At 49.5% G+C, this 57671-nt stretch carries 53 protein-coding genes (1 of these 53 running past the window's edge); 16 read left to right on the top strand and 37 right to left on the bottom strand.

The features are described 5' to 3' along the window. The 12 genes from queA to ilvB form a co-directional block, all read right to left on the bottom strand. Window positions 1–260 carry the 5' end (the start) of a tRNA preQ1(34) S-adenosylmethionine ribosyltransferase-isomerase QueA gene (gene queA, locus AAH187_RS06605; protein WP_342347652.1) on the bottom strand. Its footprint begins 763 nt before the window's first position, so 260 of the gene's 1023 nt are visible here — the first part of the coding sequence; the start codon lies at window positions 258–260; its stop codon lies beyond the left edge, outside the window. 28 nt (window positions 261–288) lie between these two features. Then, window positions 289–1485 carry a SpoIID/LytB domain-containing protein gene (locus tag AAH187_RS06600; RefSeq protein WP_342347651.1) on the bottom strand — a complete coding sequence of 399 codons (1197 nt, stop codon included), beginning with the start codon at window positions 1483–1485 and terminating at the stop codon, window positions 289–291. Between the two features lie 9 nt (window positions 1486–1494). Beyond that, entirely contained in the window at window positions 1495–1734 is a 240-nt protein-coding gene (locus AAH187_RS06595) for a DUF2905 domain-containing protein (protein WP_342347650.1), read from the bottom strand. 15 nt (window positions 1735–1749) lie between these two features. Beyond that, on the bottom strand, window positions 1750–2763 hold the full coding sequence (locus AAH187_RS06590; protein ID WP_342347649.1) for an aspartate-semialdehyde dehydrogenase: 1014 nt from the start codon (window positions 2761–2763) through the stop codon (window positions 1750–1752). Window positions 2764–2927: 164 nt separating this feature from the next. Beyond that, window positions 2928–4142: a hypothetical protein gene (locus AAH187_RS06585; RefSeq protein WP_342347648.1), complete on the bottom strand. Its 1215-nt coding sequence runs from the start codon at window positions 4140–4142 to the stop codon at window positions 2928–2930. 4 nt (window positions 4143–4146) lie between these two features. Further along, window positions 4147–5220 (bottom strand): 3-isopropylmalate dehydrogenase, encoded by a 1074-nt coding sequence (gene leuB / locus AAH187_RS06580; protein WP_342347647.1) that lies wholly within the window; start codon window positions 5218–5220, stop codon window positions 4147–4149. Between the two features lie 148 nt (window positions 5221–5368). Further along, entirely contained in the window at window positions 5369–6916 is a 1548-nt protein-coding gene (locus AAH187_RS06575) for a 2-isopropylmalate synthase (RefSeq protein ID WP_342347646.1), read from the bottom strand. Window positions 6917–6973: 57 nt separating this feature from the next. Continuing rightward, complete coding sequence (gene pssA / locus AAH187_RS06570; RefSeq protein WP_342347645.1) at window positions 6974–7744, bottom strand: CDP-diacylglycerol--serine O-phosphatidyltransferase; 771 nt, start codon at window positions 7742–7744, stop codon at window positions 6974–6976. Beyond that, a complete protein-coding gene (locus AAH187_RS06565; protein WP_342347644.1) occupies window positions 7741–8406 on the bottom strand; it encodes a phosphatidylserine decarboxylase family protein in 666 nt (221 codons plus the stop codon). The genes pssA and AAH187_RS06565 overlap by 4 nt, the downstream gene beginning before the upstream one ends. 33 nt (window positions 8407–8439) lie before the next feature. Then, window positions 8440–9456 (bottom strand): ketol-acid reductoisomerase, encoded by a 1017-nt coding sequence (gene ilvC, locus AAH187_RS06560; protein WP_342347643.1) that lies wholly within the window; start codon window positions 9454–9456, stop codon window positions 8440–8442. Window positions 9457–9549: 93 nt separating this feature from the next. Next, window positions 9550–10071, bottom strand: coding sequence for an acetolactate synthase small subunit (gene ilvN, locus AAH187_RS06555; protein WP_342347642.1), 522 nt, complete (start codon window positions 10069–10071; stop codon window positions 9550–9552). Window positions 10072–10093: 22 nt separating this feature from the next. Next, the gene (ilvB, locus tag AAH187_RS06550) at window positions 10094–11869 is read right to left on the bottom strand and encodes a biosynthetic-type acetolactate synthase large subunit (RefSeq protein WP_342347641.1); all 1776 of its coding nucleotides are present in this window, start codon (window positions 11867–11869) and stop codon (window positions 10094–10096) included. 258 nt (window positions 11870–12127) lie between these two features. Here ilvB and bioF point away from each other — a divergent pair, with 258 nt between their 5' ends. The 5 genes from bioF (at window position 12128) to AAH187_RS06525 (ending at window position 17984) form a co-directional block, all read left to right on the top strand. After that, entirely contained in the window at window positions 12128–13288 is a 1161-nt protein-coding gene (bioF, locus tag AAH187_RS06545) for an 8-amino-7-oxononanoate synthase (protein WP_342347640.1), read from the top strand. 267 nt (window positions 13289–13555) lie between these two features. Then, a complete protein-coding gene (locus AAH187_RS06540) occupies window positions 13556–15364 on the top strand; it encodes a protein kinase (RefSeq protein ID WP_342347639.1) in 1809 nt (602 codons plus the stop codon). Between the two features lie 103 nt (window positions 15365–15467). Next, window positions 15468–16994, top strand: coding sequence for a YifB family Mg chelatase-like AAA ATPase (locus AAH187_RS06535; protein WP_342347638.1), 1527 nt, complete (start codon window positions 15468–15470; stop codon window positions 16992–16994). Window positions 16995–17003: 9 nt separating this feature from the next. Beyond that, entirely contained in the window at window positions 17004–17219 is a 216-nt protein-coding gene (locus AAH187_RS06530; protein ID WP_342347637.1) for a hypothetical protein, read from the top strand. A 330-nt stretch (window positions 17220–17549) separates the two neighbouring features. Next, window positions 17550–17984 carry a hypothetical protein gene (locus AAH187_RS06525; protein WP_342347636.1) on the top strand — a complete coding sequence of 145 codons (435 nt, stop codon included), beginning with the start codon at window positions 17550–17552 and terminating at the stop codon, window positions 17982–17984. Window positions 17985–18294: 310 nt separating this feature from the next. On the opposite strand, the gene AAH187_RS06520 is transcribed toward AAH187_RS06525, so the two are convergent. Both AAH187_RS06520 and AAH187_RS06515 read right to left on the bottom strand, forming a co-directional pair. Further along, window positions 18295–18597: a hypothetical protein gene (locus tag AAH187_RS06520; protein ID WP_342347635.1), complete on the bottom strand. Its 303-nt coding sequence runs from the start codon at window positions 18595–18597 to the stop codon at window positions 18295–18297. Window positions 18598–18610: 13 nt separating this feature from the next. Next, window positions 18611–19651 (bottom strand): GntG family PLP-dependent aldolase, encoded by a 1041-nt coding sequence (locus tag AAH187_RS06515; protein ID WP_342347634.1) that lies wholly within the window; start codon window positions 19649–19651, stop codon window positions 18611–18613. Between the two features lie 102 nt (window positions 19652–19753). Between AAH187_RS06515 and AAH187_RS06510 the strand changes: the two genes are divergently transcribed. Continuing rightward, window positions 19754–20608, top strand: a complete 855-nt coding sequence (locus AAH187_RS06510) for an SDR family oxidoreductase (RefSeq protein ID WP_342347633.1) — start codon at window positions 19754–19756, stop codon at window positions 20606–20608. A gap of 819 nt (window positions 20609–21427) precedes the next feature. Here AAH187_RS06510 and AAH187_RS06505 read toward each other — a convergent pair. Together AAH187_RS06505 and AAH187_RS06500 are read right to left on the bottom strand one after the other, a co-directional pair. Further along, window positions 21428–21745: a YtxH domain-containing protein gene (locus tag AAH187_RS06505; RefSeq protein ID WP_342347632.1), complete on the bottom strand. Its 318-nt coding sequence runs from the start codon at window positions 21743–21745 to the stop codon at window positions 21428–21430. Window positions 21746–22361: 616 nt separating this feature from the next. Next, complete coding sequence (locus AAH187_RS06500) at window positions 22362–22724, bottom strand: hypothetical protein (protein ID WP_342347631.1); 363 nt, start codon at window positions 22722–22724, stop codon at window positions 22362–22364. A gap of 98 nt (window positions 22725–22822) precedes the next feature. Between AAH187_RS06500 and AAH187_RS06495 the strand changes: the two genes are divergently transcribed. The 4 genes from AAH187_RS06495 to AAH187_RS06480 all read left to right on the top strand — a co-directional run bounded on the left by AAH187_RS06495 (window position 22823) and on the right by AAH187_RS06480 (window position 27182). Beyond that, window positions 22823–23119, top strand: coding sequence for a PepSY domain-containing protein (locus tag AAH187_RS06495; protein WP_342347630.1), 297 nt, complete (start codon window positions 22823–22825; stop codon window positions 23117–23119). Between the two features lie 549 nt (window positions 23120–23668). After that, window positions 23669–24718, top strand: coding sequence for a cobalamin-dependent protein (locus AAH187_RS06490; RefSeq protein WP_342347629.1), 1050 nt, complete (start codon window positions 23669–23671; stop codon window positions 24716–24718). Window positions 24719–24731: 13 nt separating this feature from the next. Next, entirely contained in the window at window positions 24732–26210 is a 1479-nt protein-coding gene (locus AAH187_RS06485; RefSeq protein ID WP_342347628.1) for an antibiotic biosynthesis monooxygenase, read from the top strand. Between the two features lie 312 nt (window positions 26211–26522). Continuing rightward, window positions 26523–27182, top strand: a complete 660-nt coding sequence (locus AAH187_RS06480; RefSeq protein WP_342347627.1) for a response regulator transcription factor — start codon at window positions 26523–26525, stop codon at window positions 27180–27182. A 121-nt stretch (window positions 27183–27303) separates the two neighbouring features. Here AAH187_RS06480 and AAH187_RS06475 read toward each other — a convergent pair whose 3' ends face one another. Beyond that, on the bottom strand, window positions 27304–27957 hold the full coding sequence (locus AAH187_RS06475) for a response regulator transcription factor (RefSeq protein ID WP_342347626.1): 654 nt from the start codon (window positions 27955–27957) through the stop codon (window positions 27304–27306). A gap of 615 nt (window positions 27958–28572) precedes the next feature. Beyond that, window positions 28573–29181 (bottom strand): superoxide dismutase, encoded by a 609-nt coding sequence (locus AAH187_RS06470; protein WP_342347625.1) that lies wholly within the window; start codon window positions 29179–29181, stop codon window positions 28573–28575. 276 nt (window positions 29182–29457) lie between these two features. Here AAH187_RS06470 and AAH187_RS06465 point away from each other — a divergent pair, with 276 nt between their 5' ends. After that, window positions 29458–29988, top strand: coding sequence for a hypothetical protein (locus tag AAH187_RS06465; RefSeq protein WP_342347624.1), 531 nt, complete (start codon window positions 29458–29460; stop codon window positions 29986–29988). A 220-nt stretch (window positions 29989–30208) separates the two neighbouring features. Here the strand turns inward: AAH187_RS06465 and AAH187_RS06460 are convergent, their stop codons facing one another. The 6 genes from AAH187_RS06460 to AAH187_RS06435 form a co-directional block, all read right to left on the bottom strand. Further along, on the bottom strand, window positions 30209–30601 hold the full coding sequence (locus AAH187_RS06460; RefSeq protein ID WP_342347623.1) for a hypothetical protein: 393 nt from the start codon (window positions 30599–30601) through the stop codon (window positions 30209–30211). A 70-nt stretch (window positions 30602–30671) separates the two neighbouring features. Next, window positions 30672–31082: a hypothetical protein gene (locus tag AAH187_RS06455; protein WP_342347622.1), complete on the bottom strand. Its 411-nt coding sequence runs from the start codon at window positions 31080–31082 to the stop codon at window positions 30672–30674. A 123-nt stretch (window positions 31083–31205) separates the two neighbouring features. Then, the gene (locus AAH187_RS06450; RefSeq protein ID WP_342347621.1) at window positions 31206–33320 is read right to left on the bottom strand and encodes a catalase; all 2115 of its coding nucleotides are present in this window, start codon (window positions 33318–33320) and stop codon (window positions 31206–31208) included. A 224-nt stretch (window positions 33321–33544) separates the two neighbouring features. After that, window positions 33545–34015 (bottom strand): hypothetical protein, encoded by a 471-nt coding sequence (locus AAH187_RS06445; protein WP_342347620.1) that lies wholly within the window; start codon window positions 34013–34015, stop codon window positions 33545–33547. 54 nt (window positions 34016–34069) lie between these two features. Further along, window positions 34070–34222, bottom strand: a complete 153-nt coding sequence (locus AAH187_RS06440; protein ID WP_342347619.1) for a DUF3309 domain-containing protein — start codon at window positions 34220–34222, stop codon at window positions 34070–34072. Between the two features lie 26 nt (window positions 34223–34248). Beyond that, a complete protein-coding gene (locus tag AAH187_RS06435; protein WP_342347618.1) occupies window positions 34249–34431 on the bottom strand; it encodes a hypothetical protein in 183 nt (60 codons plus the stop codon). A gap of 498 nt (window positions 34432–34929) precedes the next feature. Here AAH187_RS06435 and AAH187_RS06430 point away from each other — a divergent pair, with 498 nt between their 5' ends. From AAH187_RS06430 to AAH187_RS06420, 3 genes are read left to right on the top strand one after another with little or no spacing between them, the layout of a single operon-like run. Further along, window positions 34930–36405, top strand: coding sequence for an ATP-binding protein (locus AAH187_RS06430; RefSeq protein ID WP_342347617.1), 1476 nt, complete (start codon window positions 34930–34932; stop codon window positions 36403–36405). 14 nt (window positions 36406–36419) lie between these two features. Then, a complete protein-coding gene (locus tag AAH187_RS06425) occupies window positions 36420–36863 on the top strand; it encodes a response regulator (RefSeq protein WP_342347616.1) in 444 nt (147 codons plus the stop codon). Next, entirely contained in the window at window positions 36860–38842 is a 1983-nt protein-coding gene (locus AAH187_RS06420) for a response regulator (RefSeq protein WP_342347615.1), read from the top strand. Before AAH187_RS06425 ends, AAH187_RS06420 begins: the two co-directional genes overlap by 4 nt. Before the next feature lie 9 nt (window positions 38843–38851). On the opposite strand, the gene AAH187_RS06415 is transcribed toward AAH187_RS06420, so the two are convergent. The 7 genes from AAH187_RS06415 to AAH187_RS06385 all read right to left on the bottom strand — a co-directional run bounded on the left by AAH187_RS06415 (window position 38852) and on the right by AAH187_RS06385 (window position 52194). Next, window positions 38852–39574 carry a S16 family serine protease gene (locus AAH187_RS06415; RefSeq protein WP_342347614.1) on the bottom strand — a complete coding sequence of 241 codons (723 nt, stop codon included), beginning with the start codon at window positions 39572–39574 and terminating at the stop codon, window positions 38852–38854. 3 nt (window positions 39575–39577) lie between these two features. Continuing rightward, window positions 39578–39958, bottom strand: coding sequence for a hypothetical protein (locus AAH187_RS06410; protein ID WP_342347613.1), 381 nt, complete (start codon window positions 39956–39958; stop codon window positions 39578–39580). Window positions 39959–40071: 113 nt separating this feature from the next. Then, window positions 40072–40377: a hypothetical protein gene (locus AAH187_RS06405; RefSeq protein WP_342347612.1), complete on the bottom strand. Its 306-nt coding sequence runs from the start codon at window positions 40375–40377 to the stop codon at window positions 40072–40074. An 853-nt stretch (window positions 40378–41230) separates the two neighbouring features. Beyond that, window positions 41231–45583 (bottom strand): chemotaxis protein CheB, encoded by a 4353-nt coding sequence (locus tag AAH187_RS06400; RefSeq protein WP_342347611.1) that lies wholly within the window; start codon window positions 45581–45583, stop codon window positions 41231–41233. Between the two features lie 108 nt (window positions 45584–45691). Continuing rightward, complete coding sequence (locus AAH187_RS06395; RefSeq protein WP_342347610.1) at window positions 45692–46129, bottom strand: STAS domain-containing protein; 438 nt, start codon at window positions 46127–46129, stop codon at window positions 45692–45694. Window positions 46130–46404: 275 nt separating this feature from the next. Continuing rightward, complete coding sequence (locus AAH187_RS06390; RefSeq protein ID WP_342347609.1) at window positions 46405–47883, bottom strand: BON domain-containing protein; 1479 nt, start codon at window positions 47881–47883, stop codon at window positions 46405–46407. A gap of 129 nt (window positions 47884–48012) precedes the next feature. Continuing rightward, window positions 48013–52194 carry a response regulator gene (locus AAH187_RS06385; RefSeq protein ID WP_342347608.1) on the bottom strand — a complete coding sequence of 1394 codons (4182 nt, stop codon included), beginning with the start codon at window positions 52192–52194 and terminating at the stop codon, window positions 48013–48015. A gap of 362 nt (window positions 52195–52556) precedes the next feature. On the opposite strand from AAH187_RS06385, the gene AAH187_RS06380 reads away from it, so the two are divergent. Continuing rightward, a complete protein-coding gene (locus AAH187_RS06380) occupies window positions 52557–53486 on the top strand; it encodes a hypothetical protein (protein WP_342347607.1) in 930 nt (309 codons plus the stop codon). 114 nt (window positions 53487–53600) lie between these two features. Here AAH187_RS06380 and AAH187_RS06375 read toward each other — a convergent pair whose 3' ends face one another. The 6 genes from AAH187_RS06375 to AAH187_RS06350 all read right to left on the bottom strand — a co-directional run bounded on the left by AAH187_RS06375 (window position 53601) and on the right by AAH187_RS06350 (window position 56881). Next, window positions 53601–53993 carry a response regulator gene (locus tag AAH187_RS06375; RefSeq protein ID WP_342347606.1) on the bottom strand — a complete coding sequence of 131 codons (393 nt, stop codon included), beginning with the start codon at window positions 53991–53993 and terminating at the stop codon, window positions 53601–53603. Window positions 53994–54168: 175 nt separating this feature from the next. Next, on the bottom strand, window positions 54169–54621 hold the full coding sequence (locus AAH187_RS06370) for a hypothetical protein (protein ID WP_342347605.1): 453 nt from the start codon (window positions 54619–54621) through the stop codon (window positions 54169–54171). Between the two features lie 506 nt (window positions 54622–55127). Beyond that, entirely contained in the window at window positions 55128–55697 is a 570-nt protein-coding gene (locus AAH187_RS06365; RefSeq protein WP_342347604.1) for a BON domain-containing protein, read from the bottom strand. 211 nt (window positions 55698–55908) lie between these two features. Then, on the bottom strand, window positions 55909–56205 hold the full coding sequence (locus AAH187_RS06360; protein WP_342347603.1) for a hypothetical protein: 297 nt from the start codon (window positions 56203–56205) through the stop codon (window positions 55909–55911). A gap of 116 nt (window positions 56206–56321) precedes the next feature. Continuing rightward, complete coding sequence (locus AAH187_RS06355; RefSeq protein ID WP_342347602.1) at window positions 56322–56501, bottom strand: DUF1328 domain-containing protein; 180 nt, start codon at window positions 56499–56501, stop codon at window positions 56322–56324. Beyond that, complete coding sequence (locus AAH187_RS06350) at window positions 56498–56881, bottom strand: hypothetical protein (protein WP_342347601.1); 384 nt, start codon at window positions 56879–56881, stop codon at window positions 56498–56500. The genes AAH187_RS06355 and AAH187_RS06350 overlap by 4 nt, the downstream gene beginning before the upstream one ends. A 532-nt stretch (window positions 56882–57413) precedes the next feature. On the opposite strand from AAH187_RS06350, the gene AAH187_RS06345 reads away from it, so the two are divergent. Further along, window positions 57414–57671, top strand: a 258-nt coding sequence (locus AAH187_RS06345; protein ID WP_342347600.1) for a hypothetical protein, incomplete at its 3' end; no start/stop codon positions are given.

Below are 57671 nucleotides of genomic sequence, written 5' to 3'. Positions count from 1 at the left end.
ATTTCTTTGACAAACAGCAATTCTACCCGCCCCCCACTTGGTACCTTCTTCGCCCAGAGACGTGCCGGAATGACTTTGGTATTATTGACCACGAGTAAATCCCCAGGTCGTAATGTATTGGGCAGATCTTTGACTTGCCGATCGGTGATCTCTCCGGTAGATCGGGTCAGCACCAACAAACGGGCATGATCCCGTGGATGAACCGGATATTTGGCAACCAGGGTCTGGTCAAAGGGAAAGTTGAATTGGGAAAGATCCATGACCAGGAAAGGAAAGAAGACAACAGAGTTAGTCAGCTGCAGTAAGGATCACGCGGTCCAGAGGAAGAAGTTTTGTGTGGGGATAATAATGTCGGATAATTGATTGGTAGTCATACCCTAATTCGGCCATCTCGCGCATGCCCCACTGACACATCCCCACGGCATGTCCCGCCCCATGACCCACCACCACCACTTCCTGCCCCAATGATTCGATGGAAAATTGAGTACTGAAAATTTTGGAGTATCCGACCACTCGCCGCAAGTCTTGCCCCCGCAGGATAATTTCTCCACGAGAATGAAGCAGGCGCACACGATCGACTCGCCCGGAAGGCGTGAAGGTATAGGGTGTAAAAGTTGCGATTTTGCCAACGTTATACCCTTCTTTGAGCAGTTGCTGCTCCAGAAAGTCGAAGGAAAATGATGTACGCCAATCATACCGTGGGGCTTGCTCATCAAATGGACAGTCGACTCCTTTGAGATAGGGAAGGTCCAATGCCCACACATATAAGGCATCCTCGGTGGGACCAGCAGCCGTCGACGAATAGGCCGCGAAGATGGGACGATTGTCATACGTCACCACTTGGCCTCTGGTGGCCGCAACAGCCTGAAGCACGGATTCAGCTCGTACGGAATGGCCATGATAGACTTGATCTTGCACACCAGCGACCACATCGAACGATTGCTGTTGGTTTTCAATTTTCTTGTACAACACATAGGTTCTGGCAGCAACGGCTTGGGCTTTCAGAGCTTCCAATGGCCACTTGGCCCCGACTTCACCCGAAACCACGCCTGCGACATACTCTTCAAGATCAATCCAGTTAATCAAAGCTAATCCAGACGGGTTCGATTGAATTTCAAGTGGTCCGCGTACCACCCATTCTGGCCCTGAATTGCTGGGCGCAGACGTTTCCTGCTTCGTCTCCACTCTTACCTGATAGGTGCCTGCTGATCCCTCAACCCACAGATGTGAATCCGCTACGGGACGGTCATTGAGCAGCAGACCAGCACCTTGCATTCGAATAGTCACTCGCCCTGAAATATGAAATCTTTTCCCAGAGGCCAGGCGGAGGAAAAATGAATCCGCGGATTGGATGGACAGGACCTGGGCAGCATCGGCAAGACCAACGCGAATAGCTGGCTCAGCAGCCTCAACGACCGGAGGGTACAACATGACCCAACTGACAAAAAGCAGCACAATGCCGATGCGATGTTCCACACACACCATAACTCTTGCCTACCGCCGGAAGAAAAAATAAAGCATCACACTTCCGACCACACTGATAATGATGCTGGTCGCAAGAGGAAAGTAAAACGTCACATGATCCCGTTTGATAATACAATCGCCCGGCAACCGGCCAAGCCATCCCCATCCGCACTCAGCGTTTGACCATTTCCCCATGGCAAGAAATAGAAGCCCCAACACCAGAAAGATACACTCCATCAGGATCAGGGCTTTTCCCACTCCACTCATCATGCCGACTCTCACGCATTATCGTATAAGTTCCTCGGCGATTTGTACGGCGTTGAGCGCAGCACCTTTTCGCAAATTATCCGCCACAATCCACACATTCAGCCCATTGGGCACCGATTCATCTTCCCTCACTCGTCCTACAAATACAGCATCGGTCCCCGCCACGTCGATCGGCAGAGGATACAAATTGCGACCGGGATCATCGTAGACCTGAATGCCTGGAGCGGCGGCCAGTATGGCTCGAGCATCATTGGCGCTCAGTTTTTGCTCCGTTTCAATATTCACGGACTCCGCATGGCAGATAAAGACCGGGACCCTGACTGTCGTCGCCGTAATCGGCAAAGACAATTCACCCAGTATTTTTCGGGTTTCGTTGACCATTTTCATTTCTTCTTTGGTGTATCCATTCGGCAGAAAATCATCAATATGGGGCAAACAATTAAAGGCAATCTGATGAGGATAGACCGCCACTTTGGCTTCTCCAAAACTGAGTAGTTGACGAGACTGTTCAACGAGTTCTTCCATCGCATCCTTGCCGGTTCCGGAAACGGATTGAAACGTCGTGACAATAATCCGTTTGATTCGGACTGCATCATGCAAGGGTTTCAGGGCAACGACCATTTGAATGGTGGAACAGTTAGGATTGGCAATCAGTCCCTGATGTCCCGAAAGAGCATGGACATTCACTTCGGGCACCACGAGCGGGACCTTGGGATCCATCCTCCAGGCTGAACTATTGTCTACCACCACGGCTCCCGCCTTGACAGCTATCGGACCGAATTCTTTGCTGATACCGGCTCCTGCCGAAAACAAGGCCACATCTACACCCTCGAACGAGTTGTGTTCCAGTACCTTCACATGAAGGGTTTCACCGCGAAACGTCACCTCATTGCCTTCGGACCGTGCCGAGGCCAGAGGTATTAATTCCCCAACAGGAAAATCCCGTTCTTCCAAAACTTGAATCATTTCCGTTCCAACAGCACCGGTTGCTCCAACCACCGCAACCGTATAGGCCGATTTTTTCTTCATCATGTCAGGCTCACTCCCTCAAGAGAAACACGGATGACACTAGATAATACGGATATCCTATCAGTTCAAAATGCTTGACTCAAAAATGACGAAAGGGAAGCCCCAGGCAGGCGAGCAACCAGAGGCAGAAAATCCTGGCACCCCCGTGATGGCCTCAGGAAATTTTCTCAGACAGGAATATAGCGGATGCGGTGATTAAAGGTATCGGCAATCGCAATATTGCCCATGGCGTCCACATCCACACCAAACGGAAAACTGAGGCTACTATCCGAAGCCGGGCCTCCATCACCACACCATGTCGATTGACCATTGCCTGCAACAAGGGTCATTTCCTTTTTCCTGACATCCCACTTCCGGATTAAGTGATGATCGGAATCCGTGATAAGCACATGTCCTTGTGGTGTTATCGCGATGCCATAGGGCCTGGCCAACGACTGAGACTGGTCATTTACTCCCCGCTCGTAGCGAAACTCGGCGCCATCCCCTGCCACAGTGGATAGAAGCCCCGTGTTGTGGTCCAGCATTCGAATGCGGCTATTAAACGTATCAGCGATATAGAGATTTCCATCGTGATCGAGTGCCAACCCGCTCGGTCCCGCAAGCGCAGATTCCAGAGCAGGCATGCCATCCCCGGTGTATCCGGAATCTCCCGTGCCTGCGATGGTCGTAATCACACCTGATTCCAAATCCAGCATACGAATGCGATTATTACTCTGATCGGCAATATAGAGGCGTGCACCATCCAGGACTAATGCCACCGGTTCATTCAACGAAGCGGAAATCCCGGGACCACCGTCCCCCGTCCATTTCGACTGACCGTTCCCGGCCACGGTCTGGATAATCCCCGTTTGGGAATCTACCCGTCGAATACGATGGTTCCACGTGTCGGCAATAAAGAGGGTCCCTGCCGCATCAACGGCAACGGAGGAGGGAAAATTTAATTGTGCACTCGTGGCCAAATCCCCATCTCCGGCAAACCGATCTTTGCCAATCCCCTTTCCGACGATGTAGCGAACCGTTCCACTCAGGTCAGGGGTTTGAGAGTAGCCCTGGCCCGGAATCTCTTCCACATCCGCAAGAGGATCAATCTCCTCATCTACGTGAGAAATTGGAGATAGAATCGGTGCTTGTGGATTTTCCCCACCGACGCGGCGGGTTCCAACACACCCGGCTACCGTTTCGATGACACCAGTCGAATGTATCAGTCGGCGAATGACGTGATTTTCAGAATCGGCAATCAGGAGGTTGCCTTCAGCATCAAAACACATATTCTTGGGTTCATTCAAAATTGCTTGAGTCCCTAATTGTCCGTCGCCCTCATACCCAGACTCTCCCGTCCCCGCTATTGTGACAATCTGCCCACTCTTCCCTTGCCCAATCATCTGTTTAGTGTCCTAACTGCTTTAGGATGTGATCGCCCATTTCAGCGGTTCCAACCAGCATACACCCCTGACTCTCAATATCTTTCGTGCGATATCCCTGCTCAAGAGTCTTCTGAATCGCCGACTCAATCATCTCGGCTTCTTTCGTCAACTCGAACGAATAGCACAACATCATGGCTGCGGAAGCAATGGTCCCAATAGGATTGGCGAGGTTTTTACCGGCAATATCCGGAGCGCTCCCATGGATAGGCTCAAACATTCCCACTGTCGCTCCGACGCTGGCAGAAGGGAGCATGCCTATCGACCCGGTCAACATCGCCGCCTCATCACTCAGAATATCCCCAAACAAATTGGTCGTCACTACCACGTCGAATTGCTTGGGATAGCGAACGAGTTGCATGGCACAGTTATCCACATACATGTGACGCAATTCCACATCTGGGAAACTCTGATGCACGTTGATTACTTCTCGCCGCCAAAGCTCGGATGACTCCAGAACGTTGGCCTTATCGATAGAGTGAACAAGGCTACGCCGCTTCCGGGCTGCCTGAAAAGCCACATCAGCGATCCGTCGGATTTCCTCCGTCGTGTAGACTTCAGTATTGAATCCCCGATGTCCTGTCGCCGTTTGTTCAATGCCTTTCGGTTTGCCAAAGTAAATCCCACCGGTCAATTCCCGAACAACCAGAATATCAATGCCCTCAACAACTTCCGGTTTTAGACTGGACGACCCGATTAACGCTGAATACATTTTTGCCGGTCGGAGGTTAGCGAAAAGTCCAAGCTGCTCCCGCAACCCGAGTAGAGCACGTTCCGGCCGACGCTCATATTCAAGTCCCTCCCACTTCGGTCCGCCCACAGCTCCCAAGAGGACGGCATCACTCGATTGGGCCAGCTTCAGGGTCTCGGCCGGCAACGGAAACCCTGTTGCGTCAATCGCCTCCCCGCCAACCTTCCCATAGGTAAAGGTAAATTGATGCCCACATTTTTGGCCAATGGCCTCAAGAACCCGAATCGCCTGTGGCATAATTTCAGGCCCGATTCCATCACCCGGTAATACGGCAATCCGTTTATTCATGATTCCCCCGATAATAGGATAAACATCTTTAAATTAATTCCAGCAATAACTGCGTACCTGAAATGGTCTACCAGAAACTACATGCCCAAGAGCAATAAAATGGCAGGAAATGAGGGGCTCATTTGATTGGATGAAGGCAACGCTTTCTTCAACACAACCCGATTTTTTGTTCGGCTCTGGCATGTCGTTCCGCCAAATCCGCCAATTTATTGAGCGCATTGAGGTAGGCCTGCGCAGAAGCAAGAATAATATCCGTATCTGATCCATGACCGGTAACAGTCTCACTATTTTCCTCGACGCGGACGGACACTTCTCCCTGCGCATCGGTACCACCCGTAATCGCTTTGACGATGTAGGCACGAAGAAGACTTTTGGTTTCAGTCAAGGCCGCAATGGTCCGATACACCGCATCCACCGGACCATCACCCGTACCCGTCAGTTTCGCGATACGCCCATCCATCATCAATTCCACCATCGCGGACGGGCGCTGTTCCAACCCACTTTCCACATGCAACCCCTTTAAGACATAGCGCTCAGGAACTTTAGTAATAGCCTTATTGACGATTGTCTCCAAATCCTCTTCAAATAATTCCTTCTTTTGATCCGCCAGACGTTTAAAACGTTCAAAGGCCTCTTGCAATTCCTGATCAGAAAGGGTGTACCCCAGGTTGGCCAGTTCCTCACGAAAGGCATGTCGACCAGACAGTTTACCCATCACCAATCGACTTTGGGTTAATCCGACGGATTCCGGCCGGATGATTTCATAGGTACTTTTGTCCTTGAGCAACCCGTCCTGATGAATGCCGGACGTATGCGCAAAGGCATTGGCACCCACAATCGCTTTGTTGGGCTGTACCACCATCCCGGTGATATTGCTCACCAAACGGCTGGCTTTGGAGATTTCCTCGGTGCGTATATTGGTATCGGACTGGTAAAAATCTGTTCGCGTACGCAGTCCCATCGCGACTTCTTCTAATGAGGCATTGCCAGCTCGTTCACCAATCCCGTTGATCGTACATTCCACCTGGCCTGCTCCCGCATAAATGGCGGCCATGGAATTGGCGACCGCCAACCCTAAGTCGTTATGGCAGTGGACGGAAATAATGGCCGTCTCTATCCCATGGACTCGTTCTCTTAATGTCCTGATAATCCGTCCAAACTCTTCGGGTGTCGTATATCCTACTGTATCCGGAATGTTCACCGTTCCAGCTCCAGCTTCGACCACGGCTTCTACAACTTCACAGAGATAGGTCAAATCAGACCGAGTGGCATCCATGGGAGAATATTCCACATCTTCAACGTAACCACGGGCATGGCGAACCATCTCCACCGCCCTCTTGAGGGCTTCATCCCTGGTCATGCGAAATTGATGCTTCAAGTGGATATCTGAAGAAGACAAAAACGTATGGATACGGCGTTTGGGTGCACCTTTGAGTGCCTCCCAAGCCCGGTCAATATCTTCAGGTTTCGCGCGGGCCAAGCTGCAAATGACCGGACCTTCCACTTCCTGGGCAATACGATGAATTGCTTCAAAATCACCAGGTGAACTAAACGCAAAACCGGCTTCGATAATATCCACATTCAACCGAGCCAATTGCTTCGCCACGAGGATTTTTTCTTCGATGTTCATGCTCGCGCCGGGAGACTGCTCTCCATCACGCAAGGTAGTATCGAAAATTCGAATCATACGTGTCATGGCTCATTTCCCCCACAGTTGCTCCTCATCCAAGGTCCCTTTTCCCCTGCCTGCCTGTCATTTGTGGAGTCCATCCGGCCCCACTTCTTCCGCAGGCTTTTTCCCCATCATACCCGCCACAAGCTTCCACCCTTGCTCTAAGACGCCCGAAAGGGCATAGGCGGCAAACACGACAAAGAGCATCGCCTGTGGATACGCTAAGACCGCCATGAGAATGAGGACAGCATACACCAAATAATTAAAGTGGTGATGTTCCTGCGTTTTTAATTCTTTCAGACTACGATAACGAAACGTACTCACCATGAGAAAGGCCAGCCCTAGGGTCAAGACGATCCCAAGAATAGGCTTCACCTGCTCTCCTAATGGCGCAACATGGTGATCGAAAATCACCAACGTAGCCATCACCCCTGCTGCACCGGGGATAGGAAGCCCGGTAAACGGCTTACCGTCTCCGCCAGTCGTCGCCAAAACGTTATGCCTGGCCAATCGCAAGGCACCACAAGCAACAAAGGCAAACATGACTGCGGCGCCCAACATCTTCGGACCACTGAGCGCCCACGAATACATCAGCAAGCCCGGAGCCACTCCGAAAGCCACGACATCTGCCAACGAATCATATTGCAGCCCGAAATCACTCGTACTTTTCATTAGACGGGCTGACGTCCCATCCAACACGTCAAAAACGATCGCCACAAGAATCGCAATGGCCGCAGGCCCATAATCGCCACCAAAGACAAACAAGATAGAGGCTAGGCCACTAAAAAGATTTCCAGTGGTCAGAAGATTGGGAATGAGATAGACGACCCGTCGTTTTTTGGGTTGTTTCATGAAGGCTCCACGCATGGCAACTCCGCCACGATGGACGATCCCCCCTTCACTTTTTCGCCAACCTTGACTTGGATGGCACTATCGTGAGGAAGATACAAATCCATCCGAGATCCAAACCGAATTAGTCCAAACCGTTCGCCTACTTCAACCTGTTCACCGGGCTTGACCCAACAGACGATTCGCCTGGCAATTAAACCGGCAATTTGCACGCAAAGTACTTTTTTCCCATCGGAACGCCTGAGCATGAGCGCATTTTGCTCATTTTCCGTTGAAGCCTCCGGACGACTGGCTACTAAAAACTTCCCGGGAGCATAGACGACATCCTGCAGCAATCCTGTAGCAGGCATCCGGTTAATATGGACATTAAATACATTTAAAAAAATGCTGATTCTGATACTGGGTTCTTTGAGAAATCGGTGTTCAAATTCCTTTTCCACCGCTACGACTGTTCCATCACCCGGAGACACTATGAGATTTCTCCCCTGAGGAATCGTTCTGACCGGGTTTCTAAAAAACCAGGCAGTAAACAGGGTCAACGATCCCATCAGGCATGTGAGCCAAACCAACCCGGCCAGCCAACATCCAAGGGTCAGAAGGCCTCCACCTGCAATAAAGGGGACGCCTTCTTTGGCAACAGGAATCCCTCTCGCCTGATCAGCCATTAGGAATGGGTCTCACGTCCCGCAACCTTCTCATCAATTTTTTTGTTTATCCACAAGCTGATCTTTTTGCAGCCAGGGCATCATGCCTCTCAACCGTGCACCGACTTCTTCAATGGGGTGCTCTTCTCCCCTTCTCAAGAGTGCATTATACACTGGCCGGTTCGCTTGATTTTCCAGAACCCACTCTCTGGCGAATCGACCGCTTTGGATTTCCCCCAAGATCTCTTTCATCACTTTCTTGGTCTCATCCGTCACCACTCGTGGACCTCGTGTCACATCACCATATTTGGCCGTCGTACTAATAGAGTATCGCATATTGGCAATCCCACCCTGATAGATGAGATCCACAATCAGTTTTACTTCATGCAAACATTCGAAATAGGCCATTTCAGGCGAATAACCAGCTTCGACCAATGTTTCAAACCCTGCCTGAATCAGCGAGGTGATCCCTCCACATAAGACCGCCTGCTCTCCAAAAAGATCCGTTTCCGTCTCTTCCCGAAATGATGTTTCAATAACCCCGGCTCTGGCTCCACCAATTGCGCAAGCATAGGCCAATCCAACCTTAGTCGTCTGACCACCGGGATCCTGGTGAATGGCTAACAAACAGGGAACACCCGTACCCTTGGTATATTCCGACCTTACCAGATGCCCGGGACCTTTGGGAGCCACCATAAACACATTCACATGGCTGGCAGGTTGAATTTGCCCAAAATGGATATTAAACCCATGGCCAAAGGCCAGATAGGCTCCCTGCTTTAAGTTTGGACCGATATCTTTATTGTAGATGGCGGCTTGTGCTTCATCGGGAGCTAACAGCATCACCACATCGGCACCTTTGACCGCATCTGCGGTCGGCATCACTTTCAACCCGGCCGCTTCAGCCTTATTCCATGACGAACCTTCTCGACATCCTACCACCACTTGAAGACCACTATCCCGCATGTTTAAGGCATGAGCATGTCCCTGGCTCCCAAACCCCACGACGGTCACCGTTTTATTGGCCAAAATTTGTCGATCTGCGTCTTTTTCATAATAAATTTTCATCATGCACTCCTCATAAAGATAATATAGTCCTTAGTCGTTCCTTCGATCAGGGTGGACGGATCCCCCCAGTCTAAAGGGAGGTGTTGGTTGGCCTGATTAATTCGCTTTCGCAAGCGGTCGGGATTGGGTTTGTGTCGATCGTGTCGGTTCGCGCCCAATGGCAATCCTGCCGGTTCGTACCAGCTCTTTGATGCCAAGGGGCTGCAGGAGATTGATGATCGCCTGGACTTTCCTCACATCTCCAGTGACTTCAATGGTGTAGCTGGTAGGGGAGGAATCCAGAACATTGGCTCGAAAAATATCCGCAATGCGAAGAGCTTCCGCTCGATCCTCTGGTCGGGTATGAACCTTGATAAGTGCAGTCTCTCGTTCCACAAACTCGCTTTCGCTAATATCAACCACTTTAATCACATCAATGAGTTTATTCAGCTGTTTCAAGATTTGTTCGATGATCGGTTCATCCCCATTCGTGACCAATGTCATCATGGACACAGAGGGATCCAGCGTCGGGGCCACTGACAAACTTTCAATATTAAAACCCCGCCCGCTGAAGAGGCCCGCGACTCGAGACAATGATCCGAATTTATTCTCTACGGTCAACGAAATAATGTGCTCCATAACACCCTTTTATAGTTGTACTCTAAGCCGTGATTACAGAATCTGAATCCGCCTGAGTGCCGATTTTTTGCATCGCATTGGGCTTCTTTAAGTCAGGGGGGTCTGCTAACAACATTTCATGATTACAGCCTCCGGCCGGGATCATGGGATAACAATTTTCAAACTGGTAGGTCGGGACATCAATCACGACCGGACCCTTAATGGAGAGCGCTTCACGGATGCCACTATCCATCTCCGACACCTTTTCAATCCGGATACCGGCAGCCCCATAGGCTTCAGCTAATTTCACAAAATCAGGAACGGTCCCCAGGTAACTTGACGCATACCGGCCTTCATAAAACAAATCTTGCCACTGGCGAACCATGCCATGAAACCGGTTATTAATAATAAAAACCTTAACTGGCAGTTGCTCGACGACCGCAGTCGCCAATTCCTGGGTATTCATTTGAATACTGCCATCCCCAGCGACGCACAAAACCAGACGATCCGGGAACGCAGCCTGCGCACCCATAGCGGCCGGCAATCCAAAACCCATGGTCCCGAGACCACCGGATGTTAACCAGGACTGAGGATTTTGCAATTTGAAATATTGCGCTGCCCACATCTGGTGCTGACCGACATCCGTGGCCAAAATAGGATTTCGGTCGCTCGTTAACTGATACAGACGATCAATAAGAAATTGGGGCTTGATTAATCCGTCAGGATCTTGGTCATAGTGCAGAGGGTGCGCTTGCCTCCACGCATTCAGCTGATCCCACCAGGGCTTCCGTTGTTCTTTTTGATTCCCGTTCACCGTGGCACGGAGGATATTATTCAATTCGGTGAGCACCCGCTTACAGTCACCGACAATTGGAATGTCTACCTGAATATTTTTCCGGATGGAGGTCGGATCAATATCAATGTGAATAATTGTCGCATCGGGACAAAATTCTGAAACCTTGCCCGTCACTCGATCATCAAATCGTGCCCCAACGGCAATAACCAGGTCAGAATAATGCATAGCCATGTTCGCGACATATGTGCCATGCATGCCCAGCATTCCAAGGGATAGCGGATGGTTTCCGGGAAATGCTCCAAGCGCCATCAACGTCATATCCACCGGAATTTGCGTTAACTCAGCCAGGTCCTTCACTTCCGGCGAGGCCCCGGATAACACCACTCCACCGCCTACATATAAAATAGGACGCTTCGCTTTCATAATCGCGTCAGCTGCTTGCTTAATTTTCCAACGACTTCCGTCGTAGGTTGGATTATATCCACGAATGGAGACAGACGTCGGGTAGTGAAATTCCGCTCTGTCCAGCGAAATATCTTTAGGAATATCGACTAAAACCGGACCAGGACGACCAGTGGTGGCAATATAAAACGCTTCCTTAATGGTCTGCGCTAAATCCTTCACGTCCTTGACCAGGAAATTGTATTTGGTGCACGGACGACTGAGACCAATGTTGTCTGCCTCCTGAAAGGCATCATTGCCTATCAAGGCGGTTGGAACCTGTCCAGAAAAGACGACTATGGGAACTGAATCCATATACGCGTCCGCAAGAGACGTGATAACATTTGTCATTCCGGGGCCGGATGTAATGAGTGCCACACCGGGTTTGCCCATTGCTTTCGCGTATCCAACAGCCATAAATCCGGCACCTTGTTCATGCCGTGTCAAGATCACCCGAATATCTTTTTGTTGGTGCAAGACATCGAATATTTTGAGAACCACTCCACCCGGTAAGGCAAACATGGTTTTCACGCCTTCACGCTTTAATGCTTCTAAGAAAATTTCTGCACCAGTGATTTTCATGATTCTCACCCTCTGGTTAATTTGACGTTGGACGAGACCTGGTGAACGACATCGTCCCGGGAAACTCCCTTAAAAACCTCTCCAACAAAAAGGATTCCTCATTTGTGATAATTTTATTGCCTGTGGAAGTAAATAAACCATGGTAATCATTATGGTTTTTTCAAGTCAACATTTATTGTATCAGGGTTGATCTCATTACGAAATACCTGTGGACGACAGGTTCTATAGGTTATAAATCCATAACCGTTTGGCCTCTCGATGTTCAAACAAGACCTCCAGAGCTTAACCCAACGACACCTACTGCGAGAATTATCCCTTATAAACTCCCCCTCGGCCCCCGTCATTTCAGTGGAAGGGCAGGAAGTCCTTCTTTTTGCCTCCAATAATTATCTTGGACTGGCCAATCATCCACATGTAAAAGGCGCCGCTATAAAAGCCATCGAAAAATATGGGGTAGGATCTGGAGCCTCTAGGTTAATTTCCGGAAACATTACTCCTCATCACGTCCTAGAAAGGGAATTGGCCAGTTTCAAAAACACAGAAGCGGCTCTCGCCTTTCCTTCAGGATACGCCACCAATATAGGAGTCATCCCAAGTCTTGCCACGGCAGATAGCCTGGTTTTGGCGGATCGGTTATGCCATGCCAGCTTGATTGATGGGTGCCGCCTCAGCCGGGCCACACTTCGCGTCTTCCATCATAACGACGTTGGCCATCTCAAGCGCCTTCTGGCAAAACCACGATCCCGAGCCTCGACGCTGATTCTCACTGAAGGGGTGTTTAGTATGGATGGAGATGTGGCCCCTCTATCCGAGATAGCCCGATTGGCAGAAGAGTATGGTGCCACCCTGCTGCTTGATGACGCACATGGCACAGGGGTCATGGGCGCAACCGGTCGAGGCACAGTGGAACATTTTGGGTTAGACCCCCGCCGCATCCTGCAAATGGGCACCCTCAGTAAAGCTCTTGGGTCAAGTGGCGGGTTTGTCGCGGGACCGAAAGATTTCGTGGCCTATCTGATCAATACCTCACGCTCATTTATTTATACCACTGCCCCACCACCAGCCATTGCCGCAGCAGCGAGTGCAGCCCTGGCTATCATTCAACAAGAACCCCAACGAAGAGCAAAACTCTGGCGCAATCGGGAATTTTTGTATCACGGCTTAGTGGCCATGGGATTCCAACTGACCAACACTCAGAGCCCTATTCTCCCTATCATGGTGAACGACCCGGAACTCGGAGTCCGGATGAGCCAACACTTACGAGCAGAGGGAGTGTGGATTCCTGCTGTCCGCCCCCCTACGGTCCCTAAAGGGACCAGCCGCCTCAGAATCACTGTCACAGCCGACCATTCGCCTGAGCATCTCGAAACTGCCCTCCGGGCATTAAAGAAGGTAGGAACAGCCTTTAAGGTTCTCTGAGCGAAGGATTGCTGGGCTTCTCATCTTTCTGCCAGCTGATCCTAAAAAAAACGCCTTTCTCTTTTGACCCACATCCGAAACTCCAAGAGATCAAGAATTCCCTCCATTCAAGAAAATCACACGGTATTCCGACAAGATGAGCAGGAATTCCATGGGTCCGAAATTTCTTCAGTATTATTGATAAGTGTGCCTTCGTTTCAATGGGCATCAATCACCATACGTCTTCATTTCTCACAAAGGTTCTTTAAAACAGTTAGATTTTTTCACATGAATACACAACTGTTGCCCGGAAAAATCGAAATACAAGGAGAAATTGCCAAAGGGCAAACCGGTACCATTTACTATGGGTATGATCTCGAACTTCGGCAAGAAATGGCGATTAAGGTTTACCATACCCATATCAATGGTCGGCTCATTCGTGGAAAAGCCTTCATCGAAAAAGCCCAATCACTCCTTCGATTAGAGCATCCCAATCTCATTAAAATCTTCAAAATAGAAGAGCAGGACGGCACTCCTGTCGTCTGCATGGAATTTTTTGATGCTCCCAGTCTCCAACACGTCATTCACAATGAAGGGCCTCTTTCAGTCGAAAAAATGCTCTTGCTGGCGCGTGAAATTGCGGAAGTGTTAGTTCATATCCATTTTCAAGGCATCATTCACGGCACACTCCATCCTGGACACGTCCTAGTCGGCCCTCAAGGCCAGATCAAAGTCATGGACCTCGGATTATCTTGGATCCTGATGGACATCCTGAAAAACTGTGACGCCGAGTTACTTAGACCATTACCCTACTTGCTCCCGGAAACAGCCAAGAGCGAGCTTCTGAACCTCAGCAGTGATTTGTACTGTTTGGGATTCATGATGTACGACATGCTCACCAAGCGAGTGCCCTATTCCGGTCTTCCAAAGACATCGATTATGGGAAAATTGGCTTTTGACCAGGCTGACCCGGAGTTTGACTTCCCGGACCATGTCCCCAAAGCCATCTGTGAGCTCATCCGCCAAATGACCCGAAATCAGTCCTCACACCGGCTTCAAGATGCAACTCATGTCCTCACCATCTTGAATCAACAACTGACAAAATTCGCCCCGGAGGTTTCGAGCCCTCCAGCGACCCCGGCAGAACCTCAACCACCGACAGAAAGCCAAACAGCCAAGATAGAGGTACCGAGCCTTCCACCACAGGCGCCAGTATCCGTACCCTCTCCAAACCAACCGCCTGCCGTGACTCGGCCGAGACACTCAACCGACTATCAAGGCATACACCGAGCCAATACGAGAAAAAAATTAGGAGTCACGCTTGGAATCACCTTGCTTCTCCTTATTGGTGGCACCATGGGTTATATGTACAAGGAACAGCTCGGCATCCCGTTTCTTGCATCCCCTGAATTAAAGGTCCCCGAGCCGCCACTCATCAACAAACCGGCTCCTCCAGTTTCTCCAATTGACTCGTTCACAACCATGCCTCCTGAAAACCCAATTTCTCCTCCACTCAATCCCTCAACGGCCGAAGAGTCACGGGTGAAACCCGATGACACACCAATTAGCGATACCTCAAACAGGGCAATCCCAATACCACCACCACCGACAACCGTGGTGACAGAGGATCACCCATTGAAACCTGATGTATCACAACCCCCAGGAACGCCAGTATCTTCCCCACCGGAACGCACCGGTGCACAATCTCCGAACTCGAGCCCACAACTTACACCTGCAGCCAAACCGGTTCCGGATCAACCTAACTCGGCGCTAACACCAAATCCTCCAGCAATGGGGCAAAGGGCTGTCCCCCCAGTCACCGAGAAACCCGCGTCACACCCTGAACTGTCTTCCGAGCTTTCCTCTAAGGGACCGCAACCCATACAGGACTCAACTGTTCCTTCGCCGAACGCAGAATCGTTAGACAACATTGAAAGCAAGGAACTCAAAGACATATTGGATTCGGTGCAGAGCCCAGAGACCGTACCCACCCTTCCAAAAGATGGACCAAGTCCTGTACTTCCTTCCCCTCCGAATCCACCGTCCCTTCCCCCTTCACCGAAACTCCCGGCTCTTTCATCACCAGTATCTCCCTAACCGCAAGCTCACATGACGAACTCTCGGAACCCCCATGAGCGTTACCTCTCATCCGTGAATGTACAGCCACCACAGGTCGTAATCTCCAATATATGAAACAAGCATGTTAGCTAAGATTCAGAGTGTGGGATTGGTGGGATTAGAAGCTAATCTCATTGAAATTGAGGTAGATATTGGCGGTGGTCTCCCACAGTTTTCCATCGTGGGGCTACCGGATGCGACCGTTCGTGAAAGCCGGGACCGGGTCCGATCCGCACTCAAAAATACAGGGTTCCACTTTCCAGCAAAAAAAATCACCGTCAATTTGGCCCCAGCCGGATTAAAAAAGGAAGGGGCAGGGCTTGAGTTGGGAATTGCCATCGGTATTTTGGTAGCCGAAGGCGTCCTGTCCCAGGAAGCCGTCACGTCCTATATTTTTGTTGGTGAACTGGCGCTGGATGGCAGAATCAAAGCGGTTCCCGGAGCGCTGTCCATGGCCATTGCCACCCATCACCCCTTCTCATTGATTTTACCTCACGACAATGCCTCTCAGGCGGCCGTGGTGGAACACGCCACCGTGTTTGGCGTCTCGACCCTCCCTCAGGTGGTGGAATTTCTTCAGGGGGCCCTCACCCTTCTTCCTGCAAAAAATACGTTCTCCATCGTGCAACCTGGACCTTCCTCCATCGAGGAAGACTTTGCCGATGTAGTGGGTCAATATCAGGCCAAACGTGCCCTGGAGGTGGCTGCCGCTGGTGGGCACAATCTTCTCATGGTGGGTCCACCAGGATCGGGGAAAACCATGTTAGCCCAACGGTTAACAGGTATTCTTCCACCCATGAGCTTTCAGGAATGTTTGGAGGCCAGTCAGGTCCATAGTGTGGCCGGAAACCTTCCTCCTCATTCGGCCCTGCTCACCAATCGCCCTTTTCGTGCCCCTCATCACACCATTTCAGAAGCCGGCCTCGTTGGAGGAGGATCCATCCCGCGTCCGGGAGAAGTGTCTCTGGCACATCATGGCGTCCTCTTCTTGGATGAGGCATTGGAATTTAAGCGATCGCTTTTGGATAGTTTGCGCCAGCCATTGGAAAATGGAACCGTCACGCTGACCCGCGTACAAGCCAGCCTCACGTTTCCAGCCAAACTCATGTTGATCGTCGCGATGAATCCCTGCCCATGTGGATATTGCGGGGATCCCACCCATGAATGCGTCTGTACGCCCTATCAGATTCAACGTTATCGAAGCCGTCTGTCCGGCCCGCTCCTCGATCGGCTGGATATCCACATCGAAGTCCCTGCCGTCCCGGTCAAAGAACTATCGGGCAGGACAATCGGTGAAGCCTCATCCCAAATACGGCACAGGGTGATCCAGGCACGCCATTGTCAAATCGAGCGCTACCGTGCTGAGCAGACCTTAAATAATGCACAGCTCAAGCCTCGCTTGCTCAAAAAATATTGCCAATTGGATCAAGCCGGGAACACACTGTTGGATCAAGCCGTCACTCGCCTGGGATTGTCAGCACGCGCCTACGGGCGAATTTTACGTGTGGCCCGAACTATTGCTGATTTGGGAGAATCAGTTATGATTTCATCCACACACGTGGCCGAAGCGATTCAGTACCGAACCCTGGATCGACCCATTCTGACATAAGGACAATTCATGGAATCGTTTAAAGTTTTTCGATGGTGGTTCATTATTGGGTCCCTCATGGCCCTCGCTGTCATTATGATTCAAGGAGGGGTCCGCGATCTGATGTTAGCCAATGAACCCATATGGGAAATCAAGCTGGTCGAATTGGGCCCCCCGATATTTGGGGGAGGTCTCTTGGGTGGGTGCATTGCCCTCATCCTGAATCGAATCAAGGATAAGTCCTGACTCAAGGAACCATTGACGGCCTCTCCGCATAACTCCTCCTATCACATCCCAAGCCCCCTCACCGTCTCAAGAAGTATTCAAAAAGGCTCGTCCTGTCCTGAGGCTTCTCGAAGGAAAGGCCGCAGTTGCTTGGACGGGCGGAGCGTACGGAGGAGTACGTGAGCATGGCCAAGCGGCCAAAACACATCGCTAACTGCATCTCGAAGGGTGCAACCTTTGTTTTCAACATTCCCCCCCGGAACATTTCCTCTAGCCACCAGGCTGATCCGGTCAGTACAATACGATTCGGTATTTAGTCTATTCACTTACGAAAAAAGGAGGATGGTGGGCATGGATGTGAAAGTCGGACCACACTGGTACCGCAATTCCAATGGAATTGTTGAAGTCGACGGACTCCCTCAAATCGAAATGACACTCCGAAAAACCGGAAATACCCCTGTTCGAGTCAACTTTGCCATTTTCGATAAAGTTGGAAAAATTCATGCAAAGATAGAAGCCAATTCCCTGGTCATCAACGAACAAGGAGCCTATCACCTGGAACGGTTGGAAACCGGCTTGGTTTTATCCAACAGAGGAGACAAAAAACGCGTGCTGGCCATCAACGTGACGGGCACTGATCAGGTGGAAATACCGGAAGGCGAGTTCTATACCCTCAAGGGGCATCTTCTAAAGATTACGCCCAATGAATGGTCAGTGGAAAAAACCACCGAAAGGTCAGGCGAGACCGACATGAAGGGACAAGCCGTCGCCGTTGGCTCTCAGTAAATGAGCTAAGGAAGCGTGGGTTCGTTGAGGCCAATCGCTTGTCTTCCCCATACGATCACGGTCATTGAATGTCAGCCGACGATGCATGGCATCGCCCCTCACACATTGCACACACCTGTCCGCGGACGCCGTCCCCGACAATGGCCGGGACCAGTTTGCAGAGGTCCAATGCCACGATATCTGATCCCACAAACGGCCACATCCCTGATAACAATATCAAATGGAATACCCAGACCACTCTCAATCCCGCACAGTCATGGGTATCGTCTCCTTTGCCAACCTTTTAATGACATGATCTCATTAATCGGTCTCAATCGTCAGGCATTTGCACCCGAATTTTTTCAGGTAACGTCTGTACCCAATCGTCGAAGGGCAGGTCAGCATCCACGACAATTTCCAACTTACCGTTGGGCAACCGACGAACCACTCCCGGACTTGCCGGGGAGAGAGGGATTTCCACCGCCTCTCGTGAAATATCCAACTCATCCGTCACTTCTAAAATCTTCGTGATGTGTTGAAACGAAACCGTATCCAATATACTCACATCGACTCCCTTCATCCTGCTGATCAATAAAATTGCAGAAACGGTGTCAGACTCTGCCAAAGAACTCATGGACAGGCGAAATTCACACTGCGGCTGATAAAACACGACTGAAGATCCGACCCGCGGCGTCCATATCTTCATGATTAACATCCAAATGCGTTACCACCCGAAACGCCCGATCTCCCATGGCATTCAGCAGGACTCCGGCCTCCCGGCAGTCAGCTAACAACTCGTCAGTCGTTTTCGAGGACCGAGGAACCTGAAACATCACCATGTTGGTCTCCACATCCTTGACATTCACCACCACACCGGGGATGTCCTGTAACAGAGTCGCCAGATAATGGGCATTCGCATGATCCTCAGCCAATCGGGCAATATGATGCTCAAGGGCATACACACCGGCAGCGGCCAGAATTCCCACCTGCCGCATCCCCCCGCCAAACACTTTGCGAAGACGACGCAATGCCTGAACTCGTGCCGTATCCGAAACCACCAGCGACCCAATGGGAGCCCCCAAACCTTTCGACAGGCAAAAGGACACCGTATCAAAAGGACGAGCATAGTCAGCAGCCGCCACACCCGTCGAAATCACCGCATTAAACAATCGAGCGCCATCCAAATGCAGCGCCAGTCCATGGGTACAGGCAACCTCTGCAATTCGATTGATGGTCTCCAAGGAATAAATTGATCCTCCACCCACATTATGTGTCTGTTCAAGACACACCAAGGTGGATGGGGGATTATGAAGACCCTTTGGCCGAATAGCCGCCTCGACCGATTCCGGCGAAAGGCGTCCACGATCACCCGGCACACAACACAATTGAACACCGGAGAGCGAAGACGCCGATCCACCTTCATATCGAATGAGATGAGATGTACTGTCAACGATCACTTCATCACCGGGCCGCGTGTGTAACCGGAGAGCCAATTGATTGCCCATCACTCCTGAGGGCACAAACACCGCGGCCTCCTTGCCTAATAGTTCCGCGGCCATGGCTTCCAATCGATTCACGGTCGGATCTTCTCCATACACATCATCGCCCACCTCGGCCTGGGCCATTGCCTCCCGCATGGCGGGTGTCGGTTTTGTCACGGTATCGCTGCGCAAGTCAATGGTTCGCATTCATTAACTCCTCCAAAAAACCATTCGTCATGTCGAGCATTCTAAGGAACCTTCTTTCATCACACAAGATTTCCTTTGGTCATTAATTTACAATGGGGAGCGATGGCAACACGTCTCCTAGTCACCGGCGGAGCAGGATTTTTAGGAAATCATCTCCTACGACAGGCCAAGAACTTTGTGGCAGCGGGAACTCTCCACCACACACCCTCCACATCTCTGCCCGGAGTGACCTTTCACGTCTGTGACCTTCAAAATCCAGAGGAGATGAGAATACTGCTGGGTCGCGCCCGCCCAAACGTCATCATTCATACAGCCTGCTCCGAACAGGGAAAAGGAATCGAAGCAATCGTCCCCGCCGCGGGACTCCTGGCCATGCAGACGGCGGAACGTGGCATTCGCTTCATCCACCTCTCGACTGACCAGGTCTTTGATGGGACCTCGGCGCCCTATACCGAAGAGAGTCCCACGAACCCCATCAACCCCTATGGCCATGCCAAAGCCCAGGCGGAAGAACTCATTCGCTCCCTGAATCCTCAGGCCACCATCGTCCGCACCTCGTTGCTTTATGATCTTCGAACCCCAGACCGCCAGACGACACGCTTAATTGAGTCCACAAAAACCGGCGAACTGTATCGCTTGTTTGTTGATGAACTGCGTTGTCCCATCTGGGTGAAGAATTTCGCTGAGGTCTTGCTGGAATTAGCCACCAAGGATGTCCCGGGAATCTTACATCTGGGGGGCCCCGAAAGCCTGAACCGGTGGGAATTGGGGATGGGACTGCTCCAGCACTTCGGGGTTACACAGACATCGAATATTCAAAAGGGAACCATCGAGGAATCCGGATTGGTGCGCCCCAAAAACCTCACCATGGACTCCTCCCGAGCCGAACGAATCCTCCAAAAACCACGGTTTTCGCTACATGACGCCCGCAAGATGACCATCACCTCTGAAAGTTAAATTCCTTTTACCACACCCTACATTTTTCGGGTTTAGAGAAGACTCCTGAAAACATGGTCCCACCTACCTATCGTTTGCTAGTCAAAGTTCATATTGAAAGACTCACCCCCTGCAGGACAGTATTTTTCACCCACCTGCAGATCGGCCAACCGGGCTGCCATTGAAACCAAGGGCGGGCCTGATCTGCGCTCGGCGGGTTGGGCTATTCTTCGTAAAGGTAGATAGATTCGGTAGATAGAATCTGTTGGAGTCGATCCCGAGAAAGGCACCCTGACGGTGGATGCCAATTCTTTGCTCTACTTAAAACGCTGTCGATGGCCGTCTAACTGACTCAGGACCGCCGCACTGACGGTCGATGGGCCCAACCCCGGTGATCGCCTATGAAAAAAAACTACTTTCCTGGTTGCCTGGCTTATGGAATATGGGGAAAAAGCCTAAGTATAAATAGCTTTGATCACTTCAAAAACCGATTAAACGGGCCTAGGTTGGGGCGGCATGAACGCCAAAAAATATATTCCCATCACTGACATTTTCTAATCGACCGTAACACGGGTTTGCCAGTATCTTGTCGAAGAGCGCGCGCTGTCCCATTAGGAGCGGGCGCAGCACGCGCTAAGAGGTAAATTCTGGTGGGTCATGGGGAATTAATGCAAACGAAATTAGAGTCTGTTCCCGAAGAGGGGAAAAAATTTTCCTCAACCTTGCGCTGTATAAATTGCTCCCTCGTACTTCTTTATCTGGCACAACAAATGGCATAGCATTTCATATTCATGACCATCTTCAGATATTTCTCCTGCACACAACTTCCTTAGTCATTCTCTATCGATTGTTATTGACGTCCTTCCACTCCTTACGAAATTCATCCATTCCGGCATGGACTGCCTCTTTTATCGTCACCTGAATCTCTTCCAACCCCCTATGAGTCCCGGAAACTATGTCTTGATAGGTTTCAACAGTTTTTTCTTGCAGATCGTTCAAATCTTCTCCTTTTCGACGAACATAATCACGAATTTGCTCGCGCGAGTCACGCCCCGACTGGGGAGTAAGGAGTAATGTGGCAACAGATCCAATGACTATGCCAATGGCAAATACACCTAACATCTTTCCATCTACGACATCTGATTCTTGGTGACGCATACATTTCCTCACTTAGAGTGTTAAATTTCGAATAAAAATTTTCATAATTTAAAAGTATCATGAAGACTAATAATCGTGAATAGACAAATCCCTCCCAGGGATCAGCAAAAAGTAGCCCAGAAAGATATCTCACAAATTAGGAAAATGTGCTGATGCACCACAGCAATCGTCTGAGGTAGGTAACATTTCACCGCGTGAGTACCTCAAATCATATCACCGATCATAAGGTTCTCCTGCGGAAGTATAATCGGGTTCTTGACTACTATGGCTCACATAAGCTGAGCAAGAATGAATGAATGAATGATTGTTAGGTCCGGGAGTCTTGATATTTCAAATACCCTTCACACCCGTCATGGCCACAGCGACATTTTCCTACCGGCGCGGTAATCACATTGGCACATTCTTCCGAACAGTATTCCTCTCCCTCTGAATTCTGGCATGAACATGGGGGATGGGCACAGACGGTGTTCATGAAGAAAACCTCACTTTCTTCCACACAACGGAGTGTATGACGTTAAATTATTAAGGAATCCATTGAATTTCATAGCGAGCTTCTCTGTCAATTCTTCAACATTCCTTAGTTCAGAAAATACATATCTCTTTATAATTATGTCTGTTATTTTTCCTCATTAGCAACCTTTCTGACCGGTGTGTTTATTCCGCCTTGGAGAATGGCTACCTCGATGTCATCGGCTTCGCCAAAGTGAGCAGAAGTTTCCCCGCTTGCTCCTGACATCGGAACGCCAAGGCCGTCTCCGTTTACCTTATCGACCGCAAGAGTCAGATTTTCTGCTTCAATGACCAAGCCGTCCATCAGGCCTTCAGACGTAACTCCCTTATGGTCACGTTTCGAGGCATGGAAAGGAGATATATCCATAGATGTTTTGTCTGAACAAGTATTTCTGGGGCCGTATTGGACGCCCGGGAAGGACTGCTCGCGAATTTGTCCAATGCTTACCTGTCGAGGTTCAGCCATCATCACCACTTACAAGGTGTCGCCATAATTATTTCCATTAATGTGTTTTTGTCTCAACTGGACACCTCACAACAACTTTCAGTCACGCAAAGGAGTTCATTATGAAGAAGCAGCTTATTCCGGGTCTTATGGTTATCGCTTTCATGCTATCGGTTACCCCAAGCTGGGCATTATTTGAGGATGACAAAGCCGAACTACTCACGGAAACGAAAATTACGTTGGTGGAAGCCGTCGAAAAAGCATTGACGAATATGAAAGGGAAGGCGGTGGAAGCCGAGCTGGAAAAGGAACATGGCAAAACCGTTTATGAGGTCAAAATCATTGATGAAAGCGGGACCACCAGGGAAATTTACGTGGATGCTCAAACAGGAACTGTAATCAAAATTGAAAAGGACTAAACCTGGTCCTGGTTTAACTCTCACATTGGAAGTCAATCCATATGGAATGAAGAACCCTGAATGGTAAATAGGCTTTGGTGGTTAAAAATTTAACATGAAAATTTCCATTCATTTTCTTGTCGCACGAATAGCCTCATGCGTGAAAATGAAGGAACATCAGGCCATTAATTCAATGATCATTGGCCTATCTAACAAATAATGAGCCGCATCGTAAGCAAATATCTGGCCTTGCGAGCGGCTCATCGTTTTCTCCCTGTTAAGCATCGAGAAGAAGCCGAAGTTATCTCCGTCAAGAATTCCAGTATCGACAACGACGCCCTGCTATCCGCCCCTCACAGCTCTCCGCCCCATACAAGCAAGCCTTAAAGTTTGACCATCGACCCGTTCGGGTTGAACATGTTGACGTGCAGGACTTAGAATACCGAATCTAACCATTTTTAACCGGCACGTAAATGATCACGACTCACTTCTTTTATTCCTCTTCATATTTTTGAGAATTTCATTTAGTAGTGAAGCATTGATACTTCACAGGGTCTTTTCCCCATTTACATGAAAGACATTCAAACACACGCCCGGCACCGGCTTGCAGAAAAAATACGAATTCTTGAACGCGACGTCATTGAAATCATCACGACCAAATTCGTTCAACAAGATCCCGAGACCAAAGAACTGGGAGAAGCCGGTAAAACCCACTGTATCACCGATGCACGCTACCATTTGACCTTCCTTAGAACGGCTATTGAATTTGGAACCGAGGAAACATTTAGACAATACCTGCGTTGGACGACAAAGGTACTCCAGACAAGAAATATTCCACATCATGTTTTACAGCGGTTTTTGGACCACATTTCTCAGGCATTAGAACCTCACCTGACCGACGCCGAAAAAATAGTCGTCCGGACCCATTTGCTGGATGCCCCAGAATCTGGACCATCGGAGCCTCAAACTCCCGCTCGCTCTGAATCACCATTAGCCCTCCATCAAGAAGTGTTTCTTCAAGCGCTTTTGGCAGGAGATCGTCATGCTGCCAGAACAATCGCGATTGAGGCCTTTTCGAGCACTCACTCTCTCTCGGATGTGTATGTGGAGCTCTTTCAAGAATCGTTGTATAAGATAGGCAGCCTTTGGGAATCCAATCACATTTCGGTCGCTCAAGAACACGTGGCCACCGCGATCACCCAATATGTCATGGCTAATTTATATACCTGTGTCACACCGTCCCAACCCTCGCAAGGGAAAGGGATCGTCACCGGCGTGGAAGGTGAACTGCATCAAATCGGACCCCACATGGTCGCAGACATGCTTGAAACGCAGGGATGGGATATCCGATTTTTAGGCGTGAATGTTCCTCATCAAGCTATCCTCCAATTAATTAAGGATTTCCAACCGACACTTGTCGGGATTTCCGCGACCATGGTTTTAAAGGTTCCGACCGTGAGAGATTTGATCAGGGACATTCGAAACCATTTCCCCTCCGCTGCCGCTCCCCGCATCCTGGTTGGAGGATCAGCCTTTCGTGCACTTCCGGATGTCTATCGGGATATAGGCGCCGATGGGTTTGCGTATGATTTACGGTCCTTAACAACCCTGGTATCTTGATGGAAACATATCAATGGTCTTAGTCATATCACGATTTAAGGTGGCAAACGGGCTTGAAGGGGATGTGGCCGAAGCCTTTCAAAAGCGACCACGGTTGGTCGATGCCGTTCCGGGCTTTTTAGGGATGGAAGTCTACACGCCTCACGCAGACCAAACGATTTTCCATTTGGTGACCCGTTGGATCGATCGTGAAACATTTCATGCCTGGCACAAAAGCCCGGACCATCGTCTTTCTCACGGTATGCTTCCCACGGGTTTAAAGTTGGACCCGACGGTGACGCAAATCCTTGAACTGGAGCGCCTCCCTCAAATAGGCCAACAAGGGGAACTGCAGGATTTTCTGGGAGATTCCATCCTGCTCCTGGAGGCGTTTCTGACTCAAACAGATACCATCATATATTGTGTCATGAGCCCTGATGGACAAATTCAGGTGTACAATGACGTGCTGTTGACGAAACTTAAAATATCCAGAACAGCATTCGCCACAACAACCATCTGGGACTTTCTCACCACCGCCGACCAACATCGCCTTCAGCACATCTTAGAAAATGGAACCTCTCATCACCATGAACGGGTTCAGCTCAATTTCATCGATTCCTCTCAAAACCCGCACACATTCGACTGCCTGGTTCAGAAAAATTCTTCTCAGGCGATCATTCTCATCGGGGAAGAACCGGAAACGTTCAACCAGCGCGCGTTTGTGGAACTCATGCAGATACAAAATGAAATGACGGTCAAGATGCGAGAGGAAGTCAAAAGCGGGAACCGGCTCGCTGAAAATAATTCCTACTTAAATCAGCTTGTCACCGAACGGACCAAAGACCTGGTGTATCACCAGGAACAATTGCGTGCCATGTTGGTGAAATTAGCCCTTGTCGAACAACACGAACGCCAAAATTTGGCAAATGACTTACACGATTATCTTGCCCAAATGCTCATCGCCTGCAGGCTCAAGCTCGGGCAAATTGACCATGGACCCACTCCGCCGTCACATTCCAAGGTGATTCAGGAGGTTGACGGAATGATCGATCAATCATTGACGTTCACCCGAACACTGATCTCTGATTTAAACCCGACCATACTCCACCACCATGGTTTACTCACTGCCCTCAAATATCTTTCCGAAGACATGCAGCGCTTTGGTTTAACAGTGGCGAGCCCTGAGATGATCCCACCAGTGAAGGTCGCGGAAGACATCAGCGTGGTGGTCTATAAGACGGTGCGGGAGTTATTATTCAACGTGTTAAAGCATGCAGGGGTCACCACTGCGTCGATAATGTGGGAGTGTCCTTCGGAACAAGCCCTCTTAATAAGGGTAAGTGACTCCGGAAAGGGGTTTAATCCAGAAACCCGACAACTCGAACAAGAACCGGGACACCTTGGACTCTTCTTTTACCGGGAACGCATAAGAGCGCTAAAGGGACAATTTGAAATTACATCCAGCGCCAAAATAGGGACGACCATCACCATCATCGTTCCTCCATCCCCGTAATATCCTTGCCTCGTCGTATTATGGCCTTCCCACGACTTGCTGGACTCATCTGAAAACCGCCAGAATAGATTCAGGGGATCTCTTAAGTCGCAATAGAAGTTTCCTTTTCAAGGGTTTTGGTCAGTTGGCCATTGGCCCCCCTCCCGCTACAGTGAAGAAATGCCAGGCCATCCGGACCTTACATGGAAGGACATCATGTGGCATCACTTGTGTATAGACACTTCTACCTTGGTGTATGCTGTAGTTATACCCCTGAGAAACGCAGACTGGAATATACAAAAAATCAATAGTATATAACACTTTTTTTACTGTATGAACGCTACTAAACGAGCACGGATAGTTCTTGTTGATGATCATGTTCTTGTGTTGGAGAGTTGCAAAAAACTGCTCGAACCCCATCATGACATTGTTGGGCAAGCCCATGAAGCGGGTGATTTGGTCAGCCTCATCCGACAAACCAAGCCCGACATTCTCCTCATGGATATCTCCATGCCTGACCAGAACGGATACGAAGCCGCTCGACTCTTAAAAATAGCCTGTCCCTCAGTAAAAATAATTTTTGTGTCGATGCATTTGGAACCCACCTTTATCATGGAGGCGTTTCGTGCCGGAGGAGAAGGTTACGTGCCAAAGCAAACGGCAGGGAGTGAATTATTAACAGCGATTCAACAGGTCCAGGAAAAACAGAAGTACCTCTCTCCCCTGATACCCGAAGAAGTGCAGAATGCTGTTCTGGCTCAAATGGATGGCATGCCGGGCACCGAGCTGTCCGGGAAATTGACTCCCAGACAGCAGGAGGTGTTAAAGCTAGTGGCTCAAGGGTTCTCTGCTAAAGACATAGCCAACGTGTTGACGATTTCTCAAAGCACAGTGGCGTTCCATAAAATGCAAATTGTGCAGGCATTAGGTCTTCATTCCAAGGCCGATCTGACGAAATATGCCGTCAAGTTAGGAATTTCCCCTCTTGATTAGGGTATGAGTGCGCATAGGCTCACGAGGATTAAGGGGGCATGTATAATCGCCTGAATGTTTTTGCAGGAGGGGAACGAAAAACTACGAGTGGAAGAAGGAGCGCAAGAACCTCTAGGAGCAATTAAATGGAAATAATTCCGGTGGTAATGGCATATTTCGTGAGTTCAGACGCGGTCTTGAGCCCCAATATTTGCATGATCCTGGTCTTATGAAATTCCACAGTCTTGACGGCCAGATTTAATACCACCGCAATGTCTTTATTAGATTTTCCTTCAGCAATTAATTGGAGAATTTCCACTTGTCGTTGAGTCAATGGCGGAGGCTCCGGCTTGGCCGCCGTCTTAGAATTGGATGACGGGTTCAGTGCTTGATTGACGATCCCCTGGGCAATGGATGGGGAAACATAAGTGCGTCCCTGATAAACCTCCTTAATGGCAAAAACTAATTCTGCCGTCGCAGATTGTTTTAAGATGTACCCCGCCCCACCGGCTTTGAAGGCTTCGTGGACAAAATGATCTTCCGAATGCATGGTGAGAAAAATTATTTTCGTCTGGGGTTCACATTTTTTTATTTGACGGGCCGCTTCCAACCCATTCAACAAGGGCAATGAAATATCGATAATCGCAATGTCAGGTGTGTGTTTCTTGACGGCTTGAACCAATGAATGACCGTCGACAACAGTCCCCACCAATGTGAAATCCGCTTCCAGCAGTTTGGTCAGCCCCTCACTTACCAGGACGTGATCTTCAGCCAAAAGAACGCGAGCTTTATTCATAATAATTGATGAATGAAGGCTAATTACCCAAAATAATGAAAAGGAAAGGAAGCATTATGAAAGAATTATTCAAATAAGTCTATGGGCTTTCCCGTCCTGGCCTCAATGAGATCTCCCAAACTGCCGGATTCATTGGAGGAATATCCGTCTCTCTATCCCTATGCTCTTCTCCTATCGAAAAAATGGAAACCGGCACTCATAGACTTGACGTGTCCCGGCCACGATTCCTTGTTGCGAAATCAAGAAAATTTATGCCATGGGAAAAACTTTGATAGTCTTTTAAATTTTGGGGATTGGGGGTGTCGGAGGTATGGGAGGTTGGGGGAGAGGGTTCGGAATGGGTTCGGGATTGGGAAATGGACTAGGGTTAGGATCTGGATTGGGATTGGGAATTGGGTTTGGCAGGAATCCTCCCTCCTGCATACAGCACAGTAAGAAATTCAAATTCCAAAGATCTGAGGAGATGAACATGCTGGTTTCACGTGAACGGTTCATTTTTTATCACCCGCAATTGGAATTATTTTCGGCAATCGTCCTTGCCCCCTTATTGAGTGGCCATCTATTTTGACTACCTAGCCATTACCTTTGCCCATGGGGTACATGCTTTCGTCTCGTTTATTGCCGTTTCGCCACTACCGCCCAATTAACATTCGCCAAAAAGCTCTCGATATATTTCCCTCGTTCCGAGGGTTGATAGTCCAGCAAATACGCATGTTCCCAGACATCCATCACGAGAAGAGGACGAAACCCGGCGACATTGCCGGATTCGTGCAGACTGATCCAATGGTTGGACAGGCGGCCGTTGTCGGGATTTTGATAGCAGATGACCCAACCCACTCCCCGCATCTTCCCGACGCTGGAAAAGTCTGTCTTCCACAAATCAACGCTTCCAAAACTGTCCTGGATGGCCTTTTCAACGCCAGGGTGACTTTGGGGACCTTTCGACTCCTGAGATGTCATATTTTCAAAATATAATTCATGCAAGACCATCCCATTATATTCAAATCCCAGCCGACGGGTGAGTTCAGAATAGGCCGGCATTTCTTCCTGATCCACCTGTCCATCAATCAAAAATTCCCTGATTTGCCTGGTGAGAGAATTGGTGGCCTTCACATATCCTTCATAAAGCTTAAAATGCATCTCTAAAGTTTGATCTGAAATACCGTTCAAGCCTTTGAGGTTAAATTCCTTGACTGAATAATTTTTATCGTCATTTTTCCTCATTAGTGAGATTTCCTCCTTCCCCAATCACACATTATGGCTCATTCCATGAGCTGTTAAGCGAGATCAACTCACCTTCAATGAAACTAAATTACACGAAATGGGATGGTTGTATAACTAGAAAAAACCCTTGATTCGGCTCTTTCCGAATATGATGGGACAAGTATATTACCTACCAGGGTTTTGGCCAGTCGCCATCTTTCCTAGTCCTGGGGTAATGTTATGTGTGTGTGATCTTCTGCATCCAAGGATGCCTCAAAACAAATTCCGGAATCCAGTATGAAAATCCAGTTAACTATCTCCAACGAGTTGGGCAGGGAATTAACTGATCTCCAAGCTGCCTTGGGCACTAAGAACATTGAAGATCTGACGATCCATTCCTGGAAGGTGTTGCACTACCTTATAAAAACCATTCGTAATCGTCATTTCACTCTTTCCCAGGAAGCCATTCCCTGGATTTCCGAACCGACAATGGGGTTACCTCCACCTGAACCTTTTCAACAAAATCCCGATCTATCGCATGATGAAATTGATAACCGAATTATTCAGGAAATTCATCAGTTGCTTGATAATAACCAAATTAATCAAGCATTAAAGGTGACTCACATTCTCAAAATCCTCCAATCCCATGGTATAAAAAATCCGGATCATCATCCGGTGAAATCCGAAATGGTGCTTACGGCCGCGGAAACGTTTGCGGCCGAATGTGATCCCGCAAAGGCCGCTCAGCTTATCATTGATGCCACTCACGAACCCCCAGAGGATTCTCAAGGACACGGGAGAGAAAGTGGAAATTCATCTGAAGGTTGAGCCAAAAATAACCGCAATCATTTTTGGACCCATCCCTCGGATGGGCTTGGGAGGGAGAACATCCTGCCCCAAAAATACAAAAAGGCAAGAAAGAATTGTGACATCGAGAGCATACCCGAAATAACTTCTTTCTTTAAAACCGTAGGCAAAATACCTAAAATAGGATTGCTATTTTTTCTGTACACATACGGTTCCTGAACCGTATCTTATATTCTAGCGTTTATCGGAGAGGTGTTGGTTGCCCTAACGGCTCATTCTCTTTGACTGGAGCCTTATCCTGATCCGAGGGATGCGTGGGGACGGGTGAAATATCGGGAAGAATTTGAGGTTCGTCTGTGGGGGATTCAGTTCGAACCGGAGGGGTAGAGGAGGCCGTCCCTAAAGCCCCGATGTCGGGAGGTGTGCGGACACCGTTTCCGATAAGCGGAGAATCTTGCTTCTCTTGTTTCCTATTTTCATGAGAAAACGCGGCCTGATTCTCCGACCTGCATGCGGCAGCCACTGCCCCATCTCCTAAAAGGGGTCCCGCCATGGAGAACAGGACTACGACCATGATCTCCACCGGGCGAAATAGCATCTCGCAAACCTGGTCGGCTACATTCGGATTATTCATGGTTCATTCTCCATTTCTCATGGGAATCCCATTCAAGCTAATCAACGCCACAAATGAAAAGTCTTATACTTCATAAGGCTCGAAGGTAAGCAGAAAGATCCGCCTTTTCTTCTTTTGTCAACTCCACACCAGTGACTAGGGCAAAAAACTCCACCGTGTCTTCAAGCGTCAAGAGACGGCCGTCATGGAGATAGGGTGGGGAATCTTTTATTCCTCGAAGGGGGAAGGTTTTGATGGATCCCTCTGCCCGGCCATGATAAAACCGCTCCACCTTCAAATCATGCATCAGATTATCCGTAAAATAGGGAGCAGTATGGCAGGCCACGCACTTGGCTTTTCCAGAAAATAAGGCCTCCCCTCCCAACTCTTCATCCGTCGTTTTCTTGGGATTCAAACGGCTGAAGAGATCCAATTTAGGGGCCGGCGGGGAATCCACCAGTTTCTGAAATTGGGCCATTTTCATCACTTCGGTGCGGGTCAAATCCCGCCTCCCTTTTTTTCCGCTGTTGCTCAAAATTTAATGGACCTCAAGAAACAGGGCTGAACCTCGGCGATTAATAAGTGAATTAAACACGGTCGACAGAGGCCTCGTATAACAACCGGACTATTTCGGCCGGTTCCAATGACGATGCCTGATAGCTTCGATAAACGATTTGCTTGGATCTCCGCTGCTTTCTTCCATGATGACGCCATCCGCGTTACCGACACCCGCAGCCTGTAGCAACTCTCCACCCTCACCACTAGCGGCAATGGCTTTACCGTGGTCGTACGCTTCGCGCACAAAGTGGAGCGCCTCATGATCGCCGAGCAAAATGGTCACGCTTTCCTGGCCGCCCGGCACATAGACCGCGTCGTACATTATCGAGTCGGCGGTTGCGAGGCTCTTATCGACTTTTACGTCACCTTTGAGGTGGCCGAGGTGGGGAGCGATCACTTCAGCGGTGGCGCCCTCTTCCTTCAAACTGGCCTCTAGGCGCTTGATGTCTGAACCGGTGACTCCATCGGCGGCCAGGACAGCAACTTTGCGGCTCTTGATGGAGTCCTTCGGTCCTTCTTCCTGACTCAATCCTTTGGCTTTACCCGCCCTGGTCGCCGGTTGCCCTTTCGGCGCCTCCATCCCCAGTTTGGTCGCAACCTTGACGGCCAACGATTCATCCACTTTGGCCAGATGCTCAAGCATCAGCTTTTGGATTTTGACCTTAGATAATTTGCCCAACTCAAAGATCAACGCCTGACCGATGTGCTCCTGTTCGGGCAAGGTCAAACTGTTGTAGAACAGCGCCGCTTGTGTATAGTGATCGCCGAATGTTTTGCTGCGTTCCCGGATCTTTGTGCCCTGCACGGGCGTTGGATAGTGGGTATAGCCTCCTTTTTCTGCCGGAGTTTGTTCCGGCATGCCGCTCAGGGAATTCGGTTCATAGTTTCCCGGACCAGGGCGGTTGGTGAAGCGCATGATGCCGTCCTGTTGAAAGTTGTTCACGGGAGATTTGGGCTGGTTGATGGGCAGTTGCGCAAAGTTCGGCGTCCCGAACCTATTCAATTGCGTATCGGTATAGGAAAACAGCCGGCCTTGTAATAATGGATCGTCGGTGACGTCGATGCCGGGCACAAGGTGGCCCGGGTGGAAGGCGACTTCCTCGGTTTCGGTAAAGAAGTTATCCGGATTGCGGTTCAAGGTGAGCTTGCCAACCCGCTGAAGAGGAATCTGATTTTCGGGCCAGATCTTGGTCGGGTCGAGAACATCGACGCCCGCCTTATCGGCCTCGTGTTCAGGCAGGAGCTGGACGGCAAGTTCGTACTCGGGATACGCTTTGTTTTCGATCGCTTCCCACAGATCCCGCCGGTGAAAATCAGGATCCTTTCCCGCCAGTTGTTGCGCCTCGTCCCACACGAGAGAATGCACACCCAAGAGCGGCTTCCAATGGAACTTCACAAACGTCGATTTACCCTGATCGTTAACCAGTCGAAAGGTATGAACCCCGAACCCATCCATCATCCGGTAACTGCGCGGAATGGCCCGGTCTGACATGATCCACATGATCATGTGCATGGATTCGGGTGTAAGGGAGATGAAATCCCAGAAGCTATTGTGCGCCGTGGAACCATTCGGGATATCATTGTGCGGTTCCGGCTTGAAGGCATGGACCAAATCAGGAAACTTGATCGCGTCCTGAATGAAAAATACGGGAATGTTGTTGCCCACCAAATCCCATATGCCCTCACTGGTATAAAACTTGGTAGCAAACCCCCGGGCATCGCGGATTGTGTCGGCCGTGCCAAGATTGCCATTCACAACCGAGAAGCGGACAAAGACGGGAGTTTTGATCGAGGGATCGGCAAAGACGGCCGCTTTGCTGTACTGAGACAGTGGTTTATAGACCTGAAAATACCCGTGCGCACCCGATCCGCGCGGATGCACCACGCGTTCCGGCATGCGCTCATGGTCGAAATGGGTCATTTTTTCTCGGAAATGAAAATCCTCCATGAGCGTCGGCCCTCGCGAGCCGGCTTTGAGGGAATTGTCATCGTCCTCGACTCGATGTCCCTGATTGGTCGTAAGAGCGTTTCCTTCAGCAACGGCCGGCTCATGGGCATCCCGTGGCGCCACGGTGGAGGTTTTGCTGTCACGATCAGCCAACGCGATAGAAGGCGCGGCCAAGCTTCCAGCCAGTAGAAGCGCAATGATAAGCGTTCGTGTCGCGGTTTGCTTGATATACATAGTGTAAAACTCCTTATTTAGGACGTGTGGTTATCGCGCCGGCGCTGCATCAAAGCGGAGAGATGCCGCAATCGTTTTCACTTTCTACAAGTGTTCCTTCACTACTGTTAGGCCTGCAAGGCATCTACGGGAAACGCTATAGGAAGATTTCTTAGGTGTTGATTTTTTCAACTTTGTATGCCTTGATTTCATTGTCCTTCCCACGCGGCCTTGCCGTCCTCATCTTATGGCTTTTCCCACATGCCCTTCCCATTCGCATCTAAGAGCCTGACAAGGGGACTCCCGTCCTTATTTAAAACTACCTGAACCCTGGGAATATCCAAGTGATCTCGCAAAACAAACGAAGGGAGGTCATCGCTCTGCACTTCCAATGCCACCCGCCGCTTACAATCCTCTCCATACAGGGTTAACCCCGTTCGCTCCTTCCCATAGACGGCAAGAGAAGTTCGACGGTCACATTGATCGTCACCCATAATGAGGGCCGGATGCTGGCCATCCCACAGGCTAAGCGTGGCGCGGACCTTACCCTCCTCATTCACGATATGTAAGGCTGAAGTAGAGATCGGTTTACCTGAATGGGCAGGCGAAATGTCCGGATCAGTGGAATTTGTGGAAGCCAATAACATTCCCCCCATTGAGCCCAGAAACAAGGATCCGACCAATACGGCCAACAATGACGTTTTTCTCAAGGGCATAGCGTTCCTCCCCTGCTTTCACGTGATGAAATAAACAAACATGCTAATCCCGTCCTATAGTCTTCCAGTCAGCGCCAGAATCAGCACGATCACCAAAATCAATCCCAGTCCACCACTGGGGTAGGCCCCCCACGATGAACTATACGGCCAGACCGGCAAGGCCCCGACTAAAAGGAGAATAAGAAGGACCAATAGGATAGTAGACATAATGTTGCGTTCCTCCTGGCTGGCTATCACATTTTACATTCAGTACTGCGCGTCTCCTTGCTAGGCACACAAGGCGGTGGCCAGTCTATGGCAGGGTGAGTCAACTTGAGAAAGGCGCGTCGCGGCCACTCCCCAAACACACAACGCAACATTTCGCTCTGCACCGATTCCTTGACATCACCCGTGGTCTCCTCAAAAATTTTGTTCATGGTCCCTTTCTCCTTATTGTTCAAGCCAGGTTAATTTGGGTCAGGCCCCAGATTTCAATTGTAGGTTTTATCTCTTCTTCTTGATGGTCTTATTACTACAAAAATTTTGAGGCGGAAGACCTGATAAAAACCCTTGCTTGATTGCGCAATATCCCTGGATTATCCTGTGCCTTCACCCATTTGGTTTTTCCGCTTAGACAACACTTATTCATTGTGGCTATACTTTTCTCGGTTTCATTCTTTCACGACGTGCCTTGAATACCGTTCGGTTTACAACAGCGGAGGAAAAGCTCCATCATTCGAGATATTTTCTCTCCTTCACTTTTTATTCACATATTTCGGAGTCAGCTCCTTTTACTTAAAGAGGTCTCCCGCTGAGTTCACGAATTGTCACAGACGACTTCAAGGATCCTGATGCAATGGATGCCATAGTTTCCAGATTGAAGATTAAGCCATACCCGGGAACGCAGATTCTCCGCTTCAGTTCAGTAGTAAGAAATGGATGAAGTCATAATGCCGCCTCAGGTCGAAACTCAATCCCGCACCCGCCAAAAAAAATGGGATATAAGCCTGTTGATAGCCATTTGCGCTCTCATGGGTGCAATTTTTGTGTTGGACCTCTACACCAAAACAGGAGTAGCAACCGGCATGTTATATGTGAGTGCCATTATGCTTACGCCATGGTTACCACATACAAAATCCCCATTCATGGTCGCAGGAGTCTGTACGGTCTTAGGCATCATTGGAATGGTCTATTCACCCGGTGTAAATGTGGTGCATTCAGGCAGCACCATAGCCGCCAATGCGGTGATCAATCGTCTGTTATCAGTTTTTATGATTTGGGCAACCGCCCTCCTCACTTACCAATATCGTCAGGGGATGGAGGTCCGGCTTCGGTTAGCGTCTATCGTGGAGTCCACGCATGACGCCATTATCGGACAAACACTCAAGGGCCAGGTCACCAGTTGGAACAACGGAGCCGAACAGATGTTCGGATACTCCCCACAGGAAAGCATCGGACGGTATATGCCATTTCTGTTTCCACCAGGCCGGATAGAGGAAGAAACGGTTATTCTGGAAAAACTTCACAGTGGCAAGGAAATTAAAAATTTTGAAACGATTCGGCGTCGGAAGGACGGGCAGGACATACCTGTGGCACTGACCATTTCCCCGATTATCGACCGATGGGGCCACGTGATTGGCGCCTCGAAAATTGCCAGGGATATTTCCCAACAAAAGAAGTTGGAACATCTTCTGGCTATCCAAAACCTCACATTGGCCCATCATGCGGCCTCGCTGAGGCAATCAAACGAGGATCTCGAACAATTTGCTTATATTGCCTCTCATGACCTCCAAGAGCCTCTCCGCACGATTCATGGCTTTACTCAGTTGTTGGCGGAACGCTATAAAGAGCAACTGGACGACCAGGGCCAGGAATTTATTGGATTCGTGACCGATGGGGCCAATCGAATGCAAACCCTCATCCAGGACCTTTTGAAATATTCCAGAATCCAGGCCCAGGAGCTAAAACCTGTTTCAGTTCACGGCGAGGAAGTCCTGCATGAAATTCTCGAACATCTCCGCATGGGCATTGAGGACAAACAGGCTTCCATCACTCATGACCCGCTGCCGATCATCCGCACCGATCGGTCGCATTTTCAACATTTGCTCCAAAATCTGATTACCAATGCCATAAAATTTCACGGCCCGAAACCGCCACACATTCATCTATCGGCCCAGGAAGGAGCCCAGGAATGGACCTTTTCAGTCCAGGATAACGGGATTGGTATGGAATCGGAATATTTCGAGCGGATCTTTCTTCCCTTCAGAAGGCTGCACACCAGGGAAGAGTACCAGGGCACCGGAATCGGTCTGGCCATCTGTAAGAAAATCGTGGAGCGCCGGGGTGGCCGGATCTGGGTCGAATCGGAATTGGGAAGAGGATCCAAGTTTTCTTTTACCTTACCTAAATAAACCGGGGATTTGACATGTATAATCCAATTGAAATTTTATTAATAGAAGATAATCCGGCTGATATCCGGCTTACCCAGGAAGCCTTTCGGGAAGCACGTCTCCACAATACCATTCATGTGGCTCAAGACGGGGTCAGTGCCATGGCCTTCATTCGGCAGACAGCACCTTTTCAACATGCTCCCCGACCAGACCTTATTCTGTTAGACTTAAATCTTCCGAAAAAGGACGGGAGAGAGATTCTGAAAGAGATTAAATCCGATCCGCACACGCGCACCATTCCCGTGGTGGTGTTGACGACCTCCGAGGACGAAGGCGATGTGTTGCGGAGTTACGATCTTCACGCCAATGCCTATCTGGTCAAACCCATTGATGTTCTGCGATTCATCACCATGATTCGATCCCTCGAAAGTTTCTGGCTCTCCGTGGTGAAACTTCCTCCCAAAGAACCGACCTCATGAGCAATCACCCTGCCCCTACTCATTCCGTTCTGTTGGTGGAGGACAATCCTGCCGATGCAGAATTGGTGCGTGAGCGGCTGAAGAATGCCTCAGGCATGTCCCCCTTTTATCTGACGCGCGTCTCGACTCTCAACGAGGCTTTGGCAACTCTCGAACGCACGGGGTTTGACGTCATCCTTCTTGATTTAAATCTGCCGGAAACCAATGGCCTTGAGACCTTAAAACGCATCAGGTCGGCGAACTCAACCATTCCCCTTGTCGTGTTAACGGTGAATGAGGATGAACCCCTGGCCCTTGAGGCCATCAAATTAGGGGCACAGGACTATGTTCCGAAATCTTCCATGAATGCCGTGTTACTTTCCCGAATTTTGCACTACGCCATTGAACGGGAAAAGAACGACCGCATTCGCAGGGATAGCGAACGAAAGTACCGGTTATTTGTTGATGGAGCCACCGGCCTGGCCTTTATCATGCTTGATTTACTTGGGAATATTACTCATTGGAATTCCGGAGCAGAGCGGCTCTTGGGCTACCCGGAAGACGCAGCGTTAAATAAACATTTTTCGATGTTATTTACTGCTGAAGACCAACGCAACGGTCGTCCGGAAAACGAGCTACGGAGGGCGGAGGCAGTAGAAAAAGGGGACGATGACAATTGGCTGGTTCGAGCTGACGGCTCACGATTCTGGGCGAGTGGTGCGGTAACAGCCATACGCGACCCCAAGGACAACCTCATCGGATTTGCCAAGGTGGTTCGAGACAAAAGTGCTCAAAAGGATGCCAGGGATAAACTCGCCGAACTGAATCGAACCCTGGAAGAGCGCGTGATTCAACGAACCCAAGAACTGACCCGCAATCAGGAGCGATTACGAGCCATGGCATCCGATCTCACGCTGACCGAACAACGCGAACGACGCCGGTTGGCCACGGACCTTCATGATTATCTCGCACAACTCCTTGTGGTCTGCCGGCTCAAATTAGGTCAAGGCCAATCGTTCACCGATACGGAAAGCCTCGTAAAGGTGATCCAGGAGGCGGATGCTCTGCTGGACCAATCCCTGACCTATACACGGACCCTCGTGAGCCAACTCAGCCCAACCTGCCTCTATGAATTTGGACTCTATGCAGCTCTCGTCTGGTTGGGAACTGAAATGGGAAAGCAGGGGTTGACCGTCAAAATCAATGGTGGAAATTTGAGTTTAATTCTCCCGGAAAATCAGGCTGTCCTCATTTTCCAATCCGTTCGTGAACTATTGTATAACGTACTCAAACATTCCGGAGTGAACGAAGTGATGGTGAACCTGTCCATTCAACCGGACAACCATCTGCATATCGAGGTGGAAGATTTTGGCCGCGGTTTTCATGAAAGTCATGAAGACAGAAATGAACAGTCCCCAACCAATTTTGGACTCTTTAGTATCCGGGAACGATTGGACGCACTCGGTGGAGAAATGGTGCTCAAGTCGGCCCTCCAGAAAGGGACTCATGTCCTCCTGCGTATTCCGGTAGACAATGCCCTTAAAGAACTCCAGCCACAGGTTGCTAACCCTGTTCCCATTCCGGCCGACATGAAGACTCAGTCCTTCCGCTCCGGTTCAGAGAAAATTCGCATTCTGCTCGCCGATGACCACAAAATGGTTCGGGAGGGATTTTGCCATATCCTGAATTCCCAGTTGGACTTTGAGGTCGTGGGAGAAGCAGAAGACGGAAAGCAAGCCATTACCCTCTGTGAATCGCTTCGGCCTGACGTCGTCGTGATGGATCTTCATATGCCCAATATGGACGGTCTGGAGGCGATCAGAAGAATTAAAGAAAATATTCCTGAAACGGTGATTATCGGATTATCCGTTTACGACACTCCTGACGTGACCCGGTGGTTCCAAGAGGCAGGAGCTGAGGCATTTGTCACGAAGGGTGGGCCGGCCGAAAGCTTAGTCACCATCCTCAGAAAATCCTGGCATCAGAAAAAGCGCGGCTAGCCTTCTCTCTCATTTCTCGTTTGCATTCCTGGCCATCAAACTGGATGCGTTTTCGGCATCGGGGAGTGTCAATCCCGTCAAGATCTGGTAGGCTTGTAACACCGTATTGACAGGGGAAATCTGCATAAGAAAAGGCGTCTGCCAGTCATTGTCTTCAGGTAAACGCTCTTCAGGAATAATCACTCTTCGGATATGTTCCGCATAGGCAGCCTGGATTTTCAGTGGTATCCCTCCAACGGCTCCAATATGACCATCGCGGGTCACGTTACCGGTCATCACCCGGCTCAGGAGGATTGCGTTATCGTTAGCCATGGCAAGAACCACCAGACTTACCATTGCTGTCAGACTATCGCCATATATCGTCACACCTGGGTTGGGAAATTTCAGAAATATATTCCAGGTCTTTGGATCCAGACCCGCAACCCGAGCCGCAGCCACGATTCCGGATTGAATGGCTACCTGAGTAAAAGGCGAAAATTTCCCCGGTCCGCTCGAAAAGGACACATTCAGCACTTCTTGACCCTCCTGCTTGCGGAACGCTATGCCAAGTTTGCCCACAATTCCTATCGGTTGACGATTCTGGTTGAGGGTCGTTCCTAGAAAGGTTACGGTTTGCTGGTGCCAAAAGGACGGTTCGGCCTCAGCGAGACGAGGGAAAAAGCAGAAACACACCACTGGAATCGCCCAAGTCACAACCCTGAGCATGAGAGCAGTCTGCCCAAACTGTTTCATAGACTAGTTCTCCGCAACCGGTAAATACTGGATAATGAATTCTCGTTTCCCTTCCACTCTCTGATCGACATACTGATCGAAAATGCCATCTCGATTCTCGTCGATCCAATAGAATAATGGCCATTCCTCAGTTTCCACCACCGTATTCCAATATTTGTTATTTTCATAAAAAATAATTTGGCGGGCCGTTTTATAATCGACGGTTTCATCTCCCTTCAGGGAATACTCCCGAAGATACAATCCCGTGATGATATTCACGTCTTCATGAATAAGATTGGCTTCACCCGGTTCATTGGGCATATCTGCAGCCATGCCGTTCCCCCCCACGACGAGATAGAATATTATTCCGGAAATCCAGTGAAAACGGAGTTTGTTATACCTCATGATATGATTTCCTCCATCGGACACCTTGGTGCCCTGGAACTCTGAGTGTGCCCTCTAAGCAAGAGGGAAATCCCTCTCCGGCTTCTCGTGCTTATCAAAAATCATCCTTCTAGTTACGCAGTCAAGACCAATCCATTGACACGATGACGCGCCTGAGAGAATGAGTTCACTGCAGGAGCTTCGCCCTGATTTTTCAGCAACCGGTTCAGCAGGATGAAAGGATCGATGACGTCCCCACATTGAATACAGTGTTTGGCCTGAAACTGGAAATCCTCATAATCGGAGAAGATATCCATATACGTCTCCTCCATCATCGTTCCTCCGCACCGTGAACAATGTGATTGGTTCATGTGGTCCATCAATTGAGGGAATACGTCGGGGTGATCAGTTCGCATGGCCGCTAAGGTCAACGTTTGCATAAAGCCTCCTTACATACCTTCATAAAAGGGTGAGAGTGGATGTGAGTATTGTGACTTTAGGTTTTCACACTGAAAGCCACTACTACTGATAACCCTTGGTCTAGAGGGGAAGATCCCTTGAAAATGTTTAGACTGAAAAGGCGGGACTGAATGAGGACAGGGAAAGAGGGAATCAAGCCACTGGGATACAATGTGCCCATTAACGGGAAAACATGCCAGGATGGGCCTTTGACGTATGTATTCATCAACAGTCATGGAATCGGCCTATCTGGAAAATACGACCCGCACATATTGGTATATTGGAGGAAACAATGGCAGCAAAATTTCCTTCTTAAGGAGAGCCAACCTGCTGGCTATAGAATGACTTAATCGGAGAAGCGTAAAAGTGGATAGCGGGGAGGGTCTTATTGCTTAGAAGGATGAATCATAGCGACTGTGACGGGGGGACCGGACAATAACTATTGACTTGGCTATGCAACGTCACGAACTCATCGAGACGGCAGTGGAGTCTTTTGTGAGTGTTTTCCGAATCAACGGCAAAGGAATCAGGGACAAGGTTGACAAGACTCCGGCTTAGCCAGATGCTTCGCGGGGTTCAGCATGACAACGTGGAGGACCTTGGCCTGCGCCTGCCCTGAGTCCTTCGGCTTTTTTACTCAGGATAAACTCCGCAGCACCTCCACAGCATATTGCTTCCTCAGCGTGCGTAGGCACTCTTCTTGTCATCCTGAGTGAAGCGAAAAATCTGGGACCAGCTTGACCGGGCATCCGGCTCAGCCAGATGCTTCGCGGCGCTCAGCATGACAACAAAAAATATGAAAGGGCCATCATCTGGGGGCAAAAATTGTCCCGCTTATTTGCCTTGACTGGACCGGATGACTTCGGCAAAGGAGGTAAAAGAATCTCCCTTGGTCACATACTGATTTCCTCCGGCTGCAGAAAAACTCTGCTGCACAATCTGATCGGCATGCATCGACAATCCGATGATATAGATGGACGGCTGCCTGGCTTTAATGATGCGGGTGGCTTCAATGCCGTTCATCACCGGCATATTGATATCCATCACGAACACATCGGGCTGGAGTGTGTGGGCAAGCTCAACAGCCTGTTCGCCGTTTTCGGCTTCTCCCACCACTTGGATATCCTGGCAGGCATTTAACAGCGTGCGTAATCCTTCACGAAAGATGGGGTGGTCGTCAGCCAGAACGACGCGAATGTGTTCATTCAATTGTAGAGACCCCTTGGCTGGCTCGAGAGAAGACAAAGGGCTAGGGTCCCCAACTTCAACCTTCTGCGCTGTGAATGGAATCGTGATGACGATGCGAGTCCCTTCCCCGACTGTTGAATGGATCTCATAGTGCCCCCCGAGACTTTCCACGCGTTCCTGAACGTTCAAGAGACCGAACTTTTCCGATTTGAGCAGGGTATCCCGGATCGAATGCAGATCGAAGCCACATCCGCAGTCCGACACTTCAAAGGCAATCAATTCCGGGGAAACCTGGTTGATGCCAATGCAGGCTTCCAGGGTTTGTCCATGCTTCATGACATTCATCAGTAATTCCCTCATGACCTGGTACAGGATGACGATGACCGATTCAGGAAAATCTAGCGCGTCGTCATCGAGAGCAGTCGTCACCGTGACGTGCAAATCATATCGCACCATTTTTTCCGCCAACCATCTGAGTGCCGCCATCAGGCCGAATTCATAAAGAATGGGCGGACTGATTTGAGGAATGAGATCACGCGTGTATTGCAGCGCCTCATCGAGCGATTCTTCGATTTCCTTCACAAGCGGCATTTGCTCATTCGATAAAGCCGCTTGCTGCAACTGACTGAGTTTGATTTTCCCGACGACCAGCACCTGCCCTAAATAATCATGCAATTCGAGGGAAATGCGCCGTCGCTCCCGTTGTTCGGCAAGAATGAGTTCTGAGGAAAGTTGACGAAGCCGTTGTTGATGCCGAACAAGCTCATCTGTTCGTTCCTCTACCCGTTGTTCAAGCGAGACCTTCATGGATTCCAGTTGGGCCTCAATCCCTTTCCGGTGTATGGCAGAGGCCAGAATGTTCGCCATCGCTTGAAGGAATTCTACATCCTCTTGTTCAAATTCCTTTCTTGATGACGAATGCACACCGAGGACGCCGTGCGGCTTACCTTCCTGGTCCCGGATGATACAACTCATGCCACTAAGGACATGATGATCAATCAAGAGGGAAGGACCGGAAAACCGCGTTTCGTGCGACAAATCGGTGACGATCACCGGTTCGTTCACCGACAGCGTATACCCCGCTTGAGAATCCAGGTCTGCACCCACGACGGCATGGCCGACCAGCCCCTCCTGCCATCCAACTCCGGTGCGAAGAAGAAGGGATTGCCCATCGGGAAGGAGTTCCAGGACCTTTGCCATTTCAACCGGTAAGGTCAGAATCAGGAGCCGGACACATTCGTTCATGACCTTGGACAAATCCCGTTCTTGAAGGGCCAGTTGTCCGAATGCCGCGAGCTCCTTTTGCTGTGTCGAGGACCGGCGCAACTGATCTTCCACATTGCGAAGATGCGTGATGTCCACGAAGGTCATCACGACTCCCTTCAGGTGGTTTGGCCGGATTTGATAGGGGGTGATTCGGGAAAAATAACAACGGGAATCCTGACCGAACAACCGTATCGCTTCCTTAGGCATGGACGTTCGAAACACCTCACGGATATCCGTCAAGAGGGTTTCGTCCTGGGAAAAGGAAGACAATTGGCTGATGGGCCGGCCGAGATCGACGTCCAAAAACTGAAACATCTGTTGCGCAGTCGGGGTGTATTTTTGAATACAGAGGTTGGTATTGAGAAACAAGGTGGCGATGTCCGTCGTCCGGAAGAGAGTTTCCATTTCGTGATTGGCGCGATCCAGATCCTCCACTTTCCCCGACAATTGGGAGTTGACCGTTTCTAACTCTTCATTCACCGACTGCAATTCCTCCGTGGATGTTTGCAGTTCTTCATTGGCAGATTGCAGTTCCTCGTTCACCGACATCAGTTCCTGATTGGAAGATTTCAATTCCAGATTGGAGGTCTCCAGATCCTCCATGGCCATTTGCAAATGTTCTCTGGTCGTCTGGATTTCCTGTTCCAATTCGCCAACAAGATGGTGATCACTCTGCGAGGATTTCTTCCGGACATCCGAAGGGGGCCGGACGGTATGGTGATCACGAAAGACCACCATCAGCAGATCCAAGGGTTCTTTAGCCTGAAATAGAGGGCGGACGATGACATCCACAATGTAATTGTTCTGATTCATGGTAAAGCGAATATTGGCATGGACAACTTCCTTGCCGGTTTTCACGGCTTTGAAAATGCCGGATCGCAACGGCACACGCAATTCCGGGAGGGCCATATTGAGCAGATTCACATTTAACGATCCGGATGGAAGCTGCAGGTAGGCCCGGGTCTGCCCGGAGACGTATTGCACCTGACCTTCTTTATCGATCAATACCGCTGAGGGGCCATATTCCTGTCTGACCAGGCGATCGAACATATCCGTGAATTTGTCCTGAACCGTCGAAAAATGACTCATTTTCTGAATTGCCGGTTTTCCTCTCAACCCGCGTATGGGAAGATTCGGAAAGGTGCGACGCACAACCTCTTTGGGTTGAAACACTCGATGGCGCTTATTCACGGGTCGGAAAAGGCGGGATTGTTCATCCGCATGTTCCGAAGCGCCGAGAAACAGATAGCCTGATGCGTTGAGAGAATAATGAAACAGAGAAAGGATCTGATTCTGGAGGCTGCTCTCCATGTAGATCAACAGGTTCCGGCAGGAAATGACATCCATTCGGGAAAACGGGGGATTGTTGATCAGGTTGTGAAAGGAGAACACGCACATATCGCGTATGATCTTGACGACCTGATAGAGAGAACCGTCCTTTTCAAAAAACCAGGACAGATGATCGGCCGGCAAATCTTCGCGAATTCTCTCTAAATACCGTCCGCGACGGGCAAGGTTCAATGCCCGCTCATCGATATCCGTTCCAAAGACTTGAAGAGGAATACTGAGATTTTCCCGGTGGAGATATTCATAAAAAATGATGGCGAGGGAATAGGCCTCTTCTCCCGTCGAACAACCCGGGACCCAGATCCTGATCGCTTCACCGGGGTTTTTAGACTTGACGATCTTCGGAACGATCATGGACGAAAAGTAGGCAAAAGCCTCAGGATTTCTAAAAAAGTTGGTGACGCCGATCAGCAATTCCTTAAATAATTCATCGACTTCGTCCGGATCTTCCCGCAGTTTTTTGACATACTGGGTGGGCGAGGCAATATGGAGAATCTGCATGCGTCGTTGAATCCGCCGGCCCATGGTATTCTGTTTATATTGGCGGAAATCGTGTCCCGTCCGACTGTGGAGATAGGAACAAATCTGATCCAAATGCTTCAGGGCTTCCAATCGGAGCTTGTCCAGCCCTTTTCCGTCTCGTAGCTGGTACAGATATTTCACATAGCCAATGAGGACCCGTGAAATGTCTTCTATGGGCAAAATATAGTCGATGAACCCGCTCAAAATCGCGCTTTTCGGCATACTGTCGAATTGGGCCGTTTCTATTGATTGGGCAATGGTCAATCCGCCCTGCTCTTTAATGGCCCGAAGTCCGATAGCGCCATCAGACCCTGCGCCCGAGAAAATCATCCCGATGGCCAGTGGACCTTGATCCTGGGCCAGGGAATGGAAAAATAGATCAATAGGGGAACGGAGACCATGAACCTCCACAGGCTGGCCTACCCGCAAAAACCCTCCTTCGATCTGTAGTTGCGCATTGGGTGGGATGATGTAAATCTGATTGGGTTCGATCAATGTTTCGTCAACCGCTGCATGAACAGGCAGAGAAGTTTTTTTTGTCAGCAATTCAGGCAATAAGCTTTCACGGTCAGGCGCCAAATGTTGGATCACCACAAATCCCATGCCGCTCTCTTCAGGAAGGGAGGAAAAAAAACGCGACAAGGCTTCTAACCCTCCGGCGGAGGCGCCAATCCCGACGATGGGAAACACATTGGCCGGCGTGTCAGCGGAAATGCTCTTGGCACGGGGGGAGCGAGGTCGTGGAGAAGAAGGCTTTGGTGTCCCTGAGGACTTGAGAGACTCACGAGCTGTTTGAGAATCCTTCGATGAAGGCGTAGGGGAGGATCCAGATCGAACCCTGGTCGATTTTTTTTCTGAAGCCACAAAAATCCTTAATGATATGGAAAGGCCTGAATACTACCCTAACAAACGGTTTCATGAAAGAGTCCGCACTTTGGAGACACCACCCATCCTCTGAACAGGTTGCCTTTTCTACACCGATGACATTCCGACGGAAGATACCTGTTCCTCTTTCAATGAACTCTTCAAATGTTCAATGTTTGCACCGGACCCCGGAAGTCGGTAATTGCCATGCAATACATTTCCCAATTCTTCTCTGGTGTGAATCGCGTGGGCCATTTCAAATATTCCCGCCTCTTTCAAATGTGCTTGTAGGGCAGGTTGGAGATTGTAGAGGTAGACACCCTTCCCTTGCTCCCTGGCTTTAAACACGATCTGAAAGAGGGTCCAGACCCCAATGGAATTCACGCACGATAAGGACCTCAAATCTAAAATGATTAAAGAGATTGGTGAGGACACCACATGGTCCAGTAATAAATCGGTTCGATTTAAATTGGGTGTATTGATGTTGAGATCCACGGTGAGTGTGAGGACTACAAGTTGGCCAGGAGTGCTAATGGTGCATTTCATAACAATCGACCTCCCCTGCGTGTTGAAAATTTAATTAAAGTTTTTTAAAAAAAAGTATGAAGACGTTCAGGCAATTGTACGCATTCCGGATCTCCGGACCACTCTCTATTACCCTTGAGGTTAAATACCTAATCCACAAAAAAATATCTCCCAAGATGCTTTCCACTCTTAAGTGGAGACTATTTAATTATGTAAGGTGGATGAACGGAGCGATCCCAGCACCATGCCCTGACAAATATCCTACGATCCCCAGGGGATCTCTGGCGCTTGAACCTTCAGGATGAAGGAGTCTGAGGTTTTCCCACTCGCAACCGGTTAATGACCATCGAGGCCCCTGCTTCGAAAGCCTGCTGTTCGGCCATGAGCCGTTGGTGAATATGCTGAACCGATCCGGACAAGGTCGCCTTGCCGTCTTCCACCGACGCCACGATATCCTGCCCAGATAGGAAAGGACTCCACCACACCTGGTTTTCGATATCCAGTTGAATTTCCCAATCCGATTTTTCGATTTCCGGTGTTGAAAAGCTGATCTGATTTGTAAGGCTTTTCACGCCACGAATCCGGGATGAGACGTTTTCGGCATGGTTTCGTTCATAAATCGAATCGACGGTCCCGGTCAGCAGAACAGCTCCACTCTTCACTGATGCTCGCAGGGCAAAACCCTTCAAGACGGGATCGCGTAAAAACGCCATGTGTAACCGGTTCTGAATGTCGGCATCCCTCGGAGTGGCTTTGGACTGGACGGTAATGAGATTGTTCACGGATCGGACCCCGACGGTGTTATTGGCATTTTGCTCAGCCTCACGCCTGATGGAAAGAAACGGCACATTTCCCTTCAGTATCACGGTCCCGTTTGTCACCGCCACCTGGATCCCGAATGGAGCGACACGGCCATCATACGCCAGCACTTTTTGAATGGCATGGGCAATGTCCTGGTCCGTTAACGGAGGACGCTCAACACGGATCATCGGATCGGGTGGTTCCCAATTGACGGTGATGCCGCTGTGGACCACGTCATGGACACCTTCAACCCACGCCAACTCGGCAACCCGGCTTTTTTCGTATGCGCTTCCCACCTGTCCTGTCATGATCACCCGTCCGTCCTTCACCTGTACGTTCAACAGAGAGGGGCTGCCCACCCAGACATCAAATGCCAAACGATGCGTGATTTCTTCCTTTAGGACAGCATCCGGCCTGTCCAGAACTCCCGCAACAATGAGAGCGTCCCGTACCTCACGAATGCCTGTGACCATTTTGGCCAAATTGATCGCCGTGTGTTTCTCCTGGCGTGATTGAACCGTCCCTTTCAGCGTGACAATTCCCCCTACCACATCAAGATGAATATCATCCCGCTCCACCACAGGATCTTCGAGAAACAGGGAGAGAAGATGTTTTTTGAGGGTCGTATCATTAATCGTGCCGAATGGCCCCACTGAAAGGCGGTCGATCACTCCCCGAACCCCACGAATAGTCTGGGGAAGTTCCGTTGCACGCTGTTGCGTCCAAAGACTGTCGGCTGTCCCCGTGAGAGTGGCGATGCCGTCTTTCACCGTGACTTCGATTGAGGAAAATGATGTGGCATCTACCCGGCCCAATCGATTTTTAATGGCCACGGCAATTCGGGTATCATTAATCTCTTCAACCTTTTCACGGGCTGCCTCAGAAGTATTTTCCACATCCTCAGCGGCGATTCCTAATACGGCCATCAGGACGAAAGCCAAAGCAAATATGGGAATGTAAAACAGCAAAGGCATACCCCCATTTCAGTGGAACATGAAGAGGAAAGATGTTGGATACAATGAGGAAAAAATCAGCGGATGTCAGTTGACAAATATGACAGGCCAATACAAAAAATGTCTGTCATCCGGACGCTGCAGTGAAGCTCAGCTATATTTTTGATGCACACGGACAATGTGGACGATCATGCGGTAGAGTTCCTGGCTGGCCGACTCTTTGGATAAGTATCCGGCCGCACCGGCTTCACGCATGGCTTGCTCCGTTTCTTTATCCTGACGAACCGACAATCCAATTACCTGAATACCGGAGTGGTGGTGACGAATCTGCCTGGTCGCGTCAATGCCATTCATGGTTGGCATATTCACATCCATCACTACCACATCGGGTTGCAGAGATTCGGCCAGACGGATGGCCTCTACCCCGTTACCTGCTTCCCCGACAACCTCAATGTCGGGATGGATGTCCAGCACACTTCGCAGTCCCTGTCGAACGAGAGCATGATCATCGACCAGAATAACCCGAAAACCGGATGATGAGTGCGGACGTGAATCCGGACTGATTCTTCTGGCTGCCTTAGCTGGAACACTTGGAGAAACTAAGTCTCCACCTGGATGATCCTGATCCGGCAGAGCTACATACAACCGGGTGCATGTTCCTGAACCAACATTCGAATCGATGACCATTCGCCCGCCTAATAGGGACATGCGTTCCCGAATACTGAACAGTCCGAATTGGTTGGACGAATAGCTGGATTGATCGATTCGATGGGGATCGAATCCTTTGCCTTCGTCTGAAATTTCAATGCAGACCTCATCTGGTGAGGAAAGAGTGACGGCTAACCAGAGATGATTCACCCCGGCATGTTTCACCACGTTCATCATCAGTTCACGAACCGACTGAAACAGGAACACGGCTTCGTTCTCGGTGAGCGTTAAATGGTCTCGTTCCATAGTGACTTCCACAGATAGCCCATATTGTTTCATATCCTCCGCCAGCCACCGTAAGGCCTCGAGCAACCCGAATTGATACAGCACCGACGGAACCAGTTGGGCCACCAAAGAGCGGGTATAGCCTAACGATTGATCAAGGATACCATCGATTTCCTTGAGAACCGGCAGCATATTTCCCTCACCCCTCATCTGCTCCAGCCGATTAACCCGCAATCGGCAGGCCACAAGAAGTTGAGCCAGAAAGTCATGAAGTTCCTCTGCCACCCGGCGTCGCTCCCGCTGTTCAGTCAGAATCAGATCGCCAACCAGGGCCTGCAGGCGAGATTGATTATGGCGCAATTCCTCAGTGCGTTTCGCGATGCGGCTTTCTAATTTGGTCGTGAGATGTTGAAGTTGCTCCTGCGTCGTTTTTAATTCGGTAATGTCGGTATTGGTGCCGATCCATCGCACCACCGCCCCCTTCTGATCCCGAATGGGCACGGCCCGGGAGAGGAACCACCGATATTCTCCATTTTTCCCCTTGAGAGGAAAGGTGTCTTCCCATATGTCACCGGTTTGAAAACACCGGCTGACTTTCTCAACCACCCGTTCAACATGGTCGGGATGATGGACGCTCTTCCAACCCCACCCTTCCATGTCCTTGAGGGTGGTCCCGGTGTACTCGTACCAGCGTGCGTTGTACCAAAAGATCCATCCGGTTGAGTCGGCCATCCAGGCAAATTGGGAAACCGTATTCGCCAGAGTACGAAAACGCTCTTCACTTTCACGATGCTGTTCCTCAATTCCCTTTTGGTAGGACAGATCAAGCACCAACCCGACATATCCCAGATATCGGCCGTCCGGATCAAACCGTGGAGAAGCTGAATCCAGAACATAATGATACGCGCCATCTTGACTCCGAAGGCGGTACTCCAGGCGAACAGCATTTCTGTTTCTGTTCGCGTCGTAAAACGCCTCTTGAATGGAGGAACGATCGTGAGGATGAATCGCAGACAACCATCCCTCACCAAGGCCGGTGGACTCTGTCTGCCCGGTGAGGTCATACCAGGCTTGACTGAGAAAACTACAATTCCCGTCTGCTTCCGTGATCCAGGTCATGACTTCGGGGTGGTGGGCCAGATGTTGGAACCGTGATTCATATTCGATCGCTGCACGACGCATCGTGGCCAATCTCAATGTTTTTTTGACTCTGGCCAAAAGCTCTCTCGTTGAAAACGGCTTCACGAGATAATCATCCGCCCAGGTCAAAAGCCCCTCCACTTCAGCCTCCTGCCCGGCTCTGGCCGATAAGAAGATAAATGGTGTCGACTGCCATTGCTGGTTGGACCGAAGCAGTGTCAATAACTCAAGTCCATCTATGCGGGGCATCCTGATATCACTCAGAATGAGATGGGGACGGATCATCTGAATCCGCTCCAGGGCTTCCTGCCCGTCGCACACCGAGACCACCTCATAGTCGGCACGCAATAACCGCGTCAGATAATCCCGCATATCCTTATTGTCTTCTACCAATAACACGATGGGACGTGACTGATCGGTCTTCTGAAGGGAATCGTCTTCATTCCGGGGAACTTCTTCATAGAACCGTTCATGATCTGTTTCTCCGGCCCATGGATCGGATTCCAGGATAAAAGACGTCACCAAACTCTTGTCGGTTTGTTCAGTCGGTGTGTGGCATACCTGCTCCGGGGGTAGGTGAGAAAAGCCGAACGGCAACGTCACGGTAACCACACTTCCCCTTCCGGGTTCACTGTCTATATGGATTGTCCCGCCATGCATCTGCACCAGCTCTTTCACTAAGGACAGACCGATTCCCGTCCCCTCAACTGTTCGCCCCAGGGTTTCCTTGGCCCTGAAAAACCGCTCAAATACATGGCAAAGCGTCTCCCGGCTCATACCGACACCGGAATCCCCGACCCGGACATCCACGTTTTCAGCCTGTTGAATGACTTCCACCCACACCTGTCCCTGTATCGTGAACTTGAGGGCATTGGACAGTAAATTCAGAATGATGTTCTCCCACGCGTGCCGATCAACGAAGACCGGACGGGACAATGGCGGACAGGTGACCATAAATTTCAGGCCGGCTTTGTTCATCACCGACTCAAAGGACGAGGCCAGGTCACTCGTCAACCCGCTTAAATCCACCGGTTCAAACAGAGCCTTCATCCGGCCCGCTTCCAGGCTGGAAAAATCCAAAAGAGTATTGACCAGTTTCAACATACGGAAAGTATTGCGGTGGGCCATCGCCAAAGCCGTGGCAATATCAGTGGTATGGGGATTCATGGCCTCATCCACTGAGCCGAGAATAAGTGTCAGCGGCGTTCGAAACTCATGGCTCACATTGCTGAAAAATTCGGTTTTCGCCCGGTTCAGTTCCGCTAAGGCTTCGATTCGTTTTCGCTCTTCGGTCCGGACCTGCGCCCGGTTGATCGCACCCGAAATCCCTTGACCGAGCAGATTCAGAAACTCAAGGTACCTGTCATTTATCGCCAGCCTCGAACTGATCCCAACTATCAGGTAGCCGGATTTTTTTTCTGTCTCCCACGACTCCAAAGGCAGCACCATGCCCTGGCGGGACGGCTCCGGCCAGGCCCCTCCCGGAGGGCCCAGAGAGACGTCAACCGGAAATACGGTCTCTCCCCACTTACGCGAAAGTGAAAGTGGCCACCACGGCTCGGGATGCACTATATCCCCATCCACCGCTAGTCGAAGTGGAGTCAGGAGTGAATCCGCCTGAAAACCTGATTGTGCGGCGAGAGACAGGGCACGCTCTTCACCATCCCACAAATAGATGAGACTGAACGGGATATCAAAGGGATTGTCTGTGTGAACCGCAGCCGACAATCGGCAAACCTCTTCCACAGAATGAGCACGTTCGGTGACTACGGAAATTTCTCTGAGGGTATTGAGCCTGCGTCCTTTTAATACCTGGCTTGTCTCTTCGGTACAGGCACAAAAAAGTCCCAGGACGATTCCTTCTTCATTTTTGATCGGGCTGTAGGAAAAGGTAAAAAAAGTCTCCTCTAAGAAACCAAATCGGCGCATAAAAAGAGGCAGTTCTTCATTCCATGTGGCACAACCCTGTTGGAACACCATTTCCGCTTGCGGACCAGTTACATCCCAAACATCAGACCAAATTTTTGGTGCGGATTCCCCCAATGCCTTCGGATGCCGATTCCCCAATACGGGAATGTAGGCATCATTATAAATGTTGATCAGCTCCTCCCCCCACCACACAAACATGGGATAACTCGAATCGAGAATAATTTGTACAGAGGTCTTGAGCTGAGAGGGCCAGTTGGCCCTGCAACCCAAAGGCGTATCCGTCCAATCCCTATTCCGAATGAGTTCCGCCATCTGGTTTGATGACATCATGGACAAAGTCCTTTCACCTGTAAGGGCACCTCAGACTAAAAATAGGGAAAACCGAATTCCTGACAGATGTGCCTGAATCGCAGGCTCAACCCTATCACAGAGGTTTCACTTTTTCAGTTGACAAATCAGGATGTTTCGCCCGCTTTTAGGAAACTCCTGCTCTGATTATCTAACTTTTTACCCTTCATGAAGACTGATCGAGCAAGGACATCCCTAGGGTCGGGATCTTGAGAATCAAGGGATTTTAACAGTACGGAATTGGGAGCCATTTCGTTAATTTGTACAAATTACAGATGGCATGGAATTGAAAAAATGAAATTTATGTTTAATTCATTCTTTATCCCCAAGCAAGGAGGCCGACGTTGAATACTCTATCTCCATCAACTAATGGTGTGATTATTAATACTCCCCAAGAATTTAAACAGTTCATTCCGGCAAACTTTTCTTATTTTCTGGAACGGTCTTCAGGCAATATCCGGCGTATTTTGCAAGATATGGGGCAATGGGCGGACAATTCGGCACATGAAAAATTACTGTTGCGTCTTTCTTTTGATCTGGTTGAAAGGTTTATTGAATACTGTCCTTCGCAACTCCCCTGCCGGCCTTCCCTACTTTTGGATGGATTTATATCAGATTTTTTTGGAAAACCGCAGGAATCCAAGGAGTCATCAACTTCCAATCCGATCTTGTACAGATTTCTGGATGGCCTGCTCAATCGAGCCGTGCTCAGTCGGGATGGTTTGATCTGTTTGTTCTACCACTTTTACGGCATGAAACCGGTCGAAGTGGGATTCCTCCTCGGTTTAGAGGAAGGCCAAACGCAACGTATCTATAAAAACTTTGCCCGATGGCGACAAAAGGGGTGGTTCCAAGCTACAGAGGAGGTTGGATTATCCACGCAAGACATCCAATCTTTAATGAAAAACCAAGAGACTAACCCTGAATTATTCCATCAACAGGTCCGGGACAATCTCGAAACATTACTGCCGTTTTATCGTAAAAGTGATCCTCCATACTACCCATGCCTGGGAGATACGAAATGGCATGAGATGTTCCGGGAGGGATACGGATTTGATTACCGGATGTGGCATTTACCTCTCTGCCTTCCCTGCATGAATATTATTACCCAGACTGGCGACTCATTTCTCCTCGATCCCAACATCACTTTAAACTTTCATGTTTCTCCTCATTCATTAAAGGAAGAAGAGATTTCCTGGCGAACTCCCGGGTTAAAAAGCTCGTCCGGGAATAAAACGAGACACCGTTTTGCTCGGGACCTTCAAATGGCATAAATTTCCTCCAACAGGGATTTGATTTATTTTTATAAACGGAGCCGCGATCGCCAATGACGAATGGGTGTGAGGAGTTTTGTGGGAGGTGATTTTTCCTGACCTGTCAGCCTTCTTTTAGCCTCTGCTTCGCACGGTGGGAATAGGAGACCCCAGATCACTGAATGCTTGAAGAAATAATCTGGGGTTGAGAGGTTTTTCGAAAACGTAGGACGCTCCCAGCAAAAGGGCAAATCTTCTAATATTGAACAATGGTGCACGAGCGGCAGAGAATGTCGCAATAATCAGAGGATGGCTTCCGTTTGAGGTAATTTCAGCAATAAACGAAAACCCGCTTTTCTGTTCGAGAAACAAGTCCACAACGATGCAATCAACGGATTGTTGTGTATAGAGACGGATACCATCCGAAAGATTTCCGGCAATCACACTCTCTACTCCATATCGATCACAAAGGCGTTCCAAGGCCTCTCGTGAATCGGTATCGTGGTCAATAATAAGAACCTTACTCATTATCCACAGTCCGTTATTAAATAAGGCCAATCATTTCCGCAATCCAGCGTTTCCATTTAGAAAAAATACGGCAGTCCACCTGCTCCCTACTGACCTATTTGTTGGCAAGTTGGAATCCTCGATCTCAGGGTCAGCCGCCAACCAATCCCATTGTTCAGAGCCTTTTCCCTATGTATCAGAATGTCGCAATCCAACTCGGATTTCGTATTCGAAGAAATTGAACTGTCGGGCGACTGGCGGCCGGCGGCAATCCCATTTCTGATTCTGCCATCACAGTAAAGGTTTCGGCCTTTGACAAGGAATAATCGTTCGATCCCCAAAGCAGGGTCCGGATATAGGCATCCCGCTTCATGAGAATAGGCTTGTCAGGATTATCAAATCGAACTCCACCCCAGGGTTGAAATGAATAGATAAAAGTCGTCCCTGAGGAGCCGGGAAAAAGAGGCTTTCCATTCCGGTACTTCTGATCCAAATTAATTGGGCCACCATCTATCCCCCGGTTTGCTGCTAAATACGGAACTTGAAAAGAGAAGAGCAGCCCTGAAATCACCGCACCGAGCGCAAATGGCAAAAAGATCAGACCCCTTCGTCCCTCACCATGTTTGATATGTCCTAAGGTCTCTTGCATTGGCTTCTCCCAATCCCTTTTCGTCTTAGGTGGGATTCAGGTATTTTTCTTAATCAGAATGTCCCCTACCATATACATGATACTTAGCCATTAACCAATGGATATTTGTTTTCAATTTCGGTAAGAGTCTGTCCTTTATCAACCCCGCCTGGGTATATGCATGAGGCGTGTAAAAGAATGAAAGGGAAATGACATGTGAGCCAGCAGCGAGGCATTGAATAGAAACGGGCCCGGACATTTCAGCAAACTGGAATGCCCCAGGCCCGTTTAAGTGTCCAACAAAAGCTTACCCGGTAGGGTGTACAGGAGGGATGTTCGCCTCCAACCCTACGGTACTCATATGGTTGCACAATCCCTTATAAGAAAATCCTGTTCTACGAAACAGATTCTTAAAAAGAAAGGACCCCGAACAACCATAATACAAGTATGAGACTGACTGGAACTCCTAACAGCCACAATAATATTGGCATGGTGTATCCCTTTCTACTTAAAGTTGGTCCCGAAGATTAATTTTGTATTCTCAATCGACTAACGACCCGCCTGGCGCCGGCCTCATAGGCATTATCGACTGCAGCCGCCATTTCAGACGGATCCTCAACCGTCCCTTGCAACGTGACTACTCCTTGCCGAACATTGACTCGAATAGGATCTTCATCGACAAAGGGACTCCAGGATAGTTCATCGCGCACGGCCTTTTCCAACTCCCTATCACTCATCCCTGCCCGACGTCCGTCGACACCGTCATCAATCCAGTTATCGTCCGATCGGTTTCGTTTGAGATTCTCTTGGGTTCGCATCGTATCCCTATCTCCATATTGGTCCGTGTAATAACTTCGATCATCCGAATAACGATCAATAGGGACATCGTTCTTCCCCGAACGAGAATCGGCCGATTCTCGGCGCGGCGTATTGTAACGGTTTCGATAATCGGCTGATTCTCGTTGTGGCGTATCATATCGGGTTCGATAATCCGTGGAATCATAGGAAGATCCGGCCTGCGACACAAATGGTAGGCCCAGACACAAAATTATCACCGCAGGTCCAATTGTAATAACTTTACGGGATGGTTCATGCATAATGGTCTCCTTACAAATGAAGTGAATGTCATGTTTCATGTCCCAGGTTACCTTGCCATCCTTCGGACTGTGAATAGACAAGTTATCGACTGAAAATATCTAACTCGTCTAATCCCGGAAGTGTCAGAAAAGAATTGGCATTTCCCTTTTCACTCGACAGATGCAATGGCTCAGAATTGTGATGATCGCACCTGCCTTGGCTTGCAACATTCTACAATCCTTCCGGACGATTTTGATCCACACTCAACCGCAATCGCCACTGAAGAACAGGTGCATCGGGGTCCCGTGTATAGTGCTCATGGTCCTTATCCACCCGCACCTCTGCCAACGGAATGGTGATTTGTTCTTTCATATGTGGGAAGGTTTCTTGGAATAATAAATAGACCACGTTTTCCGTGCACCCGAACACTTCCGCATTCAACCCTGTCACATCTTTAAAATCCACCGTAATCCGTTCGGCAGGATTAACCCAGGGCGCAATCAATTTTGCTTTTTCGTGATTGGTCATAACATTCTCTTTCTCATGACCCGATTTCTTCGAGGCCTTGCCTCCATTCTGCCGGAAGGGTTAATGAAGGCGATGAAAACCATATTCTCTTTAAGACCACTGAAGGCCATACGGGTTCATGTAATTTTTTTAGCCACAAAGACTCCGATGAGCACCATGACAATGCAAATTGCGAGAAAAATGTAGAATAATACCTGAGCAATTCCTGCAGCACCCTCAGCAATTCCTGAAAACCCAAATCCGCCAGCGATGAGCGCAATAACAAAAAAAATGGCCGCCCATTTCAATATAGTCATAGAGAAATCCTTTCAAGTGAGTCATGAGGGTCACGGATCCTGGAATGACTGTGTGTATTGAATAAAACTCTGTCTTTGTAGGGAGGATAATCCGCGGGCCATTCAACAGGACAGGCTATCGCCATGAAACCCATACGAATGGGATGATCCGACTTATCAGGGGGATCCCCAATTGGTGCAGGTTCCTCGTCAGGACCGGTTCCCGGCGAAGGAGGGAACAGCGGATCCTTAATCGGTTCCGGCTGAGGATCCCGTTTTGGAGGGCCGATCGGGGGGTGTTTCTTTTCCGGTTCCGGAGCTGGCGTGACAGGGGGGTTTTCTTTGGAAGAACACACCGTCGCCCATGCCGCTCTATTCCCATGATGTCCGACCATTCTCATACATCTTCTCTCCTTATAATCCCAAACGCCTTTTCCACATACGATGAAATTCCTTTCATGGTCTTGTTCATTCTGAGTCTACATCATGTCTCTGAACGTCGCCCATTAAAATAGACAAGTTGGAAGTCTTACCAGGAGGTTTATCCATAGGGGATCATTATTAACTTTGTTACAGATGAATACCAAGGATTGTGATGAGCGTTCCGTATCGCAACGCGGAAGAATGGCCGTGCCATCTTCTCACCAAACAATGCACCAATTCAAAGAACACCTCATCTATGAAAAGGTGTCGCCATTCAGGAATTGGCTATTCCGGGAGTGGTTATCTGGTTGCTTCAGTTTGAGTTTCAGTGACCAGCCATTCTCATTCGGGTGGTGATCGGTCAAGGATTGTCCTCCCATCCTGGTTCAGGCAGGATTATGTGATTAGGCAGGGAGCTTTTCCCTATTTGAGATTGGGGAATTTGACAGGAGTTGACAGCAAAATCCATCCAGTTCGCCGGCCTTGGGGCCAACGTTTGCCGGATATCACATGGAACCACTCAGCATTATATTGAACAGTCTTCGGGAAATGGGAAGCCAGGCATTGGCCCACCTTCCGAATGTGATTTCAGCCATCGTCATCCTTGCGTTGACCTGGTTGAGCACCAAGGCTCTGGAAACGGGCTTGACCCGACTGTTTTCTCAATTTGGCATACGGAAATCTCTTTTGGAACTATTCAGGAAACTTGTGTACATCGGCATTTGGATAGTCGGAATATTGATTGCGGCCATCATTATCTTTCCCAGC

Origin of the sequence: uncultured Nitrospira sp. (assembly GCA_902500695.1) — a bacterium.
Lineage (GTDB): Bacteria > Nitrospirota > Nitrospiria > Nitrospirales > UBA8639 > Nitrospira_E.
This window is presented reverse-complemented; position numbering and strand designations above follow the sequence as displayed.

Bases quoted from the DNA above. Each gene is read 5' to 3' on its own strand.
- AAH187_RS06600 (WP_342347651.1), bottom strand. From the start codon at position 1,485: ATGGTGTGTGTGGAACATCGCATCGGCATTGTGCTGCTTTTTGTCAGT.
- AAH187_RS06595 (WP_342347650.1), bottom strand. From the start codon at position 1,734: ATGATGAGTGGAGTGGGAAAAGCCCTGATCCTGATGGAGTGTATCTTT.
- AAH187_RS06590 (WP_342347649.1), bottom strand. From the start codon at position 2,763: ATGATGAAGAAAAAATCGGCCTATACGGTTGCGGTGGTTGGAGCAACC.
- AAH187_RS06585 (WP_342347648.1), bottom strand. From the start codon at position 4,142: ATGATTGGGCAAGGGAAGAGTGGGCAGATTGTCACAATAGCGGGGACG.
- leuB (WP_342347647.1), bottom strand. From the start codon at position 5,220: ATGAATAAACGGATTGCCGTATTACCGGGTGATGGAATCGGGCCTGAA.
- AAH187_RS06575 (WP_342347646.1), bottom strand. From the start codon at position 6,916: ATGACACGTATGATTCGAATTTTCGATACTACCTTGCGTGATGGAGAG.
- pssA (WP_342347645.1), bottom strand. From the start codon at position 7,744: ATGAAACAACCCAAAAAACGACGGGTCGTCTATCTCATTCCCAATCTT.
- AAH187_RS06565 (WP_342347644.1), bottom strand. From the start codon at position 8,406: ATGGCTGATCAGGCGAGAGGGATTCCTGTTGCCAAAGAAGGCGTCCCC.
- ilvC (WP_342347643.1), bottom strand. From the start codon at position 9,456: ATGATGAAAATTTATTATGAAAAAGACGCAGATCGACAAATTTTGGCC.
- ilvN (WP_342347642.1), bottom strand. From the start codon at position 10,071: ATGGAGCACATTATTTCGTTGACCGTAGAGAATAAATTCGGATCATTG.
- ilvB (WP_342347641.1), bottom strand. From the start codon at position 11,869: ATGAAAATCACTGGTGCAGAAATTTTCTTAGAAGCATTAAAGCGTGAA.
- bioF (WP_342347640.1), top strand. From the start codon at position 12,128: ATGTTCAAACAAGACCTCCAGAGCTTAACCCAACGACACCTACTGCGA.
- AAH187_RS06540 (WP_342347639.1), top strand. From the start codon at position 13,556: ATGAATACACAACTGTTGCCCGGAAAAATCGAAATACAAGGAGAAATT.
- AAH187_RS06535 (WP_342347638.1), top strand. From the start codon at position 15,468: ATGTTAGCTAAGATTCAGAGTGTGGGATTGGTGGGATTAGAAGCTAAT.
- AAH187_RS06530 (WP_342347637.1), top strand. From the start codon at position 17,004: ATGGAATCGTTTAAAGTTTTTCGATGGTGGTTCATTATTGGGTCCCTC.
- AAH187_RS06525 (WP_342347636.1), top strand. From the start codon at position 17,550: ATGGATGTGAAAGTCGGACCACACTGGTACCGCAATTCCAATGGAATT.
- AAH187_RS06520 (WP_342347635.1), bottom strand. From the start codon at position 18,597: ATGAGTTCTTTGGCAGAGTCTGACACCGTTTCTGCAATTTTATTGATC.
- AAH187_RS06515 (WP_342347634.1), bottom strand. From the start codon at position 19,651: ATGCGAACCATTGACTTGCGCAGCGATACCGTGACAAAACCGACACCC.
- AAH187_RS06510 (WP_342347633.1), top strand. From the start codon at position 19,754: ATGGCAACACGTCTCCTAGTCACCGGCGGAGCAGGATTTTTAGGAAAT.
- AAH187_RS06505 (WP_342347632.1), bottom strand. From the start codon at position 21,745: ATGCGTCACCAAGAATCAGATGTCGTAGATGGAAAGATGTTAGGTGTA.
- AAH187_RS06500 (WP_342347631.1), bottom strand. From the start codon at position 22,724: ATGATGGCTGAACCTCGACAGGTAAGCATTGGACAAATTCGCGAGCAG.
- AAH187_RS06495 (WP_342347630.1), top strand. From the start codon at position 22,823: ATGAAGAAGCAGCTTATTCCGGGTCTTATGGTTATCGCTTTCATGCTA.
- AAH187_RS06490 (WP_342347629.1), top strand. From the start codon at position 23,669: ATGAAAGACATTCAAACACACGCCCGGCACCGGCTTGCAGAAAAAATA.
- AAH187_RS06485 (WP_342347628.1), top strand. From the start codon at position 24,732: ATGGTCTTAGTCATATCACGATTTAAGGTGGCAAACGGGCTTGAAGGG.
- AAH187_RS06480 (WP_342347627.1), top strand. From the start codon at position 26,523: ATGAACGCTACTAAACGAGCACGGATAGTTCTTGTTGATGATCATGTT.
- AAH187_RS06475 (WP_342347626.1), bottom strand. From the start codon at position 27,957: ATGAATAAAGCTCGCGTTCTTTTGGCTGAAGATCACGTCCTGGTAAGT.
- AAH187_RS06470 (WP_342347625.1), bottom strand. From the start codon at position 29,181: ATGAGGAAAAATGACGATAAAAATTATTCAGTCAAGGAATTTAACCTC.
- AAH187_RS06465 (WP_342347624.1), top strand. From the start codon at position 29,458: ATGAAAATCCAGTTAACTATCTCCAACGAGTTGGGCAGGGAATTAACT.
- AAH187_RS06460 (WP_342347623.1), bottom strand. From the start codon at position 30,601: ATGAATAATCCGAATGTAGCCGACCAGGTTTGCGAGATGCTATTTCGC.
- AAH187_RS06450 (WP_342347621.1), bottom strand. From the start codon at position 33,320: ATGTATATCAAGCAAACCGCGACACGAACGCTTATCATTGCGCTTCTA.
- AAH187_RS06445 (WP_342347620.1), bottom strand. From the start codon at position 34,015: ATGCCCTTGAGAAAAACGTCATTGTTGGCCGTATTGGTCGGATCCTTG.
- AAH187_RS06440 (WP_342347619.1), bottom strand. From the start codon at position 34,222: ATGTCTACTATCCTATTGGTCCTTCTTATTCTCCTTTTAGTCGGGGCC.
- AAH187_RS06435 (WP_342347618.1), bottom strand. From the start codon at position 34,431: ATGAACAAAATTTTTGAGGAGACCACGGGTGATGTCAAGGAATCGGTG.
- AAH187_RS06430 (WP_342347617.1), top strand. From the start codon at position 34,930: ATGGATGAAGTCATAATGCCGCCTCAGGTCGAAACTCAATCCCGCACC.
- AAH187_RS06425 (WP_342347616.1), top strand. From the start codon at position 36,420: ATGTATAATCCAATTGAAATTTTATTAATAGAAGATAATCCGGCTGAT.
- AAH187_RS06420 (WP_342347615.1), top strand. From the start codon at position 36,860: ATGAGCAATCACCCTGCCCCTACTCATTCCGTTCTGTTGGTGGAGGAC.
- AAH187_RS06415 (WP_342347614.1), bottom strand. From the start codon at position 39,574: ATGAAACAGTTTGGGCAGACTGCTCTCATGCTCAGGGTTGTGACTTGG.
- AAH187_RS06410 (WP_342347613.1), bottom strand. From the start codon at position 39,958: ATGAGGTATAACAAACTCCGTTTTCACTGGATTTCCGGAATAATATTC.
- AAH187_RS06405 (WP_342347612.1), bottom strand. From the start codon at position 40,377: ATGCAAACGTTGACCTTAGCGGCCATGCGAACTGATCACCCCGACGTA.
- AAH187_RS06395 (WP_342347610.1), bottom strand. From the start codon at position 46,129: ATGAAATGCACCATTAGCACTCCTGGCCAACTTGTAGTCCTCACACTC.
- AAH187_RS06390 (WP_342347609.1), bottom strand. From the start codon at position 47,883: ATGCCTTTGCTGTTTTACATTCCCATATTTGCTTTGGCTTTCGTCCTG.
- AAH187_RS06385 (WP_342347608.1), bottom strand. From the start codon at position 52,194: ATGATGTCATCAAACCAGATGGCGGAACTCATTCGGAATAGGGATTGG.
- AAH187_RS06375 (WP_342347606.1), bottom strand. From the start codon at position 53,993: ATGAGTAAGGTTCTTATTATTGACCACGATACCGATTCACGAGAGGCC.
- AAH187_RS06370 (WP_342347605.1), bottom strand. From the start codon at position 54,621: ATGCAAGAGACCTTAGGACATATCAAACATGGTGAGGGACGAAGGGGT.
- AAH187_RS06365 (WP_342347604.1), bottom strand. From the start codon at position 55,697: ATGCATGAACCATCCCGTAAAGTTATTACAATTGGACCTGCGGTGATA.
- AAH187_RS06360 (WP_342347603.1), bottom strand. From the start codon at position 56,205: ATGACCAATCACGAAAAAGCAAAATTGATTGCGCCCTGGGTTAATCCT.
- AAH187_RS06355 (WP_342347602.1), bottom strand. From the start codon at position 56,501: ATGACTATATTGAAATGGGCGGCCATTTTTTTTGTTATTGCGCTCATC.
- AAH187_RS06350 (WP_342347601.1), bottom strand. From the start codon at position 56,881: ATGAGAATGGTCGGACATCATGGGAATAGAGCGGCATGGGCGACGGTG.